Origin of the sequence: Oricola indica, assembly GCF_019966595.1 — a bacterium.
GTDB lineage: Bacteria > Pseudomonadota > Alphaproteobacteria > Rhizobiales > Rhizobiaceae > Oricola > Oricola indica.
This window is the reverse complement of the sequence record NZ_JAINFJ010000001.1, coordinates 850,462-906,233: the sequence shown is the minus strand read 5'-3', so window position 1 is coordinate 906,233 and position 55,772 is coordinate 850,462. Positions and strand designations below refer to the sequence as shown.

Genomic DNA, 55,772 nt, shown 5'->3' with positions numbered 1-55,772 from the left:
CCCGGATGATGCAGGTTCTGTCGAACCTCCTGGGCAACGCCGTGATGCATGGCGCGCATGACGAGCCGATCACGGTCGATGCCGACAACCGGGACGGCCAATTGACGATCACCGTGTGCAACAAGGGCACGCCGATACCCGATGTGAGCCGCGAAAACCTGTTCCGGCCGTTCTTCAAGGGCGGAAAACACGCAAGCCCGCAGGGTCTCGGGCTCGGCTTGTTCATCACCTCGGAGATCGTCTCGGCCCATGGCGGACATATCGAGGTGACCTCGGACGAAGACCTGACCTGCTTCGAGGTCAGTATTCCCGCTGTGCGGGCGGGGGAGTGAAAGAGGAACTTCAAAGGCAAAGTCGGATTGCCGCCGATTGATCCTCTCCGAAAACCCGTCATCAAACTGCGCGCAACAAGGGATTGCGAATGAACGGCGATATTGACTACGCGGTTTGGGATCGGAAATAGCCGGCACGTACTGATGCACCGATCAGGTTCGTTATAAGTCGGCCAGCCGTAATGGATGTGATTTCGTTGACATCCTTGCTCGGGGTGATTTCGACGATGTCCATGCCGACAACTTTGCCTTTGTTCACCAGGCCATGGATGAGCTTGTGCATCTGGGTATAGGTTACGCCTCCGGGTGCGGGCACGAGGACACCCGGCATCACCCCGGGCTCCATCCCGTCTGCGTCGACTGTGATATAATACCGTTCGCCATCCGGTATCCGCGCAAGGACTGCGTCCATGCCTTTGTCGTGAAGCTCATGGGCTGTCGTCAGGTCTGCGCCATACGCTTGTGCAGCCTCAAATTCCTCTTTGCGCGCGCTTCCCTGGCAGCGCAGTCCAATCTGGAAAATCCGGTCGACGTGCGGCATTTCCGAGGCCCGGCGCATCGGGCTTGAATAGCCTTCCGTTTCGCCATTCAGGTGATCGCGCCAATCGAGATGGGCGTCGATCTGTATCACGTGTATAGGCCCGTGATCTTCAAAGGCCCTGAATACCGGGATCGGAACGCCATGATCTCCTCCGATCGAGATTGGCAAAGCGCCGGCCGCCAGGATTTTGCGGACTGCAGCCTCGGCGCGAAGATAGTGCGCATCGAGATCTCGCGGGATGGCGGGGACATCGCCGCAGTCGATCACACGGATATCCTGACCATCGAAAAGCGTGCCGCCCAGATCGAAATCCCAACGTTCCAGACCTTCGCAGGCAATGTCGGAGACCTGCCGGACGGCGGTTGGTGCGTTCGACTGGTCGTTCGTCACTTCCTCCATCGTGTAAGGGCGTCCGTAGGGCAATCCCAGGATGGCGACGTCAGCCTGGAGCGCATCGAGGTCGAGCTCCAGCGGAAAATGGCAGAAGGTCTTGCAGCCTGATCTTGGCGCTACGGTAAGTGGATCCGACATGTCTTGCTTTCCTATCGGTCAAACCGCGCCGATAATCACAGCGCGGCCTCGATCGCGGATAATCCCCGATCAATATCGTCGATGTTGTTGTAGTAATGCGGTGAGAAACGGATGAAATCGCGCCGCAAAGACGCGATGACATTGGCGTCTTTCAGGGTTTTGGCGAAATCGCGGCTGTTCTTGCCTGGAAAGCGCGCAGCGACGGTCGCGGAGCGGTCCGCGTCGGATTTCGGCCCGAGCACTTCAGCGCCCAACGCATTCAGCCCGGCGATGAGGTGTTTCGAGATGCGGCGATTATGTGCGACGACCTTGTCGATCCCTGTCTCAAGCAGATGGCGGATGGATTCTGTCGCGCCGAAAGCCGTCCCATAGGCCATGGTCCCGAATTCATAGCGTTTGGCATTGCCCGGCAACTCGAGCCGGTCTGCCTGAAAATCCCACATGTCCTTGTGACTGCGCCAACCCAGAATGCCCGGCGTGAGCTCTTGCAACTTTGGCGACACATACATCATGCCCGTGCCAAAAGGGCCGCACAGCCATTTGTAGGTGGAGGTCGCAACCGCATCGACACCCGTTGCGGCGTCGACGGGAACCTGACCCGCGGCTTGCGTGGCATCGACAACCAGGATCGCGCCATGTCTGTGCGCTTTCTCGGCAAATCGTTTGAGATCGTATTTCTGCCCCGTGCCGTACTCGACCTGGCTGAGACAAACGACAGAGGTCGCGTCATCGATTGCAGCTTCCAACGCATCGGGGTCGATGCTCTGCGTTTCATCAGCGCGCACCCAATGCACCGATGCACCGGTATGATCGGCAACGCGTATCCATGGGTAAATGGTCGACGGATGCGTGATGTCGGTGGCGATGATCTTGCTCCCGGCTTCGGGCATCACCGCCCAGGCCAGTGACTGCATCAACACCGTTTCGCTTGAGGCCACCGCGATGTCATCGACTGTCGCATTGAACAGGCGCGCTGTCGCCGCGTTGAGATTGTCCAGGCACTCGACTTCCGCCTGTTCGTCGAAGGCTATTGTCCCTTCCTCTGCAAGTGCGTACTGCCAGGCGGATATTGCGGCGGCGCCACCCTTGTGGCTCAGGCCAACCGAGGCGGCATCAAGATAGACATGTCGGTCGGCAGGCGGGAAAATTGATGCTGGTCCAAGTCGAAAGGCCGTATCGAGCGTCATTTGGAACTCCGGATGGCGGGCGAGGTCCCGCTTGTGCGTGCCCCTTGCTGCAGCTTCCACGATAAAGCGACGCAATGCATTGCCGAAAATGGAAAGCTGAGGTGACGGCCCGGAAACCTTCCGAAACTATGATGACACGACATCTTTTTCGAAAGAGCTGTCGCGAACGGCTTGAAGGAAAGCCGAGACCAGCGGCGTGCCGGCTGTCTCCATGTGGTACAGAATTCGGATGTCTGTGGTCTTCTTGATCCTATCGCCAAGCAAGGGCCGCATCTGTCCCGTGTCAACCCAGCTCCGCGCGTAATGATCCGGAAGAAAGCCGATGAATCCGCCTGTCAGAATGAGCGCGGCAATATTCTCGGTAAAATGGCCAATGGCAGAGGGCGTGAGACCGATCTTTTCATCATCGCGCAACTCGGCCTCGGAATAGACATGCTGCGCAAAGCGTTGGCTGCTCAGATGCTTCAGCGAAATCTCAGTGTCGGCCACGTCAAACAATGGGTGGGATGAGCCGCAATAGATATGGCCATGTTCCGTGAACAAGGGGAGTGACTGCGTCCCTCTGATCTTTCCTCGATTGGTCGATACACCGATATGCAGGCGTTTGACTGACACGCCCTGATCGATCTCAGCCGCGGATGCGTTGAGCATTCTGATCTCCACATCCGGATAATCTTCCGCAAATCGGGAGAGCGCTCCAATGAGGGGCGAACACTGGCTTGTTATGATAGAGTCGATGCAGCCGATGTGCAGAATCCCGCTTGGCGTCTTCTGCAAGGCGTTGAGATCGGATCGAAATCCCTCGAGCGCACTGAGCAGGCCAGTGCTCTTGTCATAGACAAACTGCCCTTCATCGGTCAGCGCGAACCCGGAGCGCCCCCGGTGACAGAGCGTGACACCCAGCCGAAGTTCCAGATCTGCTATCTGCTTGCTGATCGCGGACTTGGTGGTTCCGAGCTCGATCTCGGCCAAGGCGTAACCGCCGCACTCCGCCACAGCCCGAAAGGTTCGGATGAGCTTGAGGTCGAAATCCGAAACCTGGCCGGAAAACAATCGAACAGGCAAAGCCATATCAGGGTTCCTCAGAGCGCAAAGACATGAGTTGGTCTGTGATTATTGGAAACCTGCAGATCATCCAATCGATAGTTTCCTGGGCAGCAACCAAGGTGTCGCATTTTCACAGCGACCCATTTGGTCGGTTCGCTAGATTTAAGCTTTCCAAGCAGACCAACGACGCTTGCTGAGGGCAGAGACATGACGAGAGTGTACAGCCTGTCGGAGATCGAAGCGGTCCTCCCGAACATTGATATCGTTAAAGAAATCGGCGATGGCTTCGTTGCATACTCCGAAGGAAAGGTCGATGTGCCCCCGGTTGGGGAGCTTCTCTTTCCGGAAAACGCCGGCGAGATGCACATCAAATATGGTGCGATCCGCGGTGATGATGTCTTTGTGGTCAAGGTAGCGACCGGCTTCTTTCACAATCCGAGGATCGGTTTGCCCCCTTTTGGCGGGTGCATGCTGGTGTTTAGCCAGAAGACCGGAATGGTGGACTGCGTACTCCTCGAGGAGGGAGAACTGACCAATCATCGCACCGCGGCAGCCGGTGCCGTTTGCGCGCAACATTTTGCACCTCGCGGACTGGAGTATATCGGAATCGTGGGCAGCGGGGTGCAGGCCCGAATGCAGGCGGATTACTTGCGCCGTGTCACAGACTGCCGGAGACTGTATCTCTGGGCGCGAGATGCAAACTCGGCCAAAAAGGCCGCAGAGGATATCACGGCAATGGGATTCGAGGTCGTGATCTCACAGTCGTTGGATCAGCTTTGCAAACACGCCCGTCTGATCGTGACCACAACGCCTTCGGAGCACCCTCTCCTGACAGCAGAGATGATAAGGCCCGGCACGCATATCACCGCAATGGGCTCCGACACGCCGGAGAAGAACGAAGTTGCGCCGGATGTTCTTGCCATGGCTGATATTGTGATAGCTGACAGCCTGAAGCAAAGTCATTCAAGAGGAGAAGTGTTTCAGGCCCGAAGAGCCAAGTCCATTGCAGATGACAAACCGCTGGAGCTGGGCTCCGCTATCGCCGATCCAACAAAGGGACGTTGTTCTGCCGACCAGATAACCTTCGTCGATCTGACCGGTGTTGGGGTGCAAGACATCGCGATTGCCAAAGCTGTCGTAAACGAGTTGCGCTGAAGTGAACCACGAGACAAGGAATACAAAACGGAACCTGGTTGTCACGGTTCCGTTGAGTTCGAAATGTGGACCTGTCGATCGATGCAGTGGTTTATGACCTTCGCGGATTCCGCAATGGAAGACTGGAGGCGACATCCGCTACGCTTGAGCTAAAAGTCTGTTTTGGGCCGGAAGCGACGCCGCACCCGATGTGGGGCAATGCCGGACTTGCCGCCAGACCATTCGGAAACCCGCCATCCTCCTCCCTACTTGACCTCCGCATCCCCCCGGCTGTATCTCTCTACCCCATGAACACGCAGCGCGACCATATCCGCATCGCACCCGCCATCTCGGCCGGGCTGCTTCCGCGCGTTCTTCCCCTCCTTCTTATCGGCGGTTGCCGGGTCCTTTGAGGGGCGCCCGGCGGCCGGGTGGGCCTGTCGGCTGAGCTCCTCTCCAAAACCTTTACATCCCGATATGATTGCCCCATGAGGGCTTCGCTCTCGCTTTTTCGCGACCAAACGCGGCGCGAGACGCGAACAGGACAAGAGAAGACAAAGCGATGACTGTTCACGCCGAAGCCAAAGCCGCCATTGTGCGCGGCATGCCGGAAGCCTCCCGCAAATACCGCCCGTATCCGCCGGTCGACCTGCCCGACCGCACATGGCCGTCGAAGTCCATCGACAAAGCGCCGATCTGGTGCTCGGTCGATCTGCGCGACGGCAATCAGGCGCTGATCGACCCGATGGGGCCGGAGCGCAAGACGCGCATGTTCCGCATGCTGCTCGAAATGGGTTTCAAGGAAATCGAGATCGGCTTCCCGTCGGCCTCGCAAACCGATTTCGACTTCGCGCGCTGGTGCGTGGAGGAGGGCAATGTCCCCGACGACGTGTCGCTGCAGGTTCTGGTGCAGTGCCGGCCGGAGCTGATCACGCGCACGTTCGAGGCGCTGGAGGGGACGAGGAATCCGATCGTCCATTTCTACAATTCGACCTCCGAATTGCAGCGCCGCGTGGTGTTCAACAAGGACGTGGCGGGGATCAAGACGATCGCCACTGACGCGGCCAAGATGATCATGGACATGGCCGAAAAAGCCGGCGGCGGCTATCGCTTCCAGTATTCGCCGGAGAGCTTCACCGGCACGGAACTGGAAGTCGCGTTGGAAATCTGCAACGCGGTCGCCGAGATCGTGAAACCGACGCCGGACAACAAGCTGATCATCAACCTGCCGGCGACGGTGGAGATGTCCACGCCGAACATCCATGCCGACCAGATCGAGTGGATGTGCCGCAATCTCGACAATCGCGAGAACCTGATCGTCTCGCTGCATCCGCACAATGACCGCGGCACGGGCATCGCGGCGACCGAACTGGGCCTGATGGCCGGCGCCGACCGTGTCGAGGGCACTCTGTTCGGCAATGGCGAGCGCACGGGCAATGTCGATCTGGTGACGCTGGCGCTCAACATGTTCACGCAGGGGCTGGACCCGAAGCTGGACATCCACGACATCAACAAGATCCGCGACGTCTACGAGCATTGCAACCAGCTGGCGATCCCGGAGCGGCATCCTTATGTCGGCGAACTGGTCTACACGGCGTTTTCCGGCTCGCACCAGGACGCGATCAACAAGGGCATGAAGGCGGTGCGCGAGCACAAGAAGGAAATGTGGGAGGTGCCGTACCTGCCCATCGACCCGGCCGATGTGGGGCGCACCTATGAGGCGATCATCCGCATCAACTCGCAATCGGGCAAGGGCGGCATCGCCTATATCCTGGAGGCCGATCACGGGCTTCACCTGCCGCGCAGCCTGCAGGTCGAATTCCGCGACGTGATCCAGAAGATCACCGACGCCGAGGGGCGCGAACTGACCTCGGAGCGCATCCACCGCGAATTCCTGTCGACTTATGTCGAGATTCCCGACCGGCGGCTGCGCTTCGTCAGCCATTCGAGCGCGGCGGAAGGCGAGGACGGCGCGATGCGGACCGTCAAGGCTGTGATCGTCGACGGCAATGAGAAAATCACCATCGACGGGCGCGGCACCGGCCCGATCGACGGGTTCCTCGACGCGCTGTCGAAACATCTCGGCCGCAAGATCTCGGTGATCGACTATGCCGAGCACTCGCTGCAACGCGGCTCGGACGCTGCGGCGATCTGTTACATGGAGATCGATATCGACGGCGAGCGCGTCTTCGGGGCGGCGATCAACAAGAATATCGTCGGCGCTTCGCTGGAGGCGATCATCGCGGCGGTGAACCGCAAGCTGGCGGCCGGATAGGGCATTTTTCGTCGACCAGGTCGGTGTGCCGGGCTAAAAAAAAGCCCCGGCACGCCGCCATAGTATTAAGACTAATTGCGTATGGGTGTTTTTTATAGGCTATATTTTGTAGTAGTATGCTGACGTACAGTCACTTAACGAACCTTTCAATGAAACCCAGAGGCCGGGACACTTGACGGCGACCGTCCAGATCGACCAGATCGAGCCCGCCGCGATCCGGGAGGAGCTCGACCGAATCCTCGGAAGCGAGACGTTTTCCCGCTCCGAGCGGTCTCGCGAACTGCTCAAATACATCGTCGAAAAGGACCTCGAGGGCGAGGCCGACCGCCTCAAGGGCTTCGCCATCGCGCTCGATGTCTTCGACCGCCAGGACAGTTTCGATCCGTCCACCGACGCGGTGGTACGGGTGCAGGCCGGGCGCCTGCGCGACCTGATCGATACCTACTATGCCGCCGAGGGCGCGGAGAACGATATCCAGATCAGCGTTCCGCGCGGCTCCTACGTCCCTGCCTATGAGCTGAAACGGCAAGAACAGCCCGAAAGCGGTGGCCTGGTTCGCCGCGTGGCGACGCCGGTTCCCGGAGGGTCCGCCGAGGGCGCGGAAAGCGCGGCCAGAGGCCGGTTTGCGGACGACTCTCAATTGGTCTGGGCCGCGCGGATCGCGATCCTCGTGCTGCTCTGCGGCAATTTGGCGATGATGCTGTTGGGCAATCGCACGGTTGCCGATCCCGGAGCGGCGCCTGCGGTCGCCTCCGAGGTCGCCGAGCTGCCGGCCGCTTCTCCAAGCGTCTATCTGCCGTCGGTCTCGGTGGCCGCGGATTTCGACCCCGCGCTCCGGGCGGCGTTCGAGGACGCGCTGCCGCGCTTCGGGAGCATCGTCTACACGACCGACCGGTCGCCGACCGTCGATGTTCCCCAGTCAGATTTCTACATGCGGGCTGTCCCGGCGGGCACGCGTTCGCACAATATCCAGCTCTATCACAGCGAAAGCGGCATCCTCATTGCAACGGACCAGGTTCCCGGCGGGCTGGATGCGGATGCCACGGCCGAGCACGTGTCGCGCATTTCCAGCCGCTTCCTGCCTGTCGGCGGCGTCATCTATGCCTTTCTCGAGTCCGAGGGGCGGCTCAATCCACTGACCGAGTGCCTCGTGCTCTCGGCGACCTATTTCCACGAGCAGAGCGCCCAGCGGCATCGCGCGGCGTATGACTGTCAGCAGAACCTCCTGGCGAAGCACGTCAATTCGACCCTTCTTTACTCCAATCTGGCCTCACTGACGGTCGAGACCGTAACGGACCGGTATGATTATCCGGAAAACGCCAGTCTGGACGACGCCATCGTCTACGGTCGGCGGGCCATCGAACTGGCGCCGAGTTCGGCGGAAGCACATCGGTCCCTGGCGTGGGCATTGCAGGTCTCCGGCGAGATCGGCGCCGCGCTTGACGAAGTTCGCAAGGGCAATGTGCTAAACCCGTATGATCTGGGAATCGCGTCGAGTTACGCCAATACGCTGATCGCGACCGGTGACTTCGCGAAGGCGGTCGATGTGCTCGAACGCGCGGTGAATGCGTCGCCGGTTCATCCGACATGGTGGGACTACGCCCTGTTCGTGTCAGCCTTTCAGGAGGGCAGGACCGATCTCGTGCTGGCCAGTTCGCGCAACCTCGTGGGACATGACCGTTCGCATTATTGCGCCGCGCGCCTGATCGCGGCCTGGCTCGTTGGCAATGAAGAACTGCGCAAGAAAATGCTCGCGGAAGCAATGCACGGCGATGACGGATTCTTCGACGATCCGCTTTCCCACTATTCGCGGCTCATGCCGAAGACCGCGGCCGTGAAACTGGTAACCGCCCTTCGTGATGCCGGTGCGCCGGTTTCCAGCGCCGATGACGGGTAGGGCGGCGCGCGCCGACGCGGATATCGTTCTTTCCGCACGGCAGGTTGGCATTGAAAGCGGCGAGACGCTTGTCCTGCTGCACGGCTTTGGCGGGTCGGGCCACTCCTTCGACCCGGTTCTCGACGATCTTGGCAGGTTCGCGCGGCTCGTCCTTCCCGACCTGCCGGGGCATGGCGGCTCTGTCGGGGTTGGCGGCAAGCGCCATCCGCGCGCGGGTGCGGATGCGGTCCTTTCGACTCTGGACCGGCTTGGGATAGAGCACTTTCATCTCGGCGGGTTTTCCATGGGCGGGGCGGTCGCGTGCCTGATCGCCATGAAAGCGCCTGGTCGCGTGAAGTCCCTGACGCTTGTCGCACCGGGCGGTTTCGGTCCTGAGATCGCGGCGGCGACGCTCAGGCAATTCGCCCGCGCGCGTTCGCGGGAGGAATTGCGCGATGCGCTGTCCAGAATGGTGGCGCCGGGTGCGGAGGCGCCGGAGACTGACCTCGCCGCGCTCGAAGAGGAACGCCGGGACCAGGCGCTTGTCGGCGAGCTGACCGCAATCGCGGAGATGATCACGCGCGACGACCGGCAGGGCGAATTGCCGCGCGAGAGCCTCGCGGCAATCGAATGTCCGGTGCGGGTGTTGTGGGGGACGGAGGATCCCGTCCTGCCCGTGACCCAAAGCCGGGACCTGCCGGACGGTTTCGCATTGCGCCGCATCGAGGGTGCGGGCCACATGCTGCTTCACGAAGCGCGCGAGGTGGTGACGGATGCATTTCTGGCCGCCTTGTCCGACGAACGGGCAGAAGACCGGGCGTTCTGACCGGGTCTCCCTGTCGCCGCAAAAAGAGTCGCGTGCGGCGCGGATTATTGTTAACAAATCATGAACACGACCCCTTCGGAGCGGTGCATGAGTCACGATCGGGACAAGCCGGATCATCCGGTGACGACCAGACTGGTGGATGCGGTGCGGCAGATGAAAATCGCCGCGGCCGACCGTGGCGATGTCGTCGTGGAAATGCGCGAGGCGACGCGCACCCGGCTGGAATTGCTCGCGGAGGATCTCGCGCCGGTGATCGCGGATGTGCCGCCGGATGACGACCGTTTCGACTTCGCGCTCACCTCCGGTCTGCAGCCGCGTTTCTGGATCGATGCGACCGCGCATGTGATGATGGGACCGGATCGGCGCACCTATCGTTTCGTGCGCGACACGCGTCTCGGCCGTGTGGTCCTCGGGGAGTCTGCCGACCGCTCGATCGTCGCGGAGCGGATCGTGGCCTATGTTGCCGAACGCATTCACGAGCGCGACCTCGCCATGTCGGGAGACGTGACGTCCTATCGCGAACTGGCGACTGGGCGCGCGCCGGAACCCGACGACACGGATCGCCCGGCCTCGGGGTCGGAACGGCCGCTCGACCGGATCGAGCGCGAGCTTGCAGCCTTGCGCCGCGAGGCCGCGGAACGGGACCGCCGTGTCGAGGGCGAAACCGTTTCGCTCAAGCCCGCCGAACACGCGCCGGAGCCGGCGAAGACTTCGGAGCCGGCCAGGGCGGGCCACGCGGAGCCGGAACCTTCGAAGTCCTTCATGGGATCGGCGCAGTCGATCGCGAATGCGGTCGTATGGGTCCTGCTCGGCGTCGTTATTGGCGCAGGCGCGCTGCTTCTCGCCTTCCAGAACCTGCTGGTCCAGAACTAGAGCCGGAATCGGTCTCCGGTCCGTGGAGCACCCGGCGCTCGGTCACGGTGGTGGCGCCAACCTTTCCGGCCACGGAATATTCTTTCAGGGTGCAACGCCAGTCACCGGGCTCGCCGTCGATTTCAAAGTGGTTGAACGCGGCGGCGGGCTTGCGGCCTCCGGGCGCCTGGCCGCCGGCTGGCACGCCGATCACGGGCACCTGTTTGCCGTCCGGCGCATCGATCCAGTGGCGTTGCGGCACATGGGTGTGGCCATGCAGGACGAGTTCCGCGCCGTGGCGGCGGATGACCGACTGGAACAGCCTGATGCCGTAGAGCCGCTTTTGCGGCGATGCCGCGCGGCGCACCGGCGGATGGTGGATCAGCACGACGCGGAACAAACCCTTTTCCCGGGCCATATCGAGAACCGAGGCCAGTCCTTCGGCCTGCGTGCGGGTGAAGATGCCCGAGGCCATGAACGGAGCGGTCGCGACGGCGCTGTTGACGCCGATCACGCCAAGCGGACCCCGCTCGCGCAGGAAGGGGAATCCGTTGCGCGTCGTCGGCGCGTCCGGCGCTTCCGTCGTCATGTAGGTTTTCCAGGCGGTCACGGCCTTGGACAGCGCGCCGGGCACATAGGCGTCGTGGTTGCCTGGCACCACGGAGACGTTCTCCGGCGAACCCAGTTCCCGAAGCCAGACAGCTGCGTTGACGATCTCGGCGTCGAGCGCGAGATTCGTCAGATCGCCGGTCACGGCGACATGGTCCGGTGCAAGCCCCTTCATGGACGCCAGCAACCGCTTCAGCGTCCCGCTTTCCATATGCGCGGCGCGGTTTCGCTTCCAGTTCACATAGCCGGTGATGCGCTTCGACAGGAGATCGACGGTGCGCACGTCGGGCAGCGGCCCCAAATGAACGTCGGAAATATGTGTCAGCGTGTATGCCATGGCTCTTTCGTAAGGCAGGATACGCGGAATACAACCGCCAGATTCGAAGGATTCGCGGTGCAAGGATGAAACCCGATCTGAAAGCGCGGCTGTTTCACGCCTGGTTTCTCGTCAGCCGGCCGATGACGCTCGGCGTGCGGGCGCTGGCCTTCGACGCCGATGGACGCATATTGCTGGTCAAGCATACATATGTTCCCGGCTGGCACCTGCCTGGCGGCGGCGTCGACAGCGGGGAAACCGTGATCGACGCGCTTGCCAAGGAATTGCGCGAAGAAGCCAACGCGGTCATTGTCGACCCGCCCCGGCTCTGTTCGGTCCATTTCAACAACCGGGTCACGCGGCGCGACCACGTCGTCGTCTACCATTGCCGCAATGTCAGGCAGACGGCGCCGAAGTCGCGAGACCGCGAAATCGTCGCCGCCGAGTTTTTCGATCTTCATGATCTGCCCGATGCGATCACCGCCTCATCGGCGGCGCGCATCCGCGAACTCGACCACGGTGTCGTCCCCGATCCCTTCTGGTGACTTGGAAAACCGGTCGCGATCATGCGGCGCGGAATAGTCGATCTCCGGTCCGGCCGGGACGATCCGGGTCGGGTTGATGGTCTCGTGGCTGCGATAGTAGTGCTTCTTGATGTGGTCGAGGTCCACCGTCTCGGCGACGCCGGGCACCTGGAACAGGTCGCGCGTGTAATTCGAGATGTTCGGATAGTCGACAATCCTGCGCAGATTGCACTTGAAGTGGCCGACATAGACCGGATCGAAGCGCACCAGCGTCGTGAAAAGCCGCCAGTCGGCCTCCGTGATGCGGTCGCCGGCGAGATAACGCTGGTGTGACAGGCGGTCTTCCAGCCGATCGAGAGCATCGAAGACATCGCCGACCGCTTCCTCATAGGCTTCCTGTGTCGTCGCGAAACCGGACCGATAGACGCCGTTGTTCACGTTCGGATAGACGAACGCGTTCACCGCCTCGATCTCGTCGTGCAGGTCTTCGGGATAGAAATCCGTCGTGTCGCCGGTCAGGTCGTTGAAGGCGGTGTTGAACATGCGGATGATCTCGGCGGATTCGTTGGAGACGATCGTCTCGCGTTTCCTGTCCCAGAGCACCGGCACTGTGACGCGACCGCTATATTTCGGCTCGGCGCGCAGATAGACATCGCGCAGAAACTCAACGCCGTGCAGTGCGTCGCCCGTCGAGCCCTCCGACTGGTCGAAGGTCCAGCCCTCATCGCCCATGAAATGCGAGACCACCGATACGGGTATCAGGTCATCCAGCTTCTTCAGCTTGCGGAAGATCAGCGCGCGATGCGCCCAGGGGCAGGCCAGCGAGACGTAAAGATGATAGCGGTCGGCTTCCGCCTGAAAGCCGCCTTCACCCGTCGGGCCGGGTGCGCCGTCCGCCGTGATCCAGTTGCGAAATTGCGATTCCTTGCGGACGAACCGCCCGCCGGTGGATTCGGTGTCGTACCAGTCGGTATGCCATTTTCCGTCGACCAGAAGGCCCATGTCGTGCTCCTTTGCGTTCACCCGCCATCTAATTCGCGATTGGCGCGCCGTCAGGTGTCAAACGTCAAACAATGCGTCACCGTTCCAAATCGTCGGGATTCCGGGCGAAAAAACAGATGGACCGGGGCGAGGCGGAGTGCTACGCGGCATGAATGAACACCGCGATCAGGGCAATTTTCTTCCGACGATGAACCGGGACGGCACCGCCGCCTTCGGCCCAATCCGCTTGTCCATCGTCGTATCTGCCTGGTGTTAACATGACCGCCTTTGCCATCGCGCCCGAAACGGGCGACCACCAATCCGCCATCGATCTCCTTCACGCCGAAGCCTTCGGGCCCGGACGCTACAGCCGCGCGGCCTTTCGCGTGCGCGAGCAGGGACCGCACGATCCGGCGCTGTCCTTCGTGGCACTCGACGAGGGCGACGGCGCGCTGCTCGGCTCGGTGCGCCTGACATGGATCGAAACGGCGGGAACGGGCGCGCGGGGTCTGCTGCTCGGACCGCTGGCGGTGCAGGAACGGCTCAAGGGCAAGGGGATCGGCAAGGCGCTGCTGCGCCGGGCCGTGGCCGCCGCGCGGGAAGCCGGCGCGGGCTATATCCTGCTCGTCGGCGACAAGCCCTATTACTGGCCGTTCGGCTTCGAGACCTTGCCGCGGGGCAAGGTGCAGATGCCCGGACCGGTCGATCCGGCGCGGTTCCTCGTCTGCGCGCTTCAGCCGGACGTGAGCGAGACTCTTGGTGGGATGGTGCGCTGGGCGGAAAAGCCTCGTGCCTAACCCCAACTGGCCGGATCGAGCCTGAAGAGGCTCGCCAGTTGCTCGTAGACGTCCGCCTCCTCGCTTTTCATTTCAAACGGCTTTTCGAAGAAGACCTCGACGGCAACGGCGAAGAATTCGACGTGGCTGGTCGCGCCATAGGCGTCGAACAGCGTTCGGTGTCCGCGTTCCACGTTGCGGACATGTCTGTCGAAAGCATCGACGAAGGCATGTTCCCAGTCGCGAAAACTCTGCCCTTTGCTCAGGACGGGGATGGCGTTTGTGTGGCCCGAGAGGTCGTCCACCTGATGGGCGAATTCGTGAAACACGACATTGTGGCCGTCATGGGCGTCGGCGGCGCCGTCTTCCACGTCGGTCCAGGACAGGATGACCGGGCCGCGTGACCAGCTCTCGCCCAGGCGCGCAGTCTGGCGCTCCGTCACCACATAGCCGTCCTGCTCCATCCGTCGCGAGGTGAAAGCGTCCGGATAAATGAGGATCGTGTAGAGGTTGCGGTACCAGGTGTTGGTGTTCGCGACGAGCAGGCAGGCCTGCGCCGCGATCGACAGGCGCATCTCCTCGGTCACGTCGAGACCGTTGCAGCCGACGAAGCGGATCTGGTCGAGGAAGAGGCTGATCTTGCCTTCGAGCTTCCTGCGCAAGTCCGGCGGTAGGCGGCGCACCAGCGGCACAGATTTTTCGATGATGGCGCGCTGGTGGCCGGACAGTTCTGAGGCGAGAAGCCGCTTGCGCCGCTGCCGTTTCGACCAGCCCCTGAAGACGTAAGCGCCCGCAGCGAGGACCAGGAGCAAAAGCAGGATGATCTGGCCGGTGGACATGGGGTTCTGACGCGCTCCGAGGACAATCCAGGGAAGTCCTATGTGGGATACAAGAGGGCGGATTGCCAGGTGGAGGAGGTGCTCTGCCTTGCCACGTCCGCGCGCTTTGCCGGGTCAGGCGGCGGCGATACCGACCAAAGGTTCTTGTCTAAGACGATGTGCCCGGTCGTCGACTCCGGTTGCCTATAGGCGGCCGGAGGTCAAGGACTTCACGAAGTTCTTCGCGCCAATTTATGCGGCGATATTCAAGTAGGGGCCCGATGCCGGGACAGTCTTGAAATCGGTGCGCTACAGCCGCGCCAGCAACTCGGCCTTCTTTGCCTCGAATTCGGCATCCGTGAGAATGCCGCTTTCCCTGAGCTCGGCGAGCTTGCGGATCAGCGAGATGATCTCTTCCGAGGATGTGGAGGACGACGAGGGCTGTGGCTCGGCGGATTTGGCCAAGGAAGCCGTATCTTGCATTGTCGGAGACGGCCTTACGGATGCCGGGGCGGGCGAGGGCGATATATCGGCGGCTTGCTCTCCGGCCGCTGGCGTCTCCGGTGAGGAGCCGGGCTGTTTGACGGCGTCGGGCTCACTGCCTGGGTTGGCCGGTATCCGCGTCAAATCGGCGACTTTCACCAGTCCGTTCTGGCTGACGAAGGTCAGCGACTGATCGCCGCTTTGCTGCTGCGACACGCCGGTAATCCTGTGATCCGCGGTATCGAAAATCTCGACATGACCGGCGACCTGGATCGCCAGGCGGCGGGTTTGTGGGAAGACCGCATAGCGCATGTCGTTCTGGGCGCCTGTCGAGGACGGCGCGCCGAGCTCGGCCGGCCACCAGTTTCCACCGAAGCCCGATCCGGCGACGAAAAAGCTGGTGCCGCTTCCCTGATACTGGCTCTGCGAGCTTGCCGGACGCTCCGCGGCCGCGAAAACCTGGCTTTCCGACAGGACTTGCGAGAGTTCGGCGCACAGCGCATCGACCTTTGCCTTCAGCGCATTGTTGAACATGTCGCCGACCATGGTCATCCCGCCCCGCGACCATTGCCCCATGCCGCCAAGGTCCGGATGGTCGAATTGCGCCTGCACGCCATGGCCGTTGGCCAGGGCGACGAGAAGCGTCTCGACCGCGCCGGAGGAGACGCCGTGGCGCTGGGCTATCTCGGCTGCGATTTTGCTGCCTTCGGGTGTCAGGCGGGACATTCTGCGATCCATGGGTTGTCGATGCGGGGAACCTGCCGAGCCGCTTAGCACTTCGTGGCCGAGGCGGCCACCGTATATTCCACAAGGCCGGTGGCCGGTCGCTTCGAGACCGTGTCGCGGGACGGCGGGTTGGAGCCCAATCATGATGTGACAAAGGCTCGGCTAGATACCTGAATGGAGTTCTTGGACGGGTCCTTGGCGTTGGCAAGACTGTATCCGTCGGCCTGATGAATCTTTCCGAATTCTAACCCATTGGCTTTTACGACAGCACAGAACACCTCGACGTCGAATACGAGCTTCACGAGGACTTGGCTTCCTCTTTGTTTCGAAGCTGCGGGATGCAAAAGGATCGTCGCGCCTGAAGTTTGCGGAACCAACTTTACAATTCGATCCGTCATCGAGCGCACTACCGAAAACCGAAGTGGCGCGCGTAGAACTCTGCCATGTGGTCGATCTTTCCGGTGTAGATCACGATCCGCCCAAACGCCGGAGACATCGTTTCCTCCTCGACCAGTCCTGCCAACATTTGCATTAACATAGGTGAGCAGCCGACGGCAGCTCCGTCCGCTGAGCGGACCTTCAGACAGGTTGAAGGTCAGATGTGGCTGCCGCGCTTCCCTGAACCAGGCCCTCGACAGAATGAGCAGCAGAAGCGCCAGCCCGAGAAGGCCGGAGAACAGCGAGTAGCGTGTGACGCCACGGAGCTCGGTCTCGCCAGTGGTGCGCAGGCCGATCCAGGCATCGCCGGAGGCCGCGCCGTTTTAGCGGGCGGGCAGAATACCGAAGCCGTGCAGCGTGCCGCTTTCCCTACTTCAGTTGCCGGCGCGTTGCATCATCATCTCGTGGACCGCGGCCATGCCGCGATCCGCCATTGCCGAGACCTCGCCCGCATGGGTGTGCAGGGCGGCCACGACCTCCGGGTCGTCGGAGGTCTGTATGACGACGATGCCCTCGTCCGTCATGTCGATTTGCGTCTCGATCCGGTCCGCGCGTTCGAAAAAGATGTCGAGTGTCGGGCTCTGGATGAATATCTGCGGGTCCCGGCGTTCTTCCACACGGGTAATCATGCCGACGACATGGCTTGCGATGACAGCCATCAGGTCTTCGTCCTGCGAGAAGGTCACTGTGCGGATTCCGTTCGGGAGCTCTACGACTTCGCGCGAGATATCCGGGAAATTGCGGAACATTTCGGCGAGTTCGGCGCTTTCGCGTGGCGTTGCGTCGAGGCCGCGCAGGCCCGGCATGGTGACTTCGTCGTGGCCCGTGCCATCGGCGCCGTGATGCTGCATGCCGCCATGGCCCATTCCCTGCGCGATGGCCGATACCGGTCCGGTTGCGGCAAGAGCGGCTGCAAGAATCGCGGTCGCCGACAGTCGAACGAAGCTGGCGCGCATCCGCGCGTTGTCGGTCAGGGTATGTGTCATCGCGGCCTCGCCTTCCGTTAGGTCAATAGAATCGATGAAAACACCATCGAGCGCGGAAGCGCAATGCGGCAAAGAAGCCGGCTCTATCGTCCCTCGCGCAGCCACATGCCGGAGAGTACCAGCAACAGAAGCGCCAGACCCAGGAACCCGCTGAACAGCGAGTAGCGGGTGACGCCGAGGAGTTCGGTCTCGCCGGTCGTGCGCAGGCCGATCCAGTCTCCGCCGAAGGCCGTGCCGTTGGCGCGGACGGGGAGAATGGTGGGCACGCGCAGCGCGTCGCTCGCATCGGCCAGCCGGCGAATGCTGCCCCGGCTGGCTTCGGCCACCGGTTCGAGGATCTCGGTGGTCGAGATCATGGAGCGGAATTCCGGTGCATCGACGGGGCCGGCATGGGCGAGCGTCGAGAAATCGCCCTGCGTGATCTCGTAGAGCCCGACCTCGTCCGCCTCGATGCGGGCGGTGAAGATGCCGTTGCCCTGGTTCTGGAAATCGACCTCGGTTTCGACGCCGCTCGGCGAGCGCAGCCGCGCCGGTGCGACCTCGTCTTCCATGGTTTGTCGCCTGATCGTCAGGGTCTGCCCGTCCGTCGATGCGGTGAGGGCTTCCTCCTCCAGTTCCGGCTCCTTCATCAGCCAGTGCGCCATGCGGCGATAGAGACCCACATGCGGTCCACCGCCCTCGAAGCCGCGCGCCCACAGCCAGCCTTGATCGGAGAGGATCATGCCGACGCGGCCCTCGCCGAAGCGGTTGAGGACCAGAAGCGGCCGGTTGTCCGCACCGTTCATCGCGATGACGCCGTCGGGCGTTTCGACATCGATGGTGCGGAACCAGCGGCCCCAATTGGGCGGCTCGGCCTGTCCGCCTTCCAGATCGCGGGTGACCGGATGGCGGCGGCCCTCGTCTGAAATGCGCGGGAAATAGCCCTGTGCCGTGACGACGCCGGTCGGCTTGGCGGGAAGCGCGGTGACGAGCGGCGTGTTGGCGATGGAGTTCTCGCCCGCATATTCCGGGCCGGCCGCGACCAGCAGGGCGCCGCCGCCGCGCACATATTCGGCGATGTAGTCGTAATAGAGCGACGGCAGGACGTTGCGGTACTGATAGCGGTCGAAGATGATCAGGTCGAAATCCTCGATCTTCTCGACGAAAAGCTCGCGCGTCGGAAAGGCGATCAGCGAGAGTTCGTTGATCGGCGTGCCGTCCTGCTTTTCGGGCGGGCGCAGGATCGTGAAGTGGACGAGATCGACCGAGGCGTCGGATTTCAGGAGGTTGCGCCAGGTGCGCTCGCCGGAATGCGGTTCGCCGGAGACGAGCAGGACGCGCAAATTCTCGCGGATACCCTGCATTTCGGCGACGGCGCGGTTGTTGGCAAGCGTCAGTTCGCCGGGCAGTTCGTCCACGGCGAGTTCGATGATGTTCGCGCCCGCGCGGTCGAGGCTGAGGTCGAGCGGCGTTTCCTGTCCCGGGATGGCGATGTCGGTGGCCACGAGCTCGCCATTGAGGAAGATCTGCACTTCCACCGCGCCGCTTTCGTCACCCGCGCCCGAATCGACGACGTGATAGGTCATCGCGACCGGCTGTCCGGTAATCGAAAAGCGCGGCGCCTGGGTGAACTCGATTTTGCGGTCGAATTCGTCCTCGCGGCCGGTGGTCAACGCGTGCAGCGGCACGTTCGGGGGCAGTCCCGTCTCTTCGCCCGTGGGCACGTCGTGAACCTGCCCGTCGGTGATCATGATGGCGCCGCCGATGCGGGCCGGAGGCACGTCGCGGATCGCCGAGGCGAGTGCGTCGAACAGGCGCGTTTCGGTCTCCGCGCCGCCGCCTTCCGAGTTTCCGGCCTCGACTTCGCGGACCTCGAATTGCGGAAAGCGTTCGAGGCGGTCGCGCAGCGCCTGCAGCGCGGCGTCGGTCGTCTCGACCCGGTCGGTGAGTTTCTGGCTCTGGCTGCGATCGACGATCAGCGGCACCACGGTGGAAAGCGGCGCGCGTTCCTCCTCGTTGATCACCGGATTGGCGATGGCGAGGGCAAGGGCGGCGCCGGCACCGGCCCTGAGAAGCGCGCCGCGGGTGCGCGACAGCAGCGCCCATGCGACGAGCGCTGCGACGGGCAGGCAGACGAGCGCGAGCAGCCACCATGCGGTGAGCGGAGCGAAATCGAGCGACAGGGTCATCATGGCCTATTGTCCCAACCGTTCGAGCAGCGCCGGCACGTGGACCTGGTCGGCCTTGTAGTTGCCGGTCAGCATGTACATCATGATGTTGACCCCGGCGCGGAAGGCGTAGATGCGCTGCAGCGGATCGGCGGACATGGTCGGATAGATCGGCCGGCCGCTCTCGTCGAGCGCCCATGCGCCGGCGAAATCATTGCCGGTGATCATGATCGGGCTCACGCCGTCGCCGCTGCGCACGGGCCGGCCTTCGAGGGCTTCCTGCGTCGTCGGGGCTTCCACCCAGAGCGGCGAGCCGTCATAGCGGCCGGGAAAACGGTCGAGGATGTAGAAGGCCTTGGTCAGCACATGGTCCGGGGGAACGGGCTCCAGCGGCGGGATGTTCAGGCCGCGCAGGATATCGCGCAGGCGCTGGTTTTCCGGCGAGGCGGCGGCACCGGAAAAGGAAGCGGTCAACTGGTCGCGCGTGTCGAACAACACCGTGCCGCCGCCCTGCATGAAGGCGTCGAGCCGGGAGATTGCGGCCTCGCTCGGCATCTCGGCGGTCGTGTCGAGCGGATAGTAGATCAGCGCATAGAAGGCGAGTTCGTCGGTTTCGAGGTCGAGCCCGACAGGCGGCGCAGGCTCGAGCGCCGTGCGGCTTTGCAGGAACCGCGTCAGGCCGGACAGGCCGGCCTCGGTGATCTCGTCGGTCTGCGGGTTGCCGGTCAGAATGTAGCCGATCCGCGTGGTCTCCAGGATATCGATGATCTCCGCGTCTCCGGGCCGTTCGTCCCCGGCGGGCGGGCCGTTGTCCTGCGCGAGGGCAGGGCCGGCGAATGTCACGGCGACGGCGATCAGGGCAAGCGCGACCGCCGCGGGCGCGGCCTGCCGCGCGCCGATGCGGCCTTTTCCTGAAAACGGGAGACGGCCATTGATCCAGAGGACGGCGAGCGTGTCCAACGCCAAGAGGGCCAGAGCGATCAGGAAGAGCGAGCCGCGCAGGTCGCTTTCCTCTCCCATCGCATAGCCGAAAGAGGCGGTCGTCGCCTGGAATTCAGGCGTACCGAGCGGCACGAGTGTGTCGTCTTCGCTCAGCACGTTGCGGGCGACGAAGCCGTCCGCCGTGCCGTAAAGCCCGGCCGGATGTTCGTAGCTGGCGGCCGCGGCCGCGGCTTCCGCGTCGAGCGGCCGGACATGGGCGGGGGGAGCCGTCAGTTCACCGTCGGCGCCGAGAATGCGATACGGCGGCAAAGCTTCGCCCTGGACGCCGGAATTGCCGGTCTGCACCGTGCCGGTGTTGCGGGACAGGTTGGCGATACGGCGCAGCATCTCGACGAAACTGCCCGAGATCGGCAGGTTCGACCATGTCGCTTCGGCGGTGACGTGGAAGAGCACTATGGTTCCCTTGCCACGCGAAGTTCCCGTCACCAGCGGCGTGCCGTCGGCGAGATTGGCCCAGGTGCGCGAGACGAGATCCAGATCCGGTTCGGCGAGCACCTGCCGGTTGACCGAGACTTCGCGCGGCGCGTCGAGGCCGCCAAAGGGGCCGCCGGGCGGGAAGGGGGCGACGGGTTGCGGTTCGGTCCAGGACAGCGACCCGCCGAGCGAACGTTCGCCGATGCGCAGATCGACAGGCAGAAGCGTGTCGTCGCCGGCCGTTGCCGCAAGCCTCGGACCGGCGAAGCGGACAAGCGTTCCGCCCTCATCCACCCATTGCACGAGACTGCGCGAGGCGGCCTCGGGCAGGACGCCGATATCGGCCATGACGATCATCGCCGGGCCCTGCTCGATCAGCGCGGGCACATCGACAGCGAGATCGCCTGTCTCCGCCTCGACGAGGTCGGCATAGGGCTGCAGCGCGCGCTGGATGTAAAACAGCGGCGAAAGAAGCGGCTGGTCGAGATCGCCTGCCTGGCCCGTGATCAGGCCGACCCTGCGACGCCGCGCGTTCTCGTCGACAAGCCAGACCCCGCCGGATTGCTGCTGGCCGGACAGTCGCAGCGTCGCGAAATCGTTGCGCAATTCGAACGGCACATCGAAGCGCACGACCGTCTCGGCGCTTCCGTCGGCGAACAGGGCGGCGTTCTCGGCGAGAAGCCGGCCCTTCTCGTCGAACGCGGAGACGGAAACAGGGTCCGTGCCGGCGGCAAGGCCGTCGGGCGCCTGGACATGGACGTCGAAGCTGGTGGGCGTGTTGTCGATCCCGCGAATGGCGCGCAGCCCGTCGATGCCGCCATCGAAAACCAGCACCTCGGTCGGTTCGAGCGCATCGATTGACGCGACGGTCTCCTCGTCATTTTCCGTGCTCAATCCGTCGGACAGCCAGGCGATCGTCGCGCCCTGCTGTGCATCCTCCAGCGCAGCGGCGAGCCGCGCCACGGCAGCGGTTCTGTCGGGCTTGGCGGCCAGCGGTGTCGCCGCGGCGAGCGCGGGCAAAAGATCGGCGGCATTTGTCAGTGTCACGTCGGCATTGCCGGGCGCGACCGTGTAGGCGAGCGCCACCGGCCGGCCGGCATCCCCGGCTTTTTCGACGAGTTGCGTCGCCATCGCGATCCGCTCATCCCAATCCGCGCCCGTCGACCAGCCATTGTCGATCAGCAGGGCCAGGGGCCCTTCGCCGCCCGTGATATCGGCCGTGGGATTGAGCACCGGGCGCGCCAGGGCGAGGATCACCAGCGTCGCCATCAGAAGACGTAGCAGGGTCAGCCACCACGGGCTGCGGGCCGGCGTCTCCTCATGCTTGATGACCTTGGCCAGCAGGCGCAGAGGCGGGAAAATCTCGGTCTTCGGTTTCGGCGGGGTCAGCCGCAGCAGCCACCAGATCACCGGCAGCGCCACCAGTCCGAACAGGATGGCGGGGGCAGCGAAGGTGAGCGGCAATCCGAACATCACGCGGCTCCGATCATCATGCGGCTCCCCTTGCGGGAACCGTGGATGGCTGGCCCGTCAGCCTGCCATGCAAGGCGACCAGCGCCTCGGAGGCCAGGCGGTCGGTCCGGTTGACGGCGTAGCTCCAGTCGAGCTTGCGGCAATAGTCGCGCAGCGCCTCGCGGCGGGCGTGGTAGATCGTCTTGTACGCTTCGCCCCAGTTCTCCGCGCGGCCGGCGGTCAGGCGGACGCCGGTTTCCGGATCCTCGAACTCGGTGCGGCCGGCATAGGGAAACACTTCCTCCGCCGGGTCCGCGACTTCGAGCAGGTGCATGCGCGTGCCGCGTTTGGCGATGCTGTCGAGAAACGCCAGCGTTTCCTCCGGCGGATCGAGGAAGTCGCTGACCAGAACCACGTCGCTGTGGCGCTGGACCATGTCGAGCTGCGGCCGGTCGGGCAGCGCCATGGCATGCGAGCTGGCAAGCGCCATGGCGAGGCGTTCGGCGCCGTTGCGCGCCGCGACGGGCTTGAGCAGACCGGGATAGCCGATCCGCTCGCCGGAACGCGAGAGAAGTTCGGCAAGCGCGAGCGTCAGGACGAGGGCGCGGGACTCCTTGGAGACCGTGGCGCTGCGCGACTTGAACAACATGGACGGGCTCGGATCGGCCCAAAGCCAGACCGTGTGGGCGGCCTCCCATTCCATGTCGCGCACATAGGTGTGGTCGTCGCGCGCGGAGCGCCGCCAGTCGATCTTCGCCAGCGTTTCGCCGGCGACATAGGGCCGGAACTGCCAGAAGGTTTCGCCGATGCCGCGCTTGCGGCGGCCATGCCAGCCGGCGATGACCGTCGACACGATGCGCCGTGCCTCGATTAGCAGGTCGGGAACCAGCGCGGCACGAAGCCGTGCGCGCGCCAGCGCGTCGCTGCGATCTTCGGGAGTGTGGCGCGTGCCGACTGTCGCCATGCGGTCAGGCCCGGTCCAGCGACTTGACGAGATCGGAGATCACGTCGCGCACGCTGACGCCTTCGGCGCGGGCCGCGAAAGTAAGCGCCATGCGGTGCTGCAGGATCGGTTCGGCGAGCGCCTTGACGTCGTCCACCGAAGGCGCGAACCGGCCGTCGTAGAGCGCGCGGGCGCGCGAGCACAGCATCAGCGCCTGGCTGGCGCGCGGTCCCGGTCCCCAGGCGACATGGGCATCCGTCGCCGCGTGTCCGGTACCGGGGCGCGCCGAGCGCACCAGGTCGAGGATCGCGTCGACCACGCTTTCGGGTACGGGCATGCGGCGCACGAGCTGTTGCAGCGCCAACAGCTTGTCGGCGGTGAAGACCGCGCTTGCGTGTTGGTCGCGCGTGCCGGTCGTCTCCAGCAGGATCTGCCGCTCGGCGTCCAGCGAGGGATAGTCCACATCGATTTGAAGCAGGAACCGGTCGAGCTGCGCTTCGGGCAGCGGGTAGGTGCCTTCCTGTTCGAGCGGGTTCTGGGTCGCCAGTACGTGGAAGGGCTGCGGCAGGTCATGGCGTTCGCCGCCGAAGGTCACGTGATATTCCTGCATCGCCTGCAGCAGCGCGGACTGTGTACGCGGGCTGGCGCGGTTGATCTCGTCGGCCATCAGCAACTGGGTGAAGATCGGGCCGCGCACGAAGCGGAAAGAGCGCTTGCCGTCCTCGGTCTGTTCGAGCACCTCGGAGCCGAGAATGTCGGAGGGCATCAGGTCGGGCGTGAACTGAATGCGCCCGGCGGAAATGCCGAGCACGGTGCCGAGCGTGTCGACCAGCTTGGTCTTGGCGAGGCCGGGCACGCCGACGAGCAGCGCGTGGCCGCCCGAAAGGATCGCGACGATGGCGTTCTCGACAACCGTTTCCTGGCCGAAGATCACCTTGCCGATCTCCGCCCGCATCGCCTTGATGCCGTCCAGCGCCTGTTCGGCTTCGGCGATCACCTCGGATTCGGTCAGCGTTTCGCCGGAACTCTGGGTGCTCATGCGCGTCTCCATCTGTAGGCCGGAAAGTCGGGGCCGAATTCAAAGGTAATTCAGTGTGGGGTGCTGACAAGCCGCTATCGACTGACTAATTCGTGAGTTGGACGGTTTTTCCACGCCGATTTATCCAAATGATGAGAGAAATGACCAAATCAGGCGAGGGCAAGGCGGAAGAAGGGACCGGAGACATCTCCGGCCTGCAGGCATTGTTGTCCCGTGCGGTGCAGGGCTCGAAGGGCCTGCCGCCCGTCGAAAAGTGGCATCCGGACAATTGCGGCGCCATCGACATGCGCATCGCCGCCGACGGGACTTGGTTCTATCTCGGCACGCCGATCGGGCGCATGCCGCTTGTGCGGCTGTTCTCGACGGTGCTGCGCAAGGACGAGGACGGCAAGACCTATCTCGTCACGCCGGTCGAAAAGATCGAGATCACGGTGGACGACGCGCCGTTCCTCGCCGTCGAGATGCATGTGGACAATCGCGGGCCGCACCAGGCGCTGACGTTTCGTACCAATGTCGGCGACGTGGTCGAGGCGGGGCCGGACCATCCGATCCGTTTCGAGGAGGAAGAGGGCAGCGACGGGCTCAAGCCCTATCTGCATGTGCGCGGCCGGCTGGAGGCGCTGGTCAGCCGCGCTGTCATGTACGATCTCGTCGAACTGGGCGAGACGATCGAAATCGACGGGCGTGACGTGTTCGCCATCCGCTCGGGCGGGGCGACATTCTCGGTGATGCCGGCCGAGGACCTCGAAAGGGCGATCCGGTGACGGCAGGCGGAACGGCCTCGATCGGGCGGGACTTCACGGTCGGCGAGTTTCGCGCGCGGGCCGCTTCGCGCGGCTGGCATGCCGATGCGGACGATTTCGGTGATCATCATCTCAATCCGGGGATCACCGAGGAATTGCGCACAAGGCCGTTCCGCGACGCCGCGGTGCTGATCCCGGTTATCGACCATTCGGCCGCACCGACCGTGCTTCTGACCAAGCGCTCGGCGGCACTGCGCACGCATTCCGGCCAGATCGCCTTTCCCGGCGGACGGATCGACCCCGGGGATGGCAACGCGGAGACGGCGGCGCTGCGCGAATGCGAGGAAGAAACGGGCATTGGCGCGGAGCATGTCGAGATCGTCGGCCGATTGCCGGACTACATGGCCGGGTCGGGTTTCCGGATCTATCCGATCCTGTCGGTACTGAAGCCCGGTTTCGAGTTGCGGCCCAACCCGCACGAGGTGGACGCGGTCTTCGAGGTGCCGCTTTCCTTCCTGATGGACGAAGCCAACCATGCGCAGGGCAGCCGGATCGTCGCCGGGCACATGCGCCACTATTTCGAGATGCCCTATGGCGACTGGTACATCTGGGGCGTGACGGCCGGTATCATCCGGCTGATGTATGAAAGGCTCTATTCCGGTGAGTGAAGCGAGGATCGAGGCCGACTGGCTTCGCGATCCGGTGCTGCAGAAGATCCTGGCGATCCTCGGCGGTGACGGAGAGGAAGCGCGGGTGGTCGGCGGGGCGGTGCGCAACCACCTGCTGGACCAGCCGATCGGCGATGTGGACATCGCAACGACCTGCGTGCCCGAAGAGACGGTGCGACGCGCCGAAGCGGCGGGAATGCGCATCGTGCCGACCGGCATCGAGCATGGAACGGTCATCATCGTTGCGGACCATCGCGGTTTCGAGGCGACCACGCTGCGCGAGGATGTCGAGACCGACGGGCGGCGCGCGAAGGTGCGGTTCGGCCGCGACTGGGACGGGGATGCCCGGCGACGCGATTTCACGGTCAACGCGCTCTACTGCGAGGCGGACGGGCGGATCGTCGATCCGGTCGGCGGGCTTGCGGATATCGAGGCGAGGGCGATCCGTTTCATCGGCGAGCCGGAGGAGCGCATTCGCGAGGATTATCTGCGCATCCTCCGGTTTTTCCGGTTCTTCGCATGGTACGGCCACGGCCGGCCGGATTCGCATGGGCTCCTGGCCTGCGCCCGGCTGAAGGACGGTCTGGATGGACTGTCGGCCGAACGGGTCTGGACGGAGATGCGCCGGCTTCTGGAAGCGCCCGATCCGTCGCGGGCCATCCTGTGGATGCGGCAGGCGGGCGTGTTGAGCCGGGTCTTGCCGGAATCGGAGAAATGGGGAACCGACGCGCTGCCCGGGCTGATCGGAGCGGAAGAGGCGTTCGGCTGGAAGGTTGATCCGCTGTTGCGGCTGGCCTCGATCATCCCGCACCGGGCGGAAAGTGCGGCGGCTGTCGCGGCGCGCTGGAAACTCGCCAATGCGGATCGCGACCGCCTGATCGACTGGGCGGAGGCGCCGGAGATCGCGCCGGAGATTTCGGAAGGGGTGCTGGCGAAGCTGCTTTATCGAAGCAAACCCGGCGCGGTGCTGGACCGGCTGAAGCTGGCGCTCGCCCTGGCGCGCAGCAAGGCGAACGAGAACGCCGCATGGCTGGACGTTGTCGCCGGACAGGTCCGGTCGCTGCGCTTTGCGGAGAACTGGTCGCGGCCGACATTTCCGCTGTCGGGCGCGGACATGGCCAAAATCGGCTTCAAGCAAGGCCCGGAGATGGGCCGGGCCCTGCGGGATCTCGAGGATCGCTGGATCGAGAGCGGGTTCCGCCTGGATCGCGAAACCCTGCTCGATGCGGCACGGCAGCTGTCAGGATGACGCCGTGTCGGCCTCGCGAATGTGCGCCTTGATCTGATCGACGGTCGATTCGCGGACCGTCATGCCGTCATGCGCGCTGCGCAGGTGTTCGGCGGCGCGGCGGACGATTTCCGCCTCTTCCTCGGAATGGGTCTGCCAGGAACAGCCCGGAACGATGCATTCGTACTGTTTCATGGTGTTTCTCCTCCATGCTCTGGAACCTTGTCGGTACCGCGCAAAGTTGACGCCAATGTGCCGGTCGGGCGCATTGATGTGCGTCAAGGCCGTTTCTTACGGCCACCTCACGGCGGGCGGCATGGAAGAGAGGATGGAGTCGACATTGCCGCCGGTCTTCAGGCCGAAGATCGTGCCGCGGTCGTAAAGCAGGTTGAACTCGACATAGCGGCCGCGGCGCACGAGTTGTTCCTCGCGGTCCTCGTCGCTCCAGGGCTCGTTGAAATTCTTGCGTACCAGATGCGGGTAGAGGATCAGGAAGGTGCGTCCGACATCCTGCGTGAAGGCGAAATCGGCCTCCCAGCCGCCGGCTTCGTCCGCCGAATGCTGCCAGTCGTAGAAGATGCCGCCCGTGCCGCGCGGCTCGTCGCGATGCGGCAGGTAGAAATAATCGTCGCACCACTGCTTGTATTTCGGATAGTCGGCGACGGGGTGTTTCGAGCAGGTCAGCTCGAAGGATTTGTGGAAGGCGACCGTGTCGGCGTCGTCCTGGGTGCGGCGGCGGTCGAGCACCGGCGTCAGGTCCGCGCCACCGCCGAACCACCAACTCGTCGTGACGACCATGCGGGTGTTCATGTGAACGGCGGGAACGTTCGGGTTCTGCGGATGGGCGATCAGCGAGATGCCGGAAGCCCAGAATCGGGGATCGGCCTCGGCGCCGGGGATCTGCTTGCGGAATTCGGGCGAGAACTCGCCATGGACGGTCGAGGTGTGCACGCCGACCTTCTCGAAGACGCGGCCATACAGCATCGACATGATACCGCCGCCGCCCGCACCGTTGTCGCGTTGCCACGGCCGGCGCTCGAAGCGGCCGGGCGCGTAGTCGGCGAAGGGTCCGGAAAGATCGTCCTCGATGGCCTCGAAGGCGGCGCAGATCTCATCGCGCAATTCTCCGAACCACGCGCTGGCCGCCGCCATCTTTTCCTCGATGTCGTCCGGCAAGCCTGTCGGCAAGTCGGGTCTTTGCTGCATGGCGGACTCTCGATTCGGCGCGGTCACGGACTTGTCCCGGGTTAACGATTCGCGAGATCGATTCCAAGCCCGCGATTCGCTCTTGCACGTCGGAATTGACAGCCGGGCGGCACGATCTAAACTTGAGCCATTGCGGGGAACAGAATCATGCTTCCACCCAAACCGCCGCGAAAGGCCGTCGGCCGCCAGCTCGCGAGAAGCCGCGAAATCTCGACATCGCGATCCGACAGCTTTGTGCGCGAAACCTACCGCCTTTATCGCCCCGACGCCCGCCGCAAGGCCCGCGAATGGTTCGATCAGTACCCGAAAGCCGCCTACTGGACGCAGGTCGAAAGCTGGCGCGTGCTGGATGGCGACGTTATCGAATTCACCATGCGGCGCCTGCCGACCGCCGACTGACAGAAGATCATCCATGACAGACATGCACACGACCTGCCGGCGCGCCGTGACGCGCGACGACCTCGCCGCCTGCTTCGCCATCCGCGAGGCGGTTTTCATCGGCGAACAGAATGTCGACGCCGAACTCGAGCGCGACGGGCTCGACGACGACTGCATCCACTACCTTGCCGAGGCCGGCGGCCGCGCCGTCGGCACCGCCCGGGTGCGCGTGCTTGACGATTGCTACAAGTTCCAGCGCGTCGCGGTTCTCAAGGCTGCGCGCGGCCGCAATGTCGGCGCGGCGCTAATGCGGTTCATGATGGCCGACCTCGCCGCAACCGACGAAAACAGCGGCCGCCACTTCTTCCTGTCCAGCCAGGTGCACGCCGTGCCCTTTTACGAGCGGCTGGGCTTTGCCGTGTGCTCTGACGAGTATCCGGAGGCGGGCATCCCGCATCGCGACATGCGCGCGGAGATGGGGAAGGGCTGACCTGCCAAGACAGGAGCCCGGTCGGTGTTTTCGCCGATTGGCGCAGGTAGGGCAATCGCGCGCCCAAGCTGCATCTTGGCTGGTCCGTGAAAGGCGTTCGCTTCAATGTTCGGCTTCTCATCGGCGACGAAGAAAAACCCCTTATACGATTCTAATCCTGCAATGCCCCGATCACCCGGCTCATCAACGAGACGAAGGCCTGGCGCTCTTCGGGGGAAAGGGCTGACAGCGCTTCTTCGTTGACCCCTGTCGCGGCGCTTGTTGCGTCCTCCTGCAGGGCTTTCGCCTTCGGCGTCAGGCGGACCAGTTGGGCGCGGCGGTCTTCGGGGTTTTCGGTGCGCGTGATCAGGCCGTCGCGCTCCATGCGTTTCAGCGTGTTGGCCATGGTCGCCTGTTCGACGTCGAGGCGCTGGACGAGGTCTTTCTGGGTCAGGCCGTCATCTTCCCACAATTCCAGAAGCGTCATGAACTGGGCCGGGGCGAGGCCCAACGGGCGGATGCGGTCGTGCAGGGCGAGCGCGAAAAGCCGCGCCATGTGGTTGGCGAGGTAGCCGGCCGACGCATCTTTTTTGAAATCCATGTCGGTGGATAGCATTGCATAGCAGGCTATTCAATATTATTTACATAGCAAGCTATGCAAATGGAGGCTGACATGAAGAAACGCATTCACGCCGTCGCGGGCGCACTCGCCCTGGCGACCATCACCCTGTTCTGGACATCGACGGTGGCCAGCGAATTGTTCGGCTCTGCGGCGCAGATCGCCGCGGTCAAGACCGGCGTTCTCTACGGGCTCGCGATCCTCGTTCCGGCCATGGCGGTCGCTGGGGGAACCGGCTTTTCGCTCGGCGCGAAATGGCGCGGCCCGGTCGTTGCGCGCAAAAGGACGCGTATGAAGATCATCGCGGCGACGGGCATCCTCGTGCTCGTGCCGAGCGCCATCTTTCTCGCCATGAAGGCGGGGCAGGGCGAATTCGACACGGCATTCATGGTCGTGCAGGCGGTGGAACTGGTCGCCGGCGCGTCGAACATCGCGCTGCTCGGCCTGAACATGCGCGACGGGCTCGCGATGCGCCGTCCGAAGCGGCAGGCCGCGTGATCGCGGTCAGGGTTGCCAGGCGAGTTGCCGCATGGCCTCGCCGGCGACCATTGCCGCCGAGAGGGCGAGATTGATGGAGCGCGCGCCTTCGGCCATGGGGATCGTCAGGCGGATGTCCGCCGCGTCATGGACGGCGTCCGGTACGCCGACGCTTTCGCGGCCGAAGAGAAGAATGTCGTAATCGCGGAACTCATGCGCCGTGTAGGGCGCCGACGCCTGCGTCGTCAGCAGGACAAGCCGCCGGTTCTCCGTCGTGCGCCAGGCGTCGAAAGCCTCCCAGTTGAGATGCCGGTGCATTGTCGCCATTTCGAGATAGTCCATGCCGGCACGTTTCAGGGCGCGGTCGGAGAGGTCGAAGCCGGCGGGCTCGATGACATGCACCGCCGCGCCGAGGCAGGCGGCCAGCCGCAGGATCGCGCCGGTATTGCCCGGAATGTCCGGCTGGTAGAGGGCGATGTGAAGTGTCGGCGTGTCGGTCATCTGGCGTCAGTGGCTGGCAGGAGCGGCGCGGTGTTGCCGATCCGCACTAGTCTTGGCGGACCGCTCGGTATAAGTAGCGATCTTCAACCGCAAGCCAAGGAGGCGACGATGGAATACATTCCAATGCATGCGCGCGTCGCGCTCCCCACAGGCGATCTGCTGCGTCCACGGACGCCCAGCGTCATTCTCGCCTGACAAGCCAGCGGTTCGAACACAGCCTGTGAATTCTTTCGTGACCGCCGGTTTTGGTTCCACCAGAACGGTTTACGGTCATGCCCCATTGCTCTGAGTTCATTGTTTTCGCGTCCGCATTCCCGGCTTTGCCGGTGCCGGGCCCGTCACGCCGTTCCGCGCTGTCGCGCATCCCGTCATTCTCGCCGAACCTTTGTTCGTCGCCATATCGCTTTTCATGAGGTCCGCCATGTTCTCGTGGTTTGAAAACAGAATCGACCCCTTTCCCGCCGAGCAGCCCGAGCAGCCGCCGTCGACCCTGCTTGCCTTCTGCTGGCATTACACCAAGGGCATCTGGCCCTGGCTGGCGATCACGTCGGTGTTGATCGCCGGGATATCCGCGGTGCAGGTCGCGCTGTTCGGATTCCTCGGCAACATCGTCGATTGGCTCGCCAGTGCCGACCGCGCGACTTTCCTCGCGGATGAAGGCTGGACGCTGTTCTGGATGGGGGCGGTGATTCTCGTCCTCCTGCCGCTGCTCAGCCTCGGCCATACATTCATCATGCACCAGACGATCTTCGGCAACTACCCGATGATCATCCGCTGGAAGGCGCATCGCTACCTGCTCGGCCAGAGCTTCTCCTTCTACCAGGACGAGTTTGCGGGCCGCGTGGCGACCAAGATGATGCAGGCCGCGCTCGGCGTTCGCGAGACGGTGGTCAAGATCCTCGACGTCTTCATCTATGTGGCGGTCTATTTCACCGGCGCGTTGCTGCTGGTCGGGTCGCTCGATGTCTGGATGATGCTGCCCTTCGTGGTGTGGCTGGTCTTCTATGTAGTCCTGCTGCGCCATTTCCTGCCGAAAATGCGGGCGATCTCGGAGCTGCAGTCCAATGCCCGTTCGTCGATGACCGGGCGGATCGTCGACAGCTACACCAATATCATGACGGTGAAGCTGTTCGCCCATGCCGGACGCGAGGAGACCTATGCGCGCGATGCGATGGACGACTTCCTGCAAACCGTTCATCCGCAGATGCGCTACGTCACCATGCTGAACACCGGGCTCGACGTGTCGAACTCGCTGCTACTGTTCTCCGTCGGTGCCATCGGCATCGTCTCCTGGACGGCCGGTTCGGCCAGCGTCGGCGCGCTGGCGGTCGCCATCGGGCTGGTGCTGCGGCTGGAAGGCATGGCGCACTGGGTCATGTGGGAACTGGCGGGCCTGTTCGAGAATATCGGCATGGCGCAGGACGGCATGGGCACGATCGCGCGTCCGCGCATCGTGTCCGACGCGCCGGACGCCAAGACGCTGGTCGTCAAGGAAGGCCGGATCGACTTCGAAAACATCCGCTTTCACTACGGAAAGGATGGCGGCGTGATCGAGGATCTGAGCCTGTCTGTGGCGCCCGGAGAGAAGGTGGGCCTTGTCGGACGGTCCGGCGCGGGTAAATCAACGCTGATGAACGTGCTTTTGCGCCTCTACGATCTCGAGGGCGGTCAGATCCTGATCGACGGCCAGGACATTGCCGGCGTGACGCAGGATTCCCTGCGCTCGCAGATCGGCGTCGTGACCCAGGACACCTCGCTCCTGCACCGGTCCGTGCGCGACAACATCGCCTACGGCAAGCCGGACGCCACCGAGGAGGAAATCGTCGCGGCGGCCAAGCGGGCCAATGCGCATGACTATATCCTCGATCTCGTCGATCTTCAGGGCCGGACCGGCTATGACGCGCATGTCGGCGAGAGAGGCGTGAAACTTTCGGGCGGCCAGCGTCAGCGCATCGCGATCGCGCGGGTCTTCCTGAAAAATGCCCCGATCCTCGTGCTCGACGAGGCCACGTCCGCGCTCGATTCCGAAGTGGAGGCGGCGATCCAGGACAACCTTTATGCCCTCATGGAAGGAAAGACAGTGATCGCGATCGCGCACCGGCTATCCACGATCTCCAGCCTCGACCGGCTGGTGGTGCTCGACAAGGGGCATATCGTCGAAGAGGGCACGCATGAGGCTCTTGCCGGGTCGGAAGGGATCTACGCGCAATTGTGGGCGCGCCAGTCCGGCGGCTTCATCGATGCAACAGAGGCTGTCGCTGCGGAATGAGCAATCGTTACAGGCCCGGGCAGGAGCCGGACACGCGCTATCGTGACATGGACCACCCGGTCTGGAACCGGGTGGAACGCTTCGTCGACCCGTTTTCCGATCCGGGGCGCGAATTGCTGCCGCAGACGGCGTGGGGCTTCATCCTCTATTTCGCCAACCAGGCGCGGTGGCCCTTCATCATCCTGCTGGTCGTTGGCGGGCTGGTCGGCGGAGTGGACGCGGCGCTCTACTGGTCGGTCGGCTGGCTGATCGACATTCTCGACAACACGTCGCCGGAAGCGCTGCTCCGCGACCACTGGCACCAGCTCGCGGGGCTTGCGGCGCTGCTACTGGTCGTGCGCGCCGTCGTGATGATCGGCTCGGCGGTGATCGAGCAGCAGGTGATCGTGCCGCGCTTCTACACGATGATCCGCTGGCAGGCCTTTCGCCGTGTGATCGAGCAGCCCTACACCTTCTACCAGAACGATTTCGCCGGCCGCATCGCGACCAAGATCATGCAGGCGGGCGAATCGACGGGCGATTTTATCGTCACGTCGCTGCAGGCGATGTGGTCGTTCCTGACATTCGTCATCCTGACCACCACGATCTTGACCACGCTCGACTGGCGCATGGGCGTGGTCGTGGCGGTGTGGGGCATGGGCTATGCGGCGATCATCCGCTTCCTGCTGCCGCGCCTGCGCCGCGCCGGCAAGGAGAACGCCAACGAGCGCGCCGTGCTCAACGGGCGCATGGTGGACATCTTCACCAATATCCTGTCGGTCAAGCTGTTCGACAGCCGCCAGCGCGAGCATGGTGGTATCCGGTCGGCGCTCACCAATTATCTGAGCGCGGTGACGCATCTGACGCGGATGATCACGACCGTGCGCGCCTCGGTGGCGCTGCTCAACGGCTTCATGATGACGGGCGTGGCCGCGCTGGCCATCTCCTCGTGGATGAACGGTGCGCTTTCGACCGGCGCAATCGCGGCGACGATGGGTCTCGTTTTCCGGCTCAACCAGATGTCGGGCTGGATGATGTTCAACATCAATGGCCTGATCCGCGCCTATTCGACCGTCCAGGATGCGACGGAGACCGTCTCCGTCGTGCCGTCGATTCGCGACCGGTCCGACGCGATCGAGATGCCGAAATCGTCCGGCCGCATCCGTTTCGACAAGGTGCAGTTCCATTACGGCAAGAAGAATGGCGAATTGTTCGACGGCCTGACCGTGGAGATCGAGCCGGGCGAGAAGGTCGGGCTGGTCGGTCCGTCGGGGGCGGGGAAATCGACCTTCGTCAACCTGCTGTTGCGTCTCTACGACGTGGAGAGCGGGCGCATCCTGCTCGACGATCACGACATTCGCGACCTCACCCAGGGATCGCTGCGCGAGCAGTTCGGCGTCGTCAGCCAGGAGCCGTCGCTGATGCATCGCTCGCTGCGCGAGAACATTTCCTATGGAAAACTGGGCGCAACCGAAGCGGAGATCGTCGAGGCGGCGAAGAAGGCCCACGCGCATGAATTCATCATGGGCGTCGAGGACCCGAAGGGCCGGCGCGGCTATGACGCGCATGTCGGCGAACGCGGCATCAAACTGTCGGGCGGCCAGCGTCAGCGCGTGGCGATTGCCCGGGTGATGCTCAAGGACGCGCCGATCCTGATCCTCGACGAAGCGACCTCGGCGCTCGATTCGGATATCGAGGCGGCGATCCAGGAAAATCTGCAGGGCCTGATGGCCGGCAAGACGGTCGTCGCCATCGCGCACCGTCTTTCGACGATCGCCGCGATGGACCGCCTGATCGTCATGGATCGCGGCGAAATCGTCGAGATGGGAACGCACGCCCAGCTTGTGAAGCGCCCGGACGGCCTCTATGCCCGGCTGTGGGCGCGGCAGTCCGGCGGTTTTCTTGCACTCGGCGAAGCTGCGGAATAAGCCCGCTTTTCCACGAAAAAACAGCGCGACATGTTGCCATCATCCGATGGTCGAGGCTGGACAAGCGCGTCCTTCCGAAATAAGGGATCGCGGGGGACGTGGCTGCGGGCGCGGGCACTTGCCTGTGCCTGTCCTGACCGCCCGCAGACACAGTGACTGTACCGGAAAGGAATGCTCCTGTGAGCGAAGAAACAATCACCGCTGATGAGACAACGCGCCGCGACTTCATCTACGTCGCCACCGGGATGCTCGGTGTGGTCGGCGCGGCGGGTCTCGCCTGGCCCTTTATCGACCAGATGCGCCCGGACGCGGCTGTCCGCGCGGCCGGCCAGCCTGTCGATATCGACATTTCGTCCATCGAGCCCGGTGCGGCCATCATCGTGACCTGGCGCGGCAAGCCGTATTTCGTGCGCCGCCTGACCGAGGCGGAGATCGGCGCGGTTACCGAACTGCCCGAGAGCGACCTCAAGGATCCGGCACCGGCGGAACCGCGCATTGGCGGTCCGGCCGACGAAGCCACCAAGGACTGGGTCGTCGTCGCCGCGAACTGCACGCATCTGGGCTGCATTCCCAAGGTGGTCGATACGGGCGCCGATGGGTGGAACTGCCCCTGCCACGGCTCGGTGTTCGACTTCACCGGCCGCATCCTGCGCGGACCTGCGCCGATCAACCTGCCACAGCCGCCGCACGTCTTCGCAGACGCTTCGACGCTGACCATCGGCACAGACACCGTATAGGAGCCCGAGCATGAGCACTTACGAAGCACACGGCACCTACACGCCGACCTCGGGTATCGGCAAATGGGTCGATGCCCGCATGCCGCTGCCGCGGATGATGTACGACTCGTTCGTCGCCTATCCCGTGCCGCGCAACCTGAATTACGCCTATACGTTCGGCGGCATTCTCTCTTTCATGCTGATCTCGCAGATCCTGACCGGTGTCGTGCTGGCGATGCATTACGTCGCCTCGACCGGCCTGGCCTTCACGAGCGTCGAAAACATCATGCGCGACGTGAACCATGGCTGGCTGTTGCGCTACATGCACTCCAACGGCGCATCCTTCTTCTTCGTCGCGGTCTATCTGCACATGTTCCGCGGCATGTATTACGGCTCCTACAAGGCGCCGCGCGAACTGCTCTGGATCCTCGGCTGCATCATCTACCTGCTGATGATGGCGACCGGCTTCATGGGCTACGTGCTGCCTTGGGGACAGATGTCCTTCTGGGGCGCTACCGTTATCACCGGCTTCTTCACCGCCTTCCCGGTGGTCGGCCAGCCGATCCAGGAACTGCTTCTCGGCGGTTACGCGGTCGGCGATCCGACGCTCAACCGGTTCTTCTCGCTGCACTACCTGCTGCCCTTCATGATCGCGGGTGTCGTTATCCTGCACGTCTGGGCGCTGCATGTGACCGGCCAGACGAACCCGACCGGCATCGAGGTGAAATCCAAGACGGACACGGTGGCCTTCACGCCTTACGCGACCATCAAGGACGCGTTCGCGATGATGGTCTTCTTCGTCGTGTTCGCCTACTTCGTCTTCTACCTGCCGAACTATCTGGGCCACCCGGACAACTACATCGAAGCCAACCCGCTGGTGACGCCGGCGCATATCGTGCCCGAATGGTACTTCCTGCCGTTCTACGCGATGCTGCGCGCCATCACCTTCAATGTCGGCCCGATCGACTCCAAGCTTGGCGGCGTGCTCGTCATGTTCGGTTCGATCGCGCTCTTGTTCATCATGCCCTGGCTCGACACGTCCAAGGTGCGCTCGGCGGTCTATCGTCCGTGGTACAAGCTGTTCTTCTGGATCTTCGTCGCCAACGCCATCTTCCTCGGATGGCTGGGCTCGAAGCCGGCCGAAGGCGTCTACACCATGATGGCGCAGATCGCGACGCTCTACTACTTCGTCTTCTTCCTGATCATTCTGCCGGTCCTCGGCCTGATCGAAACGCCGCGCAGGCTGCCGAATTCGATCACCGAGGCGGTGCTGGAGCGCAACCGCAAGAGCGGCGCCCAGCAGGTCGCGAGCGGAACCGCCGCATCGCCGGAAACGAGGGGATGAGCCGCGTGGCGCAAACTTACGGGAACAGAACAATGAAACATGTCATTGCCACGATCGGCGCTGCGGCGCTCGCCATGGCGCTCGTCCTGCCCGGTGCCAATGCGGCGGAAGAGGAAGGCGAACAGCACACGGTCCACTATCCGCTGAAGAAGCCGGTGGAGCAGGACTGGAGCTTCGCGGGGCCGTTCGGCAAATACGACAAGGGCCAGCTGCAGCGCGGCTTCAAGGTCTATGCCAATGTCTGCTCGGCCTGCCATTCGCTCAAGCGCGTTGCCTTCCGCGACTTCCACGAGCTTGGCTATTCCGAAGAGGAAGTGGACGCCATCGCGGCCGGTTACGATGTCGAGGACGGACCGAATGCGGACGGCGAGATGTTCACGCGTCCGGGCCTTCCGACGGATTATTTCCCGAGCCCCTACGAGAACGAGGAACAGGCCAAGGTCGCCAACAATGGCGCGATTCCGCCGGACTTCTCGCTGATTGCCAAGGCACGCGGCGTCGAGCGCGGTTTCCCGCTGTTCGTCTTCGACGTGTTCACGCAATATGCGGAGGGCGGCCCGGACTACATCTATTCGCTGCTGACGGGCTATGGCGAAGAGCCGGCTGAGCATGTCGTTGTTCCGGACGGGCTCTATTACAACCCGCATTTCGGTTCGGGCGTGGCGCTCGCAATGGCGCAGCCGCTCTATGGCGACGATGTCGAGTATGACGACGGCACGCCCGCGACGATCGAGCAGGAAGCGAAGGATGTCGCTGCGTTCCTGATGTGGGCGGCCGAGCCGCACATGACCGAGCGCAAGGAAATGGGCTTCCGGGTGATGCTCTTCCTCATCATCTTCGCGGCGTTCCTGTACCTCGCCAAGAAGCAGGTATGGTCGCGCGTCGATCACTGACGAAAGCGGGAATTCCGATTGCGAAAAGGGCGCTCGAGCGCCCTTTTCTTTTGCCCTGTATAAGGACATGATCCGCAGCGATTTGTATCGGTGCGGACGGAAAGGCACAAAATGAGCTTGCGTGACACTCTCGAAGCGGCAATCCGCACGATCCCGGATTATCCGAAACCGGGAGTCATGTTTCGGGATATCACCACGCTTCTGGGCGATGCCCGGGCGTTCCGTCGCTCGATCGACGAAATGGTTCATCCCTATGCCGGCACCAAGATCGACAAGATCGCCGGCGTCGAGGCGCGGGGCTTCATTCTCGGCGGAGCGATGTCGCACCAATTGTCGGCGGGCTTCGTGCCGATCCGCAAGAAAGGCAAGCTGCCGCACGAGACGGTGCGCATCGCCTACAGCCTCGAATACGGCGTCGACGAAATGGAGATGCACAAGGATGCGGTCAAGCAGGGCGAGCGGGTCATTCTCGTGGATGATCTGATCGCCACGGGCGGAACGGCCGAAGGTGCGGTCAAGCTGCTGCAACAGATGGGCGCGGAGGTCGTGGCGGCCTGTTTCGTGATTGATCTGCCCGATCTCGGCGGGCGCAGCAAGATCGAGGCGCTCGGCGTGCCGGTCCAAACCCTGATCGAGTTCGAGGGCGACTAGCGCCTTGCCCGCTGGAGCCATGGACGCGATCTTCTCCATCATCACAGCAAGCGACCTTGTCGCGCTCGGCTTTTTCATTGTTGCGTGGCTCGCCTTCGAGGCGCTGGTCGATTATTCCGGCTGGCGTAAAACCAGCCTCTCCGGTCTGATGGCCATCCGTCGCCGCGAGTGGATGATGACGCTGGTGGAGCGCGATCTGCGGATGATCGACACGGCGATCGTCACCGGCTTGCAACAGGGCTCGGCCTATTTCGGGTCGGCTTCGATCCTGGCGATCGGCGGCTGTCTGGCGCTGCTCAGCTCTGCAGACGCGGTGCTGCAGATCTATCGCGACATCCCGTTCACCGAGGCGGTTTCGCGCGGCGTGTACGAAATCAAGGTGTTCGGCCTGACGACGATCTTCGTCTACGCCTTCTTCAAGTTCGGCTGGGCCTACCGGCTGTTCAACTACTGCTCGATCCTGATCGGCGGCGTGCGTCACACGCAGGACTCCTCGTATGACGAGCGGCGAACGGCGGCGCTGAGGGCCGCCGAAATGAACATCATCGCCAGCCGCCATTTCACCGCGGGCATGCGGGCGATCTTCTTCGGACTTGCCTATCTCGGCTGGTTTCTCGGGCCCTGGGCGCTTATCGTAACGACATCTTTCGTCATCGCGGTCCTCGTGCGCAGGCAGTATTTTTCCGGTGCCCGCCGGGTCCTGCTGGATTGAGGCGGAGCGCCTGGTCAGGAGGAAAGCCGTGGCAGACTGGATCGCCGGAACAGCCTATCAGAACATTTTCGAGGCTTCGGCCGGCCAGGCGCTCGACACGCTGGCGCCGCAGCTCTTCAAGGCCGGCACGGTGCTGTTTCGCCCCGGCGACGCGCCGTTCGGCTTCGTGCTGATCATCTCGGGCAGGGTGAACGTCTTCCTCAACAGCCGGACCGGGCGCGAATTGCTGCTCTATTCGGTCGATCCGGGCGAAACATGCGTCCAGACGACGCTCGGTCTCCTGGGCGCGCAGAGCTATACGGGCGAGGCGATCGCCGACACGGACGTGGTCGCCGTCGTCGTCCCGCCGTCCATGTTCGACACGCTGATGGCTACGTCGGAGAAATTCCGTCGCTTTGTCTTTCGCGCCTTCGCCGACCGGCTCGGCGAAATGACGCAGTTCCTCGAGATGGTTGCCTTTGTACGGGTGGAGCGCCGGCTCGCGCAATGGCTGCTCGCGCGCGCTGGAAAGGACGGCGAGGTGAAGGCGACGCATGCCGAGATCGCCTCGGCGATCGGCTCGGCGCGTGAGGTCGTCTCGCGCCGGCTGGAGGCACTGTCAGCAAGAGGCATCGTCTTGCCGGAACGCGGCGTGGTGCGGATCGTGTCGCCCGATGCGTTGCGACGGGTCGCGGGTGGGCCTGACGAATAGAAATGCGGCCTTCGGTGACATGGTCACCGACGGCGCCCGCGAAATGTGCTTTCCTGTCTGCACAGAAACCGCCATCGAGAGGATAGCGAAATGTTCAAGAACAATATGGGCGGCACAGACCGTGCCATCCGCGCCATTGCCGGAGTCATTCTGGTCGCTCTGTTTTTCATGGGCACGGTAACGGGCGTGCTGGGCTGGATCGCCCTCATCGTCGGTATCGTGCTTCTGGCGACGGCCGCGCTCGGCTGGTGTCCGCCCTACACGCTGCTCGGCATCAATACCTGCAGCACCAAGAAGGCCTGACGGCTTTCGCCGTCCGCCTTGCTCGGCATTCATGCAGGCGCGGCAGGCAGCCGCGCCTGACACTCAGACGTTGAACTTGAACAGCATCACGTCGCCGTCCTGAACGAGGTATTCCTTGCCCTCGTCGCGGGCCTTGCCGGCTTCCTTGGCCGCGACCTCGCCGCCGAGCGATACATAGTCGTCATAGGCAATGGTCTGGGCGCGGATGAAACCCTTTTCGAAATCGGTGTGGATGACGCCCGCGGCCTGCGGCGCCTTGGCGCCCTTCTTCACGGTCCATGCGCGGGTTTCCTTCGGCCCGGCGGTGAAGAAGGTCAGCAGGTCGAGCAGCCGGTAGCCTTCGCGGATCAGGCGGTCGAGACCCGGCTCTTCCAGTCCCATCGCCTCCATGTATTCGCGTGCCTCGGCGTCGTCGAGTTGGGCTATCTCCGCCTCGATCGCGGCCGAGATAACGACGGTGCGTCCACCCTGCTCGGCGGCCATTTTGTCGACGGCCTGAGAGTGCTCGTTTCCGGTCGCGGCATCATCCTCGGCGACGTTGCAGACATAGAGAACCGGCTTGGAGGTCAGCAGGTTCAGGCTTTTCAGGATGGCGAGGTCCTCGGCTGCGATACCGTCGAGCATCACGCGGACGGGCTTGGAGTCCTGCAGCAGCGCCAGCGCCTGTTCCATGACCGGAAGGATCGTCGTCGCTTCCTTGTCCTTGCCGGTGGCGCGCTTGCGGATCTGCACGATGCGGCGCTCGAGGCTGTCAAGGTCGGCCAGCATGAGCTCCGTCTCGACCGTCTCCGCGTCCGAGACCGGGTCGATGCGGCCTTCGACATGGGTGATGTCGTCATCCTCGAAACAGCGCAGCACGTGCACGATGGCGTCGACCTCGCGGATATTGGCGAGGAACTGGTTGCCGAGACCTTCGCCCTTGGAGGCACCGCGCACGAGGCCCGCGATATCGACGAAATTGATGCGGGTCGGGATGATCTCCTTCGATTTCGTGGCGGCGGCGATCTTCGACAATCGCTCGTCCGGCACGGCGACCTCGCCGGTATTCGGCTCGATCGTGCAGAAGGGATAGTTCGCGGCCTGGGCGGCCGCCGTCTTCGTCAGCGCGTTGAAAAGCGTCGACTTGCCGACATTCGGCAGGCCGACAATGCCGCATTTGAAACCCATCAGGTCAGTCCTTTTTCCCCAGCAACTTGTTCAGCATGTCCGCCATCGGCCCGCTTGCGGGCGCCTGCGGCGTCTGCTGACGCGCCTGGCGGATATGGCTCTGCTTTCCAGCGGGCTTCGCGGTCTCCGCCGGCTTCTTCTTTCGTGCGGCCATGTCGTCTCCCAGCGCGAGCGCGGTCTTGTTCATGAACCCGGAATTGTCGCCCCTGACGATCATTCCGGCATGTTCGCCGACAGTGTCCAGCAGCGTATCGAGCCACGCCTGGTCGGCCTTTGCGAAATCTCCCAGCACGTAGCCGTGCACGCGTTCCTTCGATCCCGGGTGGCCGATACCGAGGCGGACGCGCCGGTAGTCCTTGCCGCAATGCGCGTCGATGGACCGGATGCCGTTATGGCCGCCGGAGCCGCCGCCCGTCTTGATGCGTACCTTGCCGGGCGCCAGGTCGAGTTCGTCGTAGAGCACGACGAGGTCCTCGGGACCGAGCTTGTAGAAGCGGAGTGCCTCGCCGACGGCCTGGCCGGAATTGTTCATGAAGGTCAGCGGCTTGATCACAAGAACCTTCTCGCCTTCGAGCCGGCCTTCGCTGATCTCGGCGTTGAACTTCTTCTGCCAGGGGCTGAAAGACGCATGGCGGCGAACGATCGCGTCCGCCGCCATGAAGCCGATATTGTGCCGGTTCGCGGCGTATTTCGGTCCCGGATTGCCTAGGCCTGCGATGACAAGCATGGGTCAGCCGGCTCCGATAGGCCGGGCGGGGGGTGTTATTACTCCCCGCCTTCCTCTTCGGTTTCTTCCTCGCCGACGACTGCGACCTCATCCGGTGCCGCCTCGTCTTCCGCTTCGTCCTCTTCGCTCTTCAGGCCAGCAGGTGTGGCGATGGTGGCGATGGTGAAGTCGCGGTCGGTGATCGTCGGATGGACGTTCTCGGGAAGCGCGATCGAGGAGATCTTGATCGCGTCGCCGAGTTCGAGACCCGTGAGATCGGCCGAGAAGTATTCCGGGATATCGCTGGCCGGGCAGGTGACTTCCACCTCGTGGCGAACCGTGTTGAGCACGCCGCCTCTGGTGATGCCGGGGCAGTCATCCTCGTTGATGAAGTGAACCGGAATGTTGACGGTCACCTCGGTCTTCGCGGAGATTCGCAGGAAGTCGACATGGATAATGAAGTCGCGAACCGGCTCAAGGTCATAGGCCTTGGGCAGGACGCGGTGTTTCTTGCCGTCGATTTCGATTTCCGCCAGCGTGGTCATAAAGCCGCCGCCGTGGATTTTCATCGCCACTTCCTTGTAGGGAAGCGTGATGGAGAGGGGCTCCTTGTTGTCACCATAGATGACAGCGGGAATTTTACCGTTGCGCCGAATTGCCCGGGCGGACCCCTTACCGACCCGTTCGCGCGCCTCGGCCTTGAGCACGTATGCTTCGCTCATGGCATTTCCTTTCGAGGACGTAATCTGGAGTGTTTTTCTGTTGCCGGAAAAACCAAAGCCGGTCGCCCGGCCTTGCCGCGCTGCCTCCAAGGGTGTCTGCGCGGATGGGGGCGCTATAGTGGAAACATGGCCGGGTTGCAAGATGCGGGCGGTCGTTCCGGCGTCGTGACACGACGCTGTGCTTGTATCGCGCGACGAACCGGTGCAGCACAATGGCCAGACGACGAGAAAGGATGTGTGCCGCATGTATGGGGACATGGCCAGCCAGAAGGACACGCAGGGCCGAAACAGCGTGATCGACCTGCGTAGCGATACCGTGACTCGCCCCGTTCCCGCGATGCGCGCGGCGATGGCGGAGGCGGAGGTCGGCGACGATGTTTATGGCGAAGATCCGAGCGTCGCCGCGCTGGAGAAGCGCGTCGCGTCGCTGCTCGGCAAGGAGGCCGCCCTTTTTGTGCCGTCCGGGACCCAGAGCAACCTGCTCGCGCTGCTGACGCATTGCGCCCGCGGGGAGGAGATCATCACCGGGCGCGAATACCATGTCTGCAAATACGAGGCGGGCGGGTCGTCGGCGCTCGGAGGCGCGATCCTGACGCCGCTCGACGGGGACGCCAATGGCGGATTGACCGCGCAGGCGGTCGCGGCGGCGATCAAGGATCCCGACGATATCCATTTCCCGCTCTCGCGCCTGGTGAGCCTCGAAAACACATGGAACGGCCGCGTTCAGGACCAGGCGGAGATCGTGCGTATCGCCGAGGTCGCGCGCGAGAACGGTCTTGCGGTCCATCTCGACGGCGCGCGGCTGATGAACGCGTCGGTGGCGTCGGGTCTGGCGCCGGCCGATCTTGCCGCGCCGTTCGACACGGTGTCGCTGTGCCTGTCGAAAGGGCTCGGCGCGCCGGTCGGCTCGGTTTTGAGCGGACCGGTCGATTTCATCCATCGCGCGCGGCGCATTCGCAAGATGCTGGGCGGTGGCATGCGCCAGGCTGGGATCCTCGCCGCCGGTGGGCTCTACGCGCTCGACCACCATGTCGAGCGGCTGGCCGAGGATCATGCCAATGCGCGCGCGCTCGCGGAGGGCTTGTCCGGGATCGAGGGGCTTGAAGCGGACTATCCCGAAACCGGGACCAACATGGTGTTCCTGAGGCTGTCGCCGGACCGGTTCGGTGCTTTCAAGGCGGCGATGACCGAAGCGGGCGTGCTGATGGGTGGCCGCGCCCCGCTCATCCGCCTCGTCACGCATCTGGACGTCTCGGCCAACGATGTCGGGCGGATCGTGGAGGCGGCGGCCGGCGCGTTCGGCGCGCGGCGCTGAAGCGCTTCAGGGTCATCCTCCTGTCATGCGTTGTGGCGACAGGAGTACCGGAAACGGGAAACGCATGATCGTCACGCCGGAAGGAAAACACCCGCATGTCAGCGCCGGCGAGGCCGCAAGGGCCTTCGCGCGGATCGGTCTTCTGTCGTTTGGCGGTCCGGCGGCGCAGATCTCTGTGATGCACCGGGTTCTCGTCGAGGAGAAAAAGTGGCTCGACGAGCCGCGTTTCCTGCATGCGCTGAATTTCTGCATGCTGCTTCCGGGCCCCGAGGCGATGCAACTCGCCACCTATGCGGGCTGGCTGATGCATGGCGTGCGTGGTGGGCTTGTCGCCGGCCTGCTGTTCATCCTGCCGGGCCTTGCGATGATGCTGACCCTTTCGGCGGCCTTCGTCCTGTATGGCGACGTGCCGGTGGTGACCGGACTTCTCTTCGGCCTCCAGGCGGCGGTTCTGGCGGTTGTGGCCGATGCCCTCGTCAAGGTGTCGAAACGGGCGCTGGCGACCCGGTTGATGTGGGGTGTCGCGGTCACCGCCTTCGTCGCCATCGCGTTCCTGAAGGCGCCGTTCCCGCTGATCGTGATTGGCGCGGCGCTCGGTGGCATTGCGCTGACCCGTTTCAGGCCGGACGCAATCAAGACGGCAACTGCCGAAGGGGCAATGCTGCCCGAGCGTGCCCCACTCGGCGCGACACTCCGCACGACGCTGACATGGCTCGGGATCTGGCTGGTGCCGCTCGCAGCGCTTCTTGCCGCCTTCGGGCAGGGGCATGTGCTGGCCGATGCCGCATTGTTCTTTTCCAAGACCGCGGTGGTGACCTTCGGCGGCGCCTATGCCGTTCTGGCCTATGTCGGCCAGCAGGCGGTCGAGCAATTCGGCTGGCTGCGGCCGGACGAGATGCTGGCGGGGCTCGGGCTGGCCGAAACGACGCTCGGCCCGCTGGTCCTCGTGCTCGTTTTCGTCGGGTTCCTCGCCGGGGCGGGTATCGAGGGGCTCGGCCCGCTGACGGGCGGGCTGCTTGGCGGGCTTGTCGCCGCCTTCTTCACCTTTGCGCCATGCTTCCTGTGGATCTTCGCCGGTGCGCCGCATGTCGAGGCGCTGCGCCATGTGCGCTGGCTCGCCGCCGGGCTGGCGGCCATCACCGCGGCCGTGGTCGGCGTGATCGCGAACCTCGCCGTCTGGTTCGGCCTGCATGTGCTGTTCGGCGATTATCCGGAATGGCGCTTCGGGCCGGTCCATCTGCCGTCGCCGGACGTGTCGCAGCTCGATGTCTTCGCCCTGGCGATCGCGCTTGCGGCGGGCGTCGCGCTGGTCCGGTTCAGGGCGAATATGCTCGTCGTGCTGGCGGCAGCGTCGCTTGCCGGGCTCGCGGTACAGGCGTTTCGCTGATCAGTCGAACAGGGAGGAGACCGATTGTTCGTGCGATGTGCGCGCGATGGCCTCGCCGATCAGGTCGGTGACCGACAGGACGCGGATATTGGGCGCGGATTCGACGGCGGCGGTCGGCTGGATGGAATCGGTGATGACAAGCTCGGTCAGCTTCGATCCCATGATGCGGTTGACCGCGCCGCCGGACAGGACGCCATGCGTAATATAGGCGGTGACGCTCTTTGCGCCCTTTGCGAGCAGCGCATCGGCGGCGTTGCACAGCGTGCCGCCGGAATCGATGATGTCGTCGATCAGGAAGCAGGCCTTGCCCTCGATGTCGCCGATGACGTTCATCACTTCCGATTCGCCGGGCCGTTCGCGGCGCTTGTCGACGATGGCGAGCAGCGTGTCGTCGAGCCGTTTCGACAGGGCGCGCGCGCGCACCACGCCGCCGACGTCGGGCGAGACGACCATTACGCTCGACAGGTCCTTGTAACGGGCGCGGATGTCGCGGGCCATGACCGGGACGGCATAGAGGTTGTCGGTCGGAATATCGAAGAAACCCTGGATCTGGCCGGCATGCAGGTCGAGCGTGAGAACGCGGTCCGCGCCGGAGCGGGTGATCAGGTTGGCGACCAGCTTTGCCGAGATCGGCGTGCGGCCGGAGGTGCGGCGGTCCTGACGGGCATAGCCGAAATAGGGCAGGACGGCTGTGATCCGGCGCGCCGAGGAGCGGCGGAACGCATCGATCATGATGAGCAGTTCCATCAGGTGATCGTTTGCGGGGTATGACGTGGACTGCAGGATGAAGACGTCTTCGCCGCGGACGTTTTCCTGGATCTCGACGAAGATTTCCTCGTCGGCGAAGCGGCGAACGCTGGCGCGGCCGACGCTCATCCCCAGATACTTGGCAACATTCTCAGCGAGTTGGCGATTGGAGTTGCCAGCAAACAGTTTCATTGCGCCCTGCCGGTGCGATCTGTGGATAACTTGGCGCGGGTTTTACAGCCATGGCCTTGCATTGCAAGGCGTGTGTGCGGTTTCGCACCGCAAAAAAGCGGAGAGATTGTTTTCAGCCCGCTCACGCGGGTGGTTGCGGCGCGGGCTGGGCGGCGCTCCGAAGCCAGAGGACATACTGCGCCATGATCTTGTCGGCGATCGCTTCCATGGCCTCCGGCGTGACGGATGCCCATGGGTCGGACGTCGCGCCGGGAACCGATTCCTGCCCCTGGATACGATGGACGCGCTGGCCGCTCGGCGAAACCACGTCCCAGACATGGATGACGGTTGTCGCCCCGTTTTCGGTAAAGGCGGAGAAATAGCCCTTGATCTCGTGCGTCATGCCGGGCGTGCCGGCCGCGACCAGGCTAACGCCATTGGCCGAGCCGACGGTGACGAGCCGACGCGACATCGCCTGGATCAGTTCGACCGGAGCGCCGACGACGGGCGCGAAATAGACACGGGCGGATACGGGTCCGGCGGCGGGCTGGGCCGTGCCGGGCGTTGTCCCCGGCGCGCCGGGATCGGAAAGCTGGGGGAACTCGGCGTTCGAGGTGGCTTCCTGGTCGTTTTGCTGCTTGCCGAACCCGAACGTGCTGTCCGCGCCGGTGCAGCCGGCGACGATGAACAGCAGGCACATGATGCCGGCCAGTCGTGGCAGGATCCCCGTCATTCAGCCCCTTTCACGCGCTTTACGCGCTGTTTTCCCTGTCCCTGATCCCTTTACCCTAACCGACAATCAAATCAAGGTTGTGGCGGGAAAGGCATTCAGGCGAATTTTCCGTGGTCAGGTAGGTCTGGCCGAGCGTCATGGCCGTACCGCTCTCCGAATCCGCGATGATCATGTGGGCGAACAGCACCATGTTCGGCTCGATGATAGCGGGATTGGCGGCGTAGAACATAGGCCGGTCCATCCATGAGGGCGTGAAACGCGCGCCGAGCGAATAGCCGCAGGCGTTCAGCCGGTGACGGGTCAGGTCGGCGGCCGCCATTGCCTTGGCGTGGGCGTCGAAAACGTCGCCGAAAGTGTTGCCCGGAACCATCGCCTCCTCACAGGCCAGAAGCGCGCTTTTCGCGGCTTCGTAGAGCTCGAGATGGCGCTCGGAGGGTTTGCCCGTCAGCGCGGTGCGCATCATCGCGACATGGTAGTGGCGGTAGACGCCGGCCCATTCGAGCGTGAGCTGGTCGTTCTTGGTCAGTTTGCGCCGGCCCGACTTGTAGCGGCAGAGGAGGGCGTCCTCGCCCGAGCCGATGATGAACTCATTGCCGGGATAGTCGCCGCCGCCCTCGAAGACCGCGCCCTGCATGGCGGCGAGAATGGCGCTTTCGTCCGTGCCCTGCTTGATGAGCGGCAGCGCGGCGGTCAGGGCGTCGTCGGCGAGCTTGCCGGCCTTGCGCACATATTTGATTTCCGCCTCGGATTTCACCGCGCGCAGGTTGGGAACGATGCGCGATGCGTCCTCCAGCGTGGCGAAGGTGCTGAGCGCGTCATCGACGCGCCGTCCGTTGAATGCGGTCAGGCCCTGCGTGTCGTATTCGATGCCGATGCGCGCGCCCAGAAGGTCGCGGTCGGACAGAAGATCGCGCAATTCGCGCGCGGGATTGGCCTGGGCGCGGTCCTCCCACACGACGATGGTCTCGACATTGGAGGTGTGACGGGCCTGGCGCAGATCGGCGGAGCGGGTCAGCAGCGACACGTCGCCGGATTTTTCCACGATCATGCACTGGAAGAAGCAGAAGCCGAACGTGTCGTAGCCGGTCAGCCAATACATGCTCTCCTGTGCGAAGAGCAGAATGGCATCCAGCTTCGCGGCTTTCATCTCTCCAAGAAGGCGCGTTTTGCGGTCCTCGAATTCCTGCTCGTCAAAATGCAGTGCCATAAGGCGTCTCCTCATGCCGTGAAGCGAAGTCAGTCAGTTACTCAACACAATTGCGGATATCTGGCGCCCGTAGTCGGGCTCGCGGCGGTGTGTTGTCCGCCGATACGAATAGAACAGGGTCTCGTCCGAATAGGTGCAACGGCCGATCTGGTCCGCATCGACGCCCGCGTTGCGCAACCGCATGATCGTATAGGCGGGAAGGTCGAACATGAAATGCCCTTCGCGCCCGGAAGGTGTGAAGAACTGCGCGTTCGCCGCGTCTGCGGCGCGGAATCGCGCCTCGAATTCGGGCCCGACCTCGTAGTTTTCGCCGGAGATGGACGGTCCGAGCACGGCGCGTATGGCGTCGCGTTGCGCCCCGGCCTCGACCATCGCGTCGACCGTGTTCTCGATCACGCCGCCCAGCGCGCCCTTCCAGCCGGCATGGGCTGCGGCGACGACCTTGCCGGCGTCGTCGGCGAACAGGATCGGCCCGCAATCGGCGGTCAGGACGCCGACGACAACGCCCGGCGTCGCGGTGACGACCGCATCCGCCTTCGGGCGGGCGTCTTCGGGTATCGGTTCGGAGATTGTCACCACATCGGGCGAATGAACCTGGTGCGGCGTCGACAGCGGCTGACCCGGCCGGCCAAGCCAGCCGGCGACGCGCTCGCGATTTTCGCGAATCAGTGAGGGGTCGTCATCGGAGCCAAGGCCGACATTCAGGCCGGCATAGATCCCCTGCGAAACGCCGCCCTCGCGGGTGAAAAACCCGTGCCGGACATTGGGAATGCCGGACAGACGTTCGGATCGGATCGGTCGCACCGCGTCCCGGGTTTCATCGTTCATGGATTATGCTTGCTCCGCCGCAGGCACCCTGTTTCAGCTTCATGACCATGTCAACAAGACGAATGCGCGCGCTTACCCGAAGGGCGGCAGGGTCGCCGGTTCGCCCGTCAGGCACAAGACCTTGAACAGGCTGCCCATTTCGCCTTCGCCGGTTCCGGCGAGCCGCGTGGCGGCGGTGCGGATGGCCGCTTGCGTCGATTCGTCCTTGTCGCGGCCCAGAGCGCCAGCCCTTTCCGCGAGCCCGAGCGACAGGAGGAAATCGCCCTGCATCATCGCGGGCATGGCATGCGCACCGGCCATCTTCGCGGCGTCGGCGATCGCCTGAAAATCGACATGGCTGGTGATGTCGGCGCGGCCGGGCGTCTCGAAGACCGGGACATAGCGATGCGCGCGCAGGGCTTGCAGCGTATCCGCGAAGCCGGACCGGGTGTGGCCGTAATCCACGATCAGTGCGGTGCCTCCGTGGTCTTTCAGCTGCGCGCCGATCCGCGCGGCGATCGCTTCGCGGGCGGGTGCGAACTCGAAGATCGCACCGTCCCGCGCCGTGTCGGCTCCATCGGGCAGGATCGACAGATCGGCCAGCGGCGCGCCCGCGACGAAGGCGAAGCCCTCCGCGTCATCGAGGCCGACCAGCCTTTCGCGCCATGTCCCGCCCGTCTTGACGATCTGGCGCACGGGCACGGCGTCGAACAATTCGTTGGCGACGAGGAAAAGCGGCGCGTGGGGCAGGGAGGCGAGGTCGTCATGCCATTCACATTGCGCGGCGTGGGGCCCGAGTGTTTCGCGCTGGATTGCGCGCAGGCGCGGGCTGGTCTCGATCAGGTGAAGCCGGGCGGCCTCCATGAATGCCGGATCGATGCGGGCGGTGCGCAGGATGTCGCGCATCAGCGTGCCGCGTCCGGGCCCCATCTCGGCCAGCAGGAAAGGGGCGGGGCGACCGAGGCTGCGCCAGGCATGAACGAGCCACGCGCCGACGATTTCGCCGAACATCTGGCTGATCTCTGGCGCGGTGACGAAATCCCCCTCCGCGCCGAAGGGCTCATGCGTCGCATAATAACCGCCCTGCGGGTCGAACAGGCAGGTCGCCATGTAGTCCGAGACGGGGATCGGCCCCGATGCGCGGATCAGGCGGCGTATCCGGGTCGCGAGATCGGTGCTCATTGCGCGGCGGGTTTTCTCGCTGTGGCGACGAGCGCGAGGCCGAGAAGGATCATCGGGATCGACAGCACCATGCCCATGGTCAGCCAGCCGCCATAGAGGTAGCCGATCTGGAAGTCGGGTTCGCGGTAGAACTCGACGAAGGTACGCGCCGCGCCATAGCCGGCGATGAAGACGCCGGTGACGAAACGTGGCGATCTCAGCTTCAGAAAGGTGTGGGTGCACAGGCGCAAGACGAGCAGCAGGACAAGGCCTTCCAGCGCCGCCTCGTAAAGCTGGCTCGGATGGCGGGCGATGTCGCCCCCCGTGGGGAAGACGACGGCCCAGGGCACGTCGCTCGGGCGGCCCCACAGCTCCGAATTGATGAAATTGGCGACCCGCCCGAAGAACAGGCCGATCGGCACGACGGCGGAGACGATGTCGATCAGGCTCCAGACCGGCAGGCCGCGCCGCCATGCGAAGGCGAACATGGCGACCGTCGTGCCGATCAGACCGCCGTGGAAGGACATGCCGCCCTGCCAAGTCTGGAGAATGCGGGACGGTTCCTCCAGATAGAGAGGCAGGTCGTAGAACAGCACGAAGCCCAGCCGTCCGCCGACGATGATGCCGATGGTCGCCCAGAGCAGGAAATCGTCCAGGTCGGGAACGGAAACCGGGGCCTTGCCGCCCCAAATCCGTTCATTGCGGACGATCCTGCGGGCATAGAGCCAGCCGAGCACGATGCCGACGATATAGGCGAGCGAGTACCAGCGGATGGCGAGCGGGCCGAATTGCACGATGATCGGATCGATGTCCGGGAAGGCGATGGCGAGTTGGCTCAATGCAGGGGAAAACATCGGATCCAGTTTCTCTTTGGCGGGCGTTCTGCCGGACGAAATGGCGGTCATGCTTTCGCCGGCTTGCAATGCGCCGGGCGCGGCAATACCTATTGTCTTGAACACGGGAGTAGCCGCCATGACAACTGGCCCGAACAAGTTTATGGACGATTTTGCCCGCCTGATGACCGACATGGCCGGCACCGCGCAAGGCATGCGCCGCGAGGTGGAAACAGCCTTCCAGCACCAGGCGGAGAAGTTCCTGGCCGGCATGGATCTCGTCCAGCGCGAGGAGTTCGACGCCGTGCGCGAGATGGCCATCAAGGCGCGCGACGAGAACGAAGCGCTGGCAAAGCGTATCGCCGAACTCGAGAAAAAACTCGCCGATTCCGCCAAATAGGCCGCGGCAGAGCCTTTAATTAAAATTCACAGTGATTTTTTTTCGCCTCTTAATCATCGAAAAAATCGAGGATTAAGAGTCGGTTAATGACTCCCCGGAATCGCGCGCCGAAACCTATCCACACCTGATTTGGGTTGGGGGGGCTTTTCCGCGACTCACGGATCAATAGACTGAAATTATTGAGTGATTCGTACCATGCGAATGAAAGTAAGCGCAGCCGCGTCAGTCCGTTGCAGCACTCGTTCGCCTTCATCGTAACCGTGTCGCGTCTCTTGAACCGGTTTTGAAAGCGCCGCCTTCGGGCGGGAAACGAAAATAGGATTGGCAATGAGCCTGATTGAGCTTGATTATTACCGTGCCGCGCATCCCGTCGATGTGATCGAGCAGGTCGCTCACGTGAATGACTGGAATTTCGAACGGACCGGCGACGACGAGATCGCCGTGGCGGTCGCGGGGCACTGGACCAACTACCACATCTCCTATGCATGGATGGAGGACTTCGAGTCGCTGCATTTCGCCTGCGGCTTCGACGTCAAGGTCCATGAAAGCCGCTTCGTCGAGCTGATGCGGCTGCTGTCGCTGATCAACGAGCAGCTTTTGATGGGGCATTTCGACCTCTGGGAGAAGGAGGGTGCCGTGATGTTCCGTCACTCGCTTCTGCTGGCCGGCGGCGCGGAGCCGACGGAGGCCCAGGTCGAGGTGATGCTGTCGAGCGCCATCGAAACCTGCGAAGCCTACTACCAGGCGTTCCAGTTCGTTCTGTGGTCGGGCGCGACCGCGAAGGAAGCGCTGGAAAGCACGATGTTCGAGACCCAGGGCGAAGCCTGAGGGAGATGATGGATGGCACAGGATCTCGAGGCGCTCGCGCCTGAGATAGGTTTCGACGATTATCTGCGGGTCGATATCCGGACCGGCACGATCGTCGAGGCCGAGCCGTTTCCGGAGGCGCGCAAGCCGGCGATCAAGATGATGATCGATTTCGGTCCCGAGATCGGCGTGAAGAAATCGTCGGCGCAGATCACCGAGCACTACAAGCCGGAAGAGCTGATCGGCCGCCAGGTGATGGCGGTCGTCAATTTCCCGCCGCGCCAGATCGGCCCGATCCGCTCGGAAGTGCTGACACTCGGTTTCCACGACGAGAACGGCGCGGTCGTGCTGGCCGGACCGGGCCACACCGTGCCGAACGGCAAGCGGCTTCTCTAGGCCTGCTTTTTTCTGTCTTCCCCGTGGCCCGGCCATGTGTCGGCGACACGGTAGCCTGCGGGCCAGGGATCGTCCGGGTCCAGCATGTGCTGATGGGTGCCGGTGATCCATGCGCGTCCGCTGATCTGCGGGCGGATGGCCGGCAGGTCGCCGACGCGGGTGGTGCCGAGAATGCGCCCCTCGAATTCCGAGCCGATGATCGAAACGCCGGTGAAGCTGTCCGCCTCCGTCATCTCGCCTTGCGCGTGAAGAAGCGCCATGCGGGCCGAGACGGCGGTGCCGGTCGGCGAGCGGTCGAGCTTGCCCGGCTGGATCGACACGACCGATTTGGCCCTCAGCGACGAACCCCGGCGTTCGATCGGGCCGGCGAACAGGCAGAAGGAATGATGCTTCCAGTCTGCGCGTTCCGGATGGGCGAAGGCGTAGCGGTCATTGGCGGCGTTGGTGATCCGGACGCCGAGTTCGGCGAGATGGCGCGCCTCGGCGGGTTCGAGCGATAATCCCAGGGCATCCGCGTCGACAACCACGAAGCTGTCGCCACCGAACGCCGTGTCCACCGTGATCGTGCCGAGGCCGGCGACCTCGAGAGGCACGCCGGCAAGGCCGACGAAAGCGGGCAGGTTCTCCACCGTGATCCGTTCCGCCTTGCCGTTCGCGCAGTCGGCGCGGACGCGCACGAGGCCGCCCGGCGCCTCGAGCACCATGTCCGTCACCGGCTCCCGCATCGCGACGATGCCGGTGTCGAGCAGCACCGTGGCGACGCAGATGGAGTTCGAGCCGGACATGGGCGGCGTGTCTTCCGGCTCCATGATGATCCACGCGGCCTGCGCCTCGGGATGCTTCGGGGGCACGAGCAGGTTCACATGGCGGAACACCCCGCCGCGCGGTTCGTTCAGGACGAAATTGCGCAAGGTCTCGTCCTCGGCGATCCATCTGCGCTGGTCCCAGACCGTGTCGCCTGGCGGCGGCGCGACACCGCCGACGATGACGTCTCCCACCTCGCCCTCGGCATGGCAGGAAACGACATGGATGACCTTTGTGCTGCGCATCAGGGTTCCTTCAGACCGGCAGGCGGAGGACGGCACGCAGGCCGCCCATCGGGCTGTCGTCGAGTTCGATGTCGCCGCCATGGCCGCGCGCGATGTCGCGGGCGATTGAAAGACCAAGGCCCGTCCCGCTCTCGTTCAGGTTCCTCGCCTCGTCGAGCCGGAAGAAGGGGCGGAACACATCCTCGCGCCGGTCCTCGGGAATGCCGGGTCCGTTGTCGTCGATGGTCAGGGTCAGCCGGCCCTTTGAATTGCGGGCGACGATATCGACATGGTCGGCGTAGCGGAAAGCGTTGGAGGTCAGGTTGGTGACAAGCCGCAAGAAGGCGCCGGGCCGCACGACGATATCCGGACGGCCGATGAGGCTGGTCTTGACGGTGTTGCCGGAGAGTTTTCCGTCGGCGCGGATCTTGTCGAGAACCTCGTTGAGGTCGAGTTCCTCTGTCTCCTCCTTCGCGTCGCCCTTGGCGAAGGACAGGTAGCCCTCCAGCATGGACTGCATGTCGGCGACGTCCTTTTCGAGCGCCTCGTTGACCTTCTTGTCGCCGGAGAGCGCGAGTTGCAGCTTGAAGCGCGTCAGGATGGTGCGCAGGTCGTGGCTGACGCCGCTCAGCATGGTCGTGCGCTGCTCGATCTGCTTTTCGATGCGTTCGCGCATCTGGATGAAGGCGAGGCTGGCGCGGCGGACCTCGATGGCGCCGCGCGGGCGGAAATCGGCGGGCAGGGGGCGTCCCTTGCCGAAACTCTCGGCCGCCTCCGCGAGTTTCTGGATCGGCCTGATCTGGTTGCGCAGGAACAGGATCGCGATGAACAGAAGAACGAGCGACGTCCCCACCATCCAGAGCAGGAAGATATGCGTGTTGGACGCGTAGGCCTGGCTGCGCCGCGCCAGCACCCGGAGCACCTTGCCCTCCATCAGGATGCGGATTTCGACGAGATTGGAGTTGCCGACCGTGTCGATCCAGAAGGGTCTGCCGATCTGCCGGGTGATTTCTTCCGAAAGAATGCGGTCGAGAATCGAAAAGAACGGTTTCGGCGCGGGCGCGGGAAGCGGATCGGGCGGCAGGATGGCGACGTTCAGCGCGAGACGCTCGCGCGCCATGCGGATGACATCCTCGTATTCCGCGTCATGCGGATAGGTCTCGATGATGTCGATGATCGCCGCGATATCGCGCGTCACGGCGGTCGACAGGCGCTGGGTGACCGTCTGCCAGTGGCGCTCCATGAACACGAAGGCCACGACCGACTGCAGCAGAACCATCGGGGCGATGATGATGATCAGCGAGCGCGCATAGAGGCCGCGCGGCATCGACCCGGTGAAACGTCCGAGGAAGCGCCGCAACTGGATTGAGGAATTGCGCACAAGCCGACGCACGCGTAGCGCCATTGTGCGCCTGCGCGATCTCTTCACCCGGTTTTCGCCGAGGTCTGCCGTGGCCATGCCGCCCGTCTGTCATTCGAACGGGATCGACCCGTTCCGTTTCGTTATTCGATGGAGAGACGGTAGCCTATTCCACGGACGGTTTGAAGATAACGGGGATTGGCCGGATCCGCTTCGATCTTGCGGCGCAGGCGGTTGATCTGCACATCGATGGTGCGCTCGCCGATGCCTGCGCCTTCGGCGAACATCTCGTGGCGCGGAATCGTGTCGCCTGCATTTTCCGCGAACCGGACCATGATCTCCTGCTCGCGGTCGGTCAGATGAACCAGTTCGCCATTGCGCTTCAGTTCGCGGCGTCCGATCACGAAGGTGAAGGGGCCGAAGACAATCTGCTCGATCTTGGGCTGGGAGGCGGGCGCGCCGCGCCTGACGATATTGCCGACCCGCAAAAGCAGTTCGCGCGGGTCGAACGGCTTGGGAAGATAGTCGTCGGCGCCGGCTTCCAGGCCTTCGATGCGCTGTTCGGTGTCCGAGCGGGCGGTCAGCATCAGGATCGGCACCTGGCTGTCGTCCTTGCGCAGGTTGCGCGCCAGCGACACGCCGCTCTCGCCGGGCATCATCACGTCGAGAACCAGGAGATCGAATTCGAGGCCGGCGATCTTGCGGCGCGCTTCCTCGGCGGTGGCCGCGCTGGTGACGCGGTAGCCGTTCTGGCACAGAAATTCCGTCAGCAATGTGCGAATTCGGGTGTCGTC

56 protein-coding genes (2 of these 56 only partly in view) are annotated in these 55,772 nt (G+C 63.8%); 28 read left to right on the top strand and 28 right to left on the bottom strand.

What is annotated here, in order from left to right; all coding sequences use genetic code 11:
* Positions 1–332: the 3' portion of a PAS domain-containing sensor histidine kinase gene (locus LC343_RS04310; RefSeq protein WP_223475850.1), read on the top strand. Its footprint begins 724 nt before the window's first position; the window shows 332 of its 1,056 coding nt (coding positions 725–1,056); its start codon lies beyond the left edge, outside the window; its stop codon occupies positions 330–332.
* 106 nt (positions 333–438) lie between these two features.
* Here the strand turns inward: LC343_RS04310 and LC343_RS04305 are convergent, their stop codons facing one another.
* The 3 genes from LC343_RS04305 to LC343_RS04295 form a co-directional block, all read right to left on the bottom strand.
* Positions 439–1,404 carry an agmatinase gene (locus tag LC343_RS04305; protein WP_223475849.1) on the bottom strand — a complete coding sequence of 322 codons (966 nt, stop codon included), beginning with the start codon at positions 1,402–1,404 and terminating at the stop codon, positions 439–441.
* Between the two features lie 35 nt (positions 1,405–1,439).
* On the bottom strand, positions 1,440–2,591 hold the full coding sequence (locus LC343_RS04300) for an aminotransferase class V-fold PLP-dependent enzyme (RefSeq protein ID WP_223475848.1): 1,152 nt from the start codon (positions 2,589–2,591) through the stop codon (positions 1,440–1,442).
* A 126-nt stretch (positions 2,592–2,717) separates the two neighbouring features.
* Entirely contained in the window at positions 2,718–3,662 is a 945-nt protein-coding gene (locus tag LC343_RS04295) for a LysR family transcriptional regulator (protein WP_223475847.1), read from the bottom strand.
* 183 nt (positions 3,663–3,845) lie between these two features.
* Here LC343_RS04295 and LC343_RS04290 point away from each other — a divergent pair, with 183 nt between their 5' ends.
* The 5 genes from LC343_RS04290 to LC343_RS25310 all read left to right on the top strand — a co-directional run bounded on the left by LC343_RS04290 (position 3,846) and on the right by LC343_RS25310 (position 10,622).
* Positions 3,846–4,793, top strand: a complete 948-nt coding sequence (locus LC343_RS04290) for a Rossmann-fold NAD(P)-binding domain-containing protein (RefSeq protein ID WP_223475846.1) — start codon at positions 3,846–3,848, stop codon at positions 4,791–4,793.
* Between the two features lie 541 nt (positions 4,794–5,334).
* The gene (gene leuA / locus LC343_RS04285; RefSeq protein ID WP_223475845.1) at positions 5,335–7,047 is read left to right on the top strand and encodes a 2-isopropylmalate synthase; all 1,713 of its coding nucleotides are present in this window, start codon (positions 5,335–5,337) and stop codon (positions 7,045–7,047) included.
* Between the two features lie 172 nt (positions 7,048–7,219).
* Positions 7,220–8,944, top strand: coding sequence for a tetratricopeptide repeat protein (locus LC343_RS04280; protein ID WP_223475844.1), 1,725 nt, complete (start codon positions 7,220–7,222; stop codon positions 8,942–8,944).
* On the top strand, positions 8,934–9,749 hold the full coding sequence (locus LC343_RS04275) for an alpha/beta fold hydrolase (protein WP_223475843.1): 816 nt from the start codon (positions 8,934–8,936) through the stop codon (positions 9,747–9,749). Before LC343_RS04280 ends, LC343_RS04275 begins: the two co-directional genes overlap by 11 nt.
* An 87-nt stretch (positions 9,750–9,836) precedes the next feature.
* Positions 9,837–10,622: a hypothetical protein gene (locus LC343_RS25310; protein WP_428982496.1), complete on the top strand. Its 786-nt coding sequence runs from the start codon at positions 9,837–9,839 to the stop codon at positions 10,620–10,622.
* Here LC343_RS25310 and LC343_RS04265 read toward each other — a convergent pair.
* Positions 10,567–11,547 (bottom strand): metallophosphoesterase family protein, encoded by a 981-nt coding sequence (locus tag LC343_RS04265; RefSeq protein WP_428982495.1) that lies wholly within the window; start codon positions 11,545–11,547, stop codon positions 10,567–10,569. The genes LC343_RS25310 and LC343_RS04265 overlap by 56 nt on opposite strands.
* Positions 11,548–11,612: 65 nt before the next feature.
* Between LC343_RS04265 and LC343_RS04260 the strand changes: the two genes are divergently transcribed.
* Positions 11,613–12,071: an NUDIX domain-containing protein gene (locus LC343_RS04260; protein ID WP_223475842.1), complete on the top strand. Its 459-nt coding sequence runs from the start codon at positions 11,613–11,615 to the stop codon at positions 12,069–12,071.
* Here the strand turns inward: LC343_RS04260 and LC343_RS04255 are convergent.
* Positions 12,012–13,052, bottom strand: coding sequence for a glutathione S-transferase family protein (locus LC343_RS04255; protein WP_223475841.1), 1,041 nt, complete (start codon positions 13,050–13,052; stop codon positions 12,012–12,014). The genes LC343_RS04260 and LC343_RS04255 overlap by 60 nt on opposite strands.
* 257 nt (positions 13,053–13,309) lie before the next feature.
* Between LC343_RS04255 and LC343_RS04250 the strand changes: the two genes are divergently transcribed.
* Complete coding sequence (locus LC343_RS04250) at positions 13,310–13,828, top strand: GNAT family N-acetyltransferase (protein ID WP_223475840.1); 519 nt, start codon at positions 13,310–13,312, stop codon at positions 13,826–13,828.
* On the opposite strand, the gene LC343_RS04245 is transcribed toward LC343_RS04250, so the two are convergent.
* The 7 genes from LC343_RS04245 to LC343_RS04210 form a co-directional block, all read right to left on the bottom strand.
* Positions 13,825–14,646, bottom strand: a complete 822-nt coding sequence (locus tag LC343_RS04245; RefSeq protein WP_223475839.1) for a M90 family metallopeptidase — start codon at positions 14,644–14,646, stop codon at positions 13,825–13,827. The two genes, LC343_RS04250 and LC343_RS04245, sit on opposite strands and share 4 nt — an antisense overlap.
* Before the next feature lie 288 nt (positions 14,647–14,934).
* Positions 14,935–15,834 (bottom strand): SHOCT domain-containing protein, encoded by a 900-nt coding sequence (locus tag LC343_RS04240; RefSeq protein WP_223475838.1) that lies wholly within the window; start codon positions 15,832–15,834, stop codon positions 14,935–14,937.
* An 812-nt stretch (positions 15,835–16,646) separates the two neighbouring features.
* Entirely contained in the window at positions 16,647–17,258 is a 612-nt protein-coding gene (locus LC343_RS04230; protein ID WP_223475837.1) for a hypothetical protein, read from the bottom strand.
* Positions 17,259–17,341: 83 nt separating this feature from the next.
* Entirely contained in the window at positions 17,342–19,420 is a 2,079-nt protein-coding gene (locus LC343_RS04225; protein ID WP_428982508.1) for a hypothetical protein, read from the bottom strand.
* Between the two features lie 12 nt (positions 19,421–19,432).
* The gene (locus tag LC343_RS04220) at positions 19,433–22,294 is read right to left on the bottom strand and encodes a DUF4159 domain-containing protein (RefSeq protein ID WP_223475836.1); all 2,862 of its coding nucleotides are present in this window, start codon (positions 22,292–22,294) and stop codon (positions 19,433–19,435) included.
* Positions 22,295–22,310: 16 nt separating this feature from the next.
* On the bottom strand, positions 22,311–23,237 hold the full coding sequence (locus LC343_RS04215) for a DUF58 domain-containing protein (RefSeq protein ID WP_223475835.1): 927 nt from the start codon (positions 23,235–23,237) through the stop codon (positions 22,311–22,313).
* 4 nt (positions 23,238–23,241) lie between these two features.
* Positions 23,242–24,255: an AAA family ATPase gene (locus LC343_RS04210; protein ID WP_223475834.1), complete on the bottom strand. Its 1,014-nt coding sequence runs from the start codon at positions 24,253–24,255 to the stop codon at positions 23,242–23,244.
* Between the two features lie 140 nt (positions 24,256–24,395).
* On the opposite strand from LC343_RS04210, the gene LC343_RS04205 reads away from it, so the two are divergent.
* Genes LC343_RS04205 through LC343_RS04195 form a run of 3 tightly spaced genes read left to right on the top strand, consistent with a single transcriptional unit; the run spans position 24,396 to position 26,915 of the window.
* On the top strand, positions 24,396–25,019 hold the full coding sequence (locus LC343_RS04205) for a DUF1285 domain-containing protein (RefSeq protein ID WP_223475833.1): 624 nt from the start codon (positions 24,396–24,398) through the stop codon (positions 25,017–25,019).
* Complete coding sequence (locus tag LC343_RS04200; RefSeq protein WP_223475832.1) at positions 25,016–25,666, top strand: CoA pyrophosphatase; 651 nt, start codon at positions 25,016–25,018, stop codon at positions 25,664–25,666. The genes LC343_RS04205 and LC343_RS04200 overlap by 4 nt, the downstream gene beginning before the upstream one ends.
* Positions 25,659–26,915 (top strand): CCA tRNA nucleotidyltransferase, encoded by a 1,257-nt coding sequence (locus LC343_RS04195; protein WP_428982494.1) that lies wholly within the window; start codon positions 25,659–25,661, stop codon positions 26,913–26,915. Before LC343_RS04200 ends, LC343_RS04195 begins: the two co-directional genes overlap by 8 nt.
* Here the strand turns inward: LC343_RS04195 and LC343_RS04190 are convergent.
* Together LC343_RS04190 and hemF are read right to left on the bottom strand one after the other, a co-directional pair.
* Entirely contained in the window at positions 26,907–27,089 is a 183-nt protein-coding gene (locus LC343_RS04190) for a DUF1059 domain-containing protein (RefSeq protein WP_223475830.1), read from the bottom strand. The genes LC343_RS04195 and LC343_RS04190 overlap by 9 nt on opposite strands.
* Positions 27,090–27,185: 96 nt before the next feature.
* Positions 27,186–28,100 carry an oxygen-dependent coproporphyrinogen oxidase gene (gene hemF, locus LC343_RS04185; protein WP_223475829.1) on the bottom strand — a complete coding sequence of 305 codons (915 nt, stop codon included), beginning with the start codon at positions 28,098–28,100 and terminating at the stop codon, positions 27,186–27,188.
* A gap of 147 nt (positions 28,101–28,247) precedes the next feature.
* Here hemF and LC343_RS04180 point away from each other — a divergent pair, with 147 nt between their 5' ends.
* Positions 28,248–28,499 (top strand): hypothetical protein, encoded by a 252-nt coding sequence (locus LC343_RS04180; protein WP_223475828.1) that lies wholly within the window; start codon positions 28,248–28,250, stop codon positions 28,497–28,499.
* Between the two features lie 13 nt (positions 28,500–28,512).
* The gene (locus LC343_RS04175; protein ID WP_223475827.1) at positions 28,513–28,968 is read left to right on the top strand and encodes a GNAT family N-acetyltransferase; all 456 of its coding nucleotides are present in this window, start codon (positions 28,513–28,515) and stop codon (positions 28,966–28,968) included.
* A 151-nt stretch (positions 28,969–29,119) separates the two neighbouring features.
* Here LC343_RS04175 and LC343_RS04170 read toward each other — a convergent pair whose 3' ends face one another.
* Positions 29,120–29,548, bottom strand: a complete 429-nt coding sequence (locus LC343_RS04170; RefSeq protein WP_223475826.1) for a MarR family winged helix-turn-helix transcriptional regulator — start codon at positions 29,546–29,548, stop codon at positions 29,120–29,122.
* 72 nt (positions 29,549–29,620) lie between these two features.
* Here LC343_RS04170 and LC343_RS04165 point away from each other — a divergent pair, with 72 nt between their 5' ends.
* Entirely contained in the window at positions 29,621–30,064 is a 444-nt protein-coding gene (locus tag LC343_RS04165; RefSeq protein WP_223475825.1) for a hypothetical protein, read from the top strand.
* A 6-nt stretch (positions 30,065–30,070) separates the two neighbouring features.
* On the opposite strand, the gene LC343_RS04160 is transcribed toward LC343_RS04165, so the two are convergent.
* Positions 30,071–30,544: a tRNA (cytidine(34)-2'-O)-methyltransferase gene (locus LC343_RS04160; RefSeq protein ID WP_223475824.1), complete on the bottom strand. Its 474-nt coding sequence runs from the start codon at positions 30,542–30,544 to the stop codon at positions 30,071–30,073.
* A gap of 421 nt (positions 30,545–30,965) precedes the next feature.
* On the opposite strand from LC343_RS04160, the gene LC343_RS04155 reads away from it, so the two are divergent.
* From LC343_RS04155 to LC343_RS04115, 9 genes are all read left to right on the top strand, one after another.
* Positions 30,966–32,813 (top strand): ABC transporter ATP-binding protein, encoded by a 1,848-nt coding sequence (locus tag LC343_RS04155; protein WP_223475823.1) that lies wholly within the window; start codon positions 30,966–30,968, stop codon positions 32,811–32,813.
* A gap of 47 nt (positions 32,814–32,860) precedes the next feature.
* Positions 32,861–34,720 carry an ABC transporter ATP-binding protein gene (locus LC343_RS04150; protein ID WP_428982507.1) on the top strand — a complete coding sequence of 620 codons (1,860 nt, stop codon included), beginning with the start codon at positions 32,861–32,863 and terminating at the stop codon, positions 34,718–34,720.
* A gap of 179 nt (positions 34,721–34,899) precedes the next feature.
* Positions 34,900–35,457, top strand: coding sequence for a ubiquinol-cytochrome c reductase iron-sulfur subunit (gene petA / locus LC343_RS04145; protein WP_223475821.1), 558 nt, complete (start codon positions 34,900–34,902; stop codon positions 35,455–35,457).
* Between the two features lie 10 nt (positions 35,458–35,467).
* A complete protein-coding gene (locus LC343_RS04140; RefSeq protein WP_223475820.1) occupies positions 35,468–36,781 on the top strand; it encodes a cytochrome b in 1,314 nt (437 codons plus the stop codon).
* Between the two features lie 32 nt (positions 36,782–36,813).
* Positions 36,814–37,674, top strand: a complete 861-nt coding sequence (locus LC343_RS04135; RefSeq protein WP_223475819.1) for a cytochrome c1 — start codon at positions 36,814–36,816, stop codon at positions 37,672–37,674.
* A gap of 111 nt (positions 37,675–37,785) precedes the next feature.
* On the top strand, positions 37,786–38,325 hold the full coding sequence (locus LC343_RS04130; RefSeq protein WP_223475818.1) for an adenine phosphoribosyltransferase: 540 nt from the start codon (positions 37,786–37,788) through the stop codon (positions 38,323–38,325).
* 4 nt (positions 38,326–38,329) lie between these two features.
* Positions 38,330–39,037, top strand: a complete 708-nt coding sequence (locus LC343_RS04125) for a DUF599 domain-containing protein (RefSeq protein WP_223475817.1) — start codon at positions 38,330–38,332, stop codon at positions 39,035–39,037.
* Between the two features lie 28 nt (positions 39,038–39,065).
* Positions 39,066–39,728 (top strand): Crp/Fnr family transcriptional regulator, encoded by a 663-nt coding sequence (locus LC343_RS04120; RefSeq protein WP_223475816.1) that lies wholly within the window; start codon positions 39,066–39,068, stop codon positions 39,726–39,728.
* A 90-nt stretch (positions 39,729–39,818) separates the two neighbouring features.
* Complete coding sequence (locus tag LC343_RS04115) at positions 39,819–40,031, top strand: YgaP family membrane protein (RefSeq protein ID WP_223475815.1); 213 nt, start codon at positions 39,819–39,821, stop codon at positions 40,029–40,031.
* A gap of 63 nt (positions 40,032–40,094) precedes the next feature.
* On the opposite strand, the gene ychF is transcribed toward LC343_RS04115, so the two are convergent.
* The 3 genes from ychF to LC343_RS04100 are packed head-to-tail and all read right to left on the bottom strand — an operon-like array spanning position 40,095 to position 42,626.
* Positions 40,095–41,198: a redox-regulated ATPase YchF gene (gene ychF, locus LC343_RS04110; protein ID WP_223475814.1), complete on the bottom strand. Its 1,104-nt coding sequence runs from the start codon at positions 41,196–41,198 to the stop codon at positions 40,095–40,097.
* Positions 41,199–41,202: 4 nt separating this feature from the next.
* The gene (gene pth, locus LC343_RS04105; protein WP_223475813.1) at positions 41,203–41,925 is read right to left on the bottom strand and encodes an aminoacyl-tRNA hydrolase; all 723 of its coding nucleotides are present in this window, start codon (positions 41,923–41,925) and stop codon (positions 41,203–41,205) included.
* Positions 41,926–41,963: 38 nt separating this feature from the next.
* On the bottom strand, positions 41,964–42,626 hold the full coding sequence (locus LC343_RS04100) for a 50S ribosomal protein L25/general stress protein Ctc (RefSeq protein WP_223475812.1): 663 nt from the start codon (positions 42,624–42,626) through the stop codon (positions 41,964–41,966).
* A 244-nt stretch (positions 42,627–42,870) separates the two neighbouring features.
* Between LC343_RS04100 and ltaE the strand changes: the two genes are divergently transcribed.
* Together ltaE and chrA are read left to right on the top strand one after the other, a co-directional pair.
* Positions 42,871–43,941: a low-specificity L-threonine aldolase gene (ltaE, locus tag LC343_RS04095; RefSeq protein WP_223475811.1), complete on the top strand. Its 1,071-nt coding sequence runs from the start codon at positions 42,871–42,873 to the stop codon at positions 43,939–43,941.
* 64 nt (positions 43,942–44,005) lie between these two features.
* Positions 44,006–45,328: a chromate efflux transporter gene (chrA, locus tag LC343_RS04090; protein ID WP_223475810.1), complete on the top strand. Its 1,323-nt coding sequence runs from the start codon at positions 44,006–44,008 to the stop codon at positions 45,326–45,328.
* On the opposite strand, the gene LC343_RS04085 is transcribed toward chrA, so the two are convergent.
* From LC343_RS04085 to lgt, 6 genes are all read right to left on the bottom strand, one after another.
* Positions 45,329–46,267 carry a ribose-phosphate pyrophosphokinase gene (locus tag LC343_RS04085; RefSeq protein WP_223475809.1) on the bottom strand — a complete coding sequence of 313 codons (939 nt, stop codon included), beginning with the start codon at positions 46,265–46,267 and terminating at the stop codon, positions 45,329–45,331.
* A gap of 121 nt (positions 46,268–46,388) precedes the next feature.
* Positions 46,389–46,979 carry a hypothetical protein gene (locus tag LC343_RS04080; RefSeq protein WP_223475808.1) on the bottom strand — a complete coding sequence of 197 codons (591 nt, stop codon included), beginning with the start codon at positions 46,977–46,979 and terminating at the stop codon, positions 46,389–46,391.
* Positions 46,980–47,034: 55 nt separating this feature from the next.
* The gene (locus LC343_RS04075) at positions 47,035–48,186 is read right to left on the bottom strand and encodes a M24 family metallopeptidase (RefSeq protein ID WP_223475807.1); all 1,152 of its coding nucleotides are present in this window, start codon (positions 48,184–48,186) and stop codon (positions 47,035–47,037) included.
* Between the two features lie 33 nt (positions 48,187–48,219).
* Positions 48,220–49,014 carry a peptidoglycan editing factor PgeF gene (pgeF, locus tag LC343_RS04070; RefSeq protein ID WP_223475806.1) on the bottom strand — a complete coding sequence of 265 codons (795 nt, stop codon included), beginning with the start codon at positions 49,012–49,014 and terminating at the stop codon, positions 48,220–48,222.
* Between the two features lie 72 nt (positions 49,015–49,086).
* The gene (locus LC343_RS04065) at positions 49,087–50,175 is read right to left on the bottom strand and encodes a class I SAM-dependent methyltransferase (protein WP_223475805.1); all 1,089 of its coding nucleotides are present in this window, start codon (positions 50,173–50,175) and stop codon (positions 49,087–49,089) included.
* On the bottom strand, positions 50,172–51,008 hold the full coding sequence (lgt, locus tag LC343_RS04060) for a prolipoprotein diacylglyceryl transferase (protein ID WP_223476108.1): 837 nt from the start codon (positions 51,006–51,008) through the stop codon (positions 50,172–50,174). The genes LC343_RS04065 and lgt overlap by 4 nt, the downstream gene beginning before the upstream one ends.
* Positions 51,009–51,126: 118 nt before the next feature.
* Here lgt and LC343_RS04055 point away from each other — a divergent pair, with 118 nt between their 5' ends.
* From LC343_RS04055 to LC343_RS04045, 3 genes are all read left to right on the top strand, one after another.
* Complete coding sequence (locus LC343_RS04055) at positions 51,127–51,387, top strand: accessory factor UbiK family protein (protein ID WP_223475804.1); 261 nt, start codon at positions 51,127–51,129, stop codon at positions 51,385–51,387.
* Between the two features lie 327 nt (positions 51,388–51,714).
* Positions 51,715–52,215: a type III secretion system chaperone family protein gene (locus tag LC343_RS04050; protein WP_223475803.1), complete on the top strand. Its 501-nt coding sequence runs from the start codon at positions 51,715–51,717 to the stop codon at positions 52,213–52,215.
* Between the two features lie 12 nt (positions 52,216–52,227).
* Positions 52,228–52,590: a tRNA-binding protein gene (locus LC343_RS04045; RefSeq protein WP_223475802.1), complete on the top strand. Its 363-nt coding sequence runs from the start codon at positions 52,228–52,230 to the stop codon at positions 52,588–52,590.
* On the opposite strand, the gene LC343_RS04040 is transcribed toward LC343_RS04045, so the two are convergent.
* The 3 genes in view from LC343_RS04040 to LC343_RS04030 are tightly spaced (at most 44 nt apart) and all read right to left on the bottom strand, a layout consistent with a single transcriptional unit that may run on beyond the window.
* Positions 52,587–53,639: a trans-3-hydroxy-L-proline dehydratase gene (locus LC343_RS04040; protein ID WP_223475801.1), complete on the bottom strand. Its 1,053-nt coding sequence runs from the start codon at positions 53,637–53,639 to the stop codon at positions 52,587–52,589. The genes LC343_RS04045 and LC343_RS04040 overlap by 4 nt on opposite strands.
* Before the next feature lie 10 nt (positions 53,640–53,649).
* Entirely contained in the window at positions 53,650–55,077 is a 1,428-nt protein-coding gene (locus LC343_RS04035; protein WP_428982493.1) for an ATP-binding protein, read from the bottom strand.
* A 44-nt stretch (positions 55,078–55,121) separates the two neighbouring features.
* Positions 55,122–55,772, bottom strand: the 3' portion of a protein-coding gene (locus LC343_RS04030) for a response regulator (RefSeq protein ID WP_223475800.1). The gene runs 60 nt beyond the window's last position; only the last 651 of its 711 coding nucleotides appear in the window; its start codon lies off the right edge, out of view; its stop codon occupies positions 55,122–55,124.

Bases quoted from the DNA above. Each gene is read 5' to 3' on its own strand.
- LC343_RS04305 (WP_223475849.1), bottom strand. From the start codon at position 1,404: ATGTCGGATCCACTTACCGTAGCGCCAAGATCAGGCTGCAAGACCTTC.
- LC343_RS04300 (WP_223475848.1), bottom strand. From the start codon at position 2,591: ATGACGCTCGATACGGCCTTTCGACTTGGACCAGCATCAATTTTCCCG.
- LC343_RS04295 (WP_223475847.1), bottom strand. From the start codon at position 3,662: ATGGCTTTGCCTGTTCGATTGTTTTCCGGCCAGGTTTCGGATTTCGAC.
- LC343_RS04290 (WP_223475846.1), top strand. From the start codon at position 3,846: ATGACGAGAGTGTACAGCCTGTCGGAGATCGAAGCGGTCCTCCCGAAC.
- leuA (WP_223475845.1), top strand. From the start codon at position 5,335: ATGACTGTTCACGCCGAAGCCAAAGCCGCCATTGTGCGCGGCATGCCG.
- LC343_RS04275 (WP_223475843.1), top strand. From the start codon at position 8,934: ATGACGGGTAGGGCGGCGCGCGCCGACGCGGATATCGTTCTTTCCGCA.
- LC343_RS25310 (WP_428982496.1), top strand. From the start codon at position 9,837: ATGAGTCACGATCGGGACAAGCCGGATCATCCGGTGACGACCAGACTG.
- LC343_RS04265 (WP_428982495.1), bottom strand. From the start codon at position 11,547: ATGGCATACACGCTGACACATATTTCCGACGTTCATTTGGGGCCGCTG.
- LC343_RS04260 (WP_223475842.1), top strand. From the start codon at position 11,613: ATGAAACCCGATCTGAAAGCGCGGCTGTTTCACGCCTGGTTTCTCGTC.
- LC343_RS04255 (WP_223475841.1), bottom strand. From the start codon at position 13,052: ATGGGCCTTCTGGTCGACGGAAAATGGCATACCGACTGGTACGACACC.
- LC343_RS04250 (WP_223475840.1), top strand. From the start codon at position 13,310: ATGACCGCCTTTGCCATCGCGCCCGAAACGGGCGACCACCAATCCGCC.
- LC343_RS04245 (WP_223475839.1), bottom strand. From the start codon at position 14,646: ATGTCCACCGGCCAGATCATCCTGCTTTTGCTCCTGGTCCTCGCTGCG.
- LC343_RS04240 (WP_223475838.1), bottom strand. From the start codon at position 15,834: ATGTCCCGCCTGACACCCGAAGGCAGCAAAATCGCAGCCGAGATAGCC.
- LC343_RS04230 (WP_223475837.1), bottom strand. From the start codon at position 17,258: ATGACACATACCCTGACCGACAACGCGCGGATGCGCGCCAGCTTCGTT.
- LC343_RS04220 (WP_223475836.1), bottom strand. From the start codon at position 22,294: ATGTTCGGATTGCCGCTCACCTTCGCTGCCCCCGCCATCCTGTTCGGA.
- LC343_RS04215 (WP_223475835.1), bottom strand. From the start codon at position 23,237: ATGGCGACAGTCGGCACGCGCCACACTCCCGAAGATCGCAGCGACGCG.
- LC343_RS04210 (WP_223475834.1), bottom strand. From the start codon at position 24,255: ATGAGCACCCAGAGTTCCGGCGAAACGCTGACCGAATCCGAGGTGATC.
- LC343_RS04205 (WP_223475833.1), top strand. From the start codon at position 24,396: ATGACCAAATCAGGCGAGGGCAAGGCGGAAGAAGGGACCGGAGACATC.
- LC343_RS04190 (WP_223475830.1), bottom strand. From the start codon at position 27,089: ATGAAACAGTACGAATGCATCGTTCCGGGCTGTTCCTGGCAGACCCAT.
- hemF (WP_223475829.1), bottom strand. From the start codon at position 28,100: ATGCAGCAAAGACCCGACTTGCCGACAGGCTTGCCGGACGACATCGAG.
- LC343_RS04180 (WP_223475828.1), top strand. From the start codon at position 28,248: ATGCTTCCACCCAAACCGCCGCGAAAGGCCGTCGGCCGCCAGCTCGCG.
- LC343_RS04175 (WP_223475827.1), top strand. From the start codon at position 28,513: ATGACAGACATGCACACGACCTGCCGGCGCGCCGTGACGCGCGACGAC.
- LC343_RS04170 (WP_223475826.1), bottom strand. From the start codon at position 29,548: ATGGATTTCAAAAAAGATGCGTCGGCCGGCTACCTCGCCAACCACATG.
- LC343_RS04165 (WP_223475825.1), top strand. From the start codon at position 29,621: ATGAAGAAACGCATTCACGCCGTCGCGGGCGCACTCGCCCTGGCGACC.
- LC343_RS04160 (WP_223475824.1), bottom strand. From the start codon at position 30,544: ATGACCGACACGCCGACACTTCACATCGCCCTCTACCAGCCGGACATT.
- LC343_RS04155 (WP_223475823.1), top strand. From the start codon at position 30,966: ATGTTCTCGTGGTTTGAAAACAGAATCGACCCCTTTCCCGCCGAGCAG.
- LC343_RS04150 (WP_428982507.1), top strand. From the start codon at position 32,861: ATGGACCACCCGGTCTGGAACCGGGTGGAACGCTTCGTCGACCCGTTT.
- LC343_RS04140 (WP_223475820.1), top strand. From the start codon at position 35,468: ATGAGCACTTACGAAGCACACGGCACCTACACGCCGACCTCGGGTATC.
- LC343_RS04135 (WP_223475819.1), top strand. From the start codon at position 36,814: ATGAAACATGTCATTGCCACGATCGGCGCTGCGGCGCTCGCCATGGCG.
- LC343_RS04130 (WP_223475818.1), top strand. From the start codon at position 37,786: ATGAGCTTGCGTGACACTCTCGAAGCGGCAATCCGCACGATCCCGGAT.
- LC343_RS04115 (WP_223475815.1), top strand. From the start codon at position 39,819: ATGTTCAAGAACAATATGGGCGGCACAGACCGTGCCATCCGCGCCATT.
- ychF (WP_223475814.1), bottom strand. From the start codon at position 41,198: ATGGGTTTCAAATGCGGCATTGTCGGCCTGCCGAATGTCGGCAAGTCG.
- pth (WP_223475813.1), bottom strand. From the start codon at position 41,925: ATGCTTGTCATCGCAGGCCTAGGCAATCCGGGACCGAAATACGCCGCG.
- LC343_RS04100 (WP_223475812.1), bottom strand. From the start codon at position 42,626: ATGAGCGAAGCATACGTGCTCAAGGCCGAGGCGCGCGAACGGGTCGGT.
- ltaE (WP_223475811.1), top strand. From the start codon at position 42,871: ATGTATGGGGACATGGCCAGCCAGAAGGACACGCAGGGCCGAAACAGC.
- chrA (WP_223475810.1), top strand. From the start codon at position 44,006: ATGATCGTCACGCCGGAAGGAAAACACCCGCATGTCAGCGCCGGCGAG.
- LC343_RS04085 (WP_223475809.1), bottom strand. From the start codon at position 46,267: ATGAAACTGTTTGCTGGCAACTCCAATCGCCAACTCGCTGAGAATGTT.
- LC343_RS04080 (WP_223475808.1), bottom strand. From the start codon at position 46,979: ATGACGGGGATCCTGCCACGACTGGCCGGCATCATGTGCCTGCTGTTC.
- LC343_RS04075 (WP_223475807.1), bottom strand. From the start codon at position 48,186: ATGGCACTGCATTTTGACGAGCAGGAATTCGAGGACCGCAAAACGCGC.
- pgeF (WP_223475806.1), bottom strand. From the start codon at position 49,014: ATGAACGATGAAACCCGGGACGCGGTGCGACCGATCCGATCCGAACGT.
- LC343_RS04065 (WP_223475805.1), bottom strand. From the start codon at position 50,175: ATGAGCACCGATCTCGCGACCCGGATACGCCGCCTGATCCGCGCATCG.
- lgt (WP_223476108.1), bottom strand. From the start codon at position 51,008: ATGTTTTCCCCTGCATTGAGCCAACTCGCCATCGCCTTCCCGGACATC.
- LC343_RS04055 (WP_223475804.1), top strand. From the start codon at position 51,127: ATGACAACTGGCCCGAACAAGTTTATGGACGATTTTGCCCGCCTGATG.
- LC343_RS04050 (WP_223475803.1), top strand. From the start codon at position 51,715: ATGAGCCTGATTGAGCTTGATTATTACCGTGCCGCGCATCCCGTCGAT.
- LC343_RS04045 (WP_223475802.1), top strand. From the start codon at position 52,228: ATGGCACAGGATCTCGAGGCGCTCGCGCCTGAGATAGGTTTCGACGAT.
- LC343_RS04040 (WP_223475801.1), bottom strand. From the start codon at position 53,639: ATGCGCAGCACAAAGGTCATCCATGTCGTTTCCTGCCATGCCGAGGGC.
- LC343_RS04035 (WP_428982493.1), bottom strand. From the start codon at position 55,077: ATGGCCACGGCAGACCTCGGCGAAAACCGGGTGAAGAGATCGCGCAGG.